This window comes from Serratia sp. M24T3 (assembly GCF_000257645.1).
Lineage (GTDB): Bacteria > Pseudomonadota > Gammaproteobacteria > Enterobacterales > Enterobacteriaceae > Rouxiella.
Genome location: NZ_AJHJ01000006.1, coordinates 171,875 through 223,289 on the forward strand (window position 1 = coordinate 171,875; position 51,415 = coordinate 223,289).

General features: G+C 49.3%; 34 protein-coding genes (1 of these 34 only partly in view). 20 read left to right on the top strand and 14 right to left on the bottom strand.

Annotation, left to right across the window (positions count from 1 at the left end; all coding sequences use genetic code 11):
* On the top strand, positions 1-887 hold the 3' portion of the coding sequence (gene dld / locus SPM24T3_RS07700) for a D-lactate dehydrogenase (RefSeq protein WP_009636165.1). Its footprint begins 808 nt before the window's first position; only the last 887 of its 1,695 coding nucleotides appear in the window; the start codon falls outside the window, past its left edge; the stop codon is at positions 885-887.
* Positions 888-973: 86 nt separating this feature from the next.
* On the opposite strand, the gene ampC is transcribed toward dld, so the two are convergent.
* Positions 974-2,116, bottom strand: coding sequence for a class C beta-lactamase (gene ampC / locus SPM24T3_RS07705; RefSeq protein ID WP_009636166.1), 1,143 nt, complete (start codon positions 2,114-2,116; stop codon positions 974-976).
* A 168-nt stretch (positions 2,117-2,284) separates the two neighbouring features.
* Positions 2,285-2,731, bottom strand: coding sequence for a manganese-binding transcriptional regulator MntR (gene mntR, locus SPM24T3_RS07710; RefSeq protein ID WP_009636167.1), 447 nt, complete (start codon positions 2,729-2,731; stop codon positions 2,285-2,287).
* A 199-nt stretch (positions 2,732-2,930) separates the two neighbouring features.
* On the opposite strand from mntR, the gene SPM24T3_RS25430 reads away from it, so the two are divergent.
* Both SPM24T3_RS25430 and SPM24T3_RS07715 read left to right on the top strand, forming a co-directional pair.
* Positions 2,931-3,080, top strand: coding sequence for a hypothetical protein (locus SPM24T3_RS25430; RefSeq protein WP_157135268.1), 150 nt, complete (start codon positions 2,931-2,933; stop codon positions 3,078-3,080).
* 341 nt (positions 3,081-3,421) lie between these two features.
* On the top strand, positions 3,422-4,195 hold the full coding sequence (locus SPM24T3_RS07715; RefSeq protein WP_009636168.1) for an ABC transporter substrate-binding protein: 774 nt from the start codon (positions 3,422-3,424) through the stop codon (positions 4,193-4,195).
* A 137-nt stretch (positions 4,196-4,332) separates the two neighbouring features.
* On the opposite strand, the gene SPM24T3_RS07720 is transcribed toward SPM24T3_RS07715, so the two are convergent.
* Together SPM24T3_RS07720 and SPM24T3_RS07725 are read right to left on the bottom strand one after the other, a co-directional pair.
* The gene (locus SPM24T3_RS07720; RefSeq protein ID WP_009636169.1) at positions 4,333-5,418 is read right to left on the bottom strand and encodes an ABC transporter ATP-binding protein; all 1,086 of its coding nucleotides are present in this window, start codon (positions 5,416-5,418) and stop codon (positions 4,333-4,335) included.
* 326 nt (positions 5,419-5,744) lie between these two features.
* Entirely contained in the window at positions 5,745-7,241 is a 1,497-nt protein-coding gene (locus SPM24T3_RS07725) for a PLP-dependent aminotransferase family protein (RefSeq protein ID WP_009636170.1), read from the bottom strand.
* A 135-nt stretch (positions 7,242-7,376) separates the two neighbouring features.
* On the opposite strand from SPM24T3_RS07725, the gene SPM24T3_RS07730 reads away from it, so the two are divergent.
* From SPM24T3_RS07730 to SPM24T3_RS07745, 4 genes are read left to right on the top strand one after another with little or no spacing between them, the layout of a single operon-like run.
* Positions 7,377-8,645: a 4-aminobutyrate--2-oxoglutarate transaminase gene (locus tag SPM24T3_RS07730; protein WP_009636171.1), complete on the top strand. Its 1,269-nt coding sequence runs from the start codon at positions 7,377-7,379 to the stop codon at positions 8,643-8,645.
* A 48-nt stretch (positions 8,646-8,693) separates the two neighbouring features.
* Positions 8,694-9,722, top strand: coding sequence for an ABC transporter substrate-binding protein (locus SPM24T3_RS07735; RefSeq protein ID WP_009636172.1), 1,029 nt, complete (start codon positions 8,694-8,696; stop codon positions 9,720-9,722).
* 57 nt (positions 9,723-9,779) lie between these two features.
* Positions 9,780-11,048, top strand: a complete 1,269-nt coding sequence (locus tag SPM24T3_RS07740; RefSeq protein WP_009636173.1) for an ABC transporter permease — start codon at positions 9,780-9,782, stop codon at positions 11,046-11,048.
* A 17-nt stretch (positions 11,049-11,065) separates the two neighbouring features.
* Positions 11,066-11,902, top strand: coding sequence for an ABC transporter permease (locus SPM24T3_RS07745; RefSeq protein ID WP_009636174.1), 837 nt, complete (start codon positions 11,066-11,068; stop codon positions 11,900-11,902).
* Between the two features lie 292 nt (positions 11,903-12,194).
* Here the strand turns inward: SPM24T3_RS07745 and SPM24T3_RS07750 are convergent, their stop codons facing one another.
* Entirely contained in the window at positions 12,195-12,698 is a 504-nt protein-coding gene (locus SPM24T3_RS07750; protein ID WP_369699985.1) for an SET domain-containing protein, read from the bottom strand.
* Positions 12,699-12,707: 9 nt separating this feature from the next.
* The gene (locus tag SPM24T3_RS07755) at positions 12,708-13,247 is read right to left on the bottom strand and encodes a hypothetical protein (protein WP_009636176.1); all 540 of its coding nucleotides are present in this window, start codon (positions 13,245-13,247) and stop codon (positions 12,708-12,710) included.
* Between the two features lie 750 nt (positions 13,248-13,997).
* Here SPM24T3_RS07755 and SPM24T3_RS07760 point away from each other — a divergent pair.
* From SPM24T3_RS07760 to SPM24T3_RS07795, 8 genes are all read left to right on the top strand, one after another.
* Complete coding sequence (locus tag SPM24T3_RS07760; RefSeq protein ID WP_009636177.1) at positions 13,998-14,630, top strand: transferase; 633 nt, start codon at positions 13,998-14,000, stop codon at positions 14,628-14,630.
* A gap of 71 nt (positions 14,631-14,701) precedes the next feature.
* On the top strand, positions 14,702-16,042 hold the full coding sequence (locus SPM24T3_RS07765; RefSeq protein WP_009636178.1) for an MFS transporter: 1,341 nt from the start codon (positions 14,702-14,704) through the stop codon (positions 16,040-16,042).
* A gap of 50 nt (positions 16,043-16,092) precedes the next feature.
* Positions 16,093-18,180, top strand: a complete 2,088-nt coding sequence (locus SPM24T3_RS07770; protein ID WP_009636179.1) for a hydantoinase/oxoprolinase family protein — start codon at positions 16,093-16,095, stop codon at positions 18,178-18,180.
* On the top strand, positions 18,180-19,859 hold the full coding sequence (locus tag SPM24T3_RS07775; protein ID WP_009636180.1) for a hydantoinase B/oxoprolinase family protein: 1,680 nt from the start codon (positions 18,180-18,182) through the stop codon (positions 19,857-19,859). The genes SPM24T3_RS07770 and SPM24T3_RS07775 overlap by 1 nt, the downstream gene beginning before the upstream one ends.
* Before the next feature lie 2 nt (positions 19,860-19,861).
* Positions 19,862-20,668 carry an SDR family oxidoreductase gene (locus tag SPM24T3_RS07780; protein WP_009636181.1) on the top strand — a complete coding sequence of 269 codons (807 nt, stop codon included), beginning with the start codon at positions 19,862-19,864 and terminating at the stop codon, positions 20,666-20,668.
* Positions 20,669-20,722: 54 nt separating this feature from the next.
* Positions 20,723-21,880: a pyridoxal phosphate-dependent aminotransferase gene (locus SPM24T3_RS07785; protein WP_009636182.1), complete on the top strand. Its 1,158-nt coding sequence runs from the start codon at positions 20,723-20,725 to the stop codon at positions 21,878-21,880.
* Positions 21,881-22,015: 135 nt separating this feature from the next.
* Positions 22,016-22,621 carry a TetR/AcrR family transcriptional regulator gene (locus SPM24T3_RS07790; protein WP_237712997.1) on the top strand — a complete coding sequence of 202 codons (606 nt, stop codon included), beginning with the start codon at positions 22,016-22,018 and terminating at the stop codon, positions 22,619-22,621.
* 116 nt (positions 22,622-22,737) lie between these two features.
* The gene (locus SPM24T3_RS07795) at positions 22,738-24,009 is read left to right on the top strand and encodes a Glu/Leu/Phe/Val dehydrogenase (protein ID WP_009636184.1); all 1,272 of its coding nucleotides are present in this window, start codon (positions 22,738-22,740) and stop codon (positions 24,007-24,009) included.
* 171 nt (positions 24,010-24,180) lie between these two features.
* Here SPM24T3_RS07795 and SPM24T3_RS07800 read toward each other — a convergent pair whose 3' ends face one another.
* Entirely contained in the window at positions 24,181-32,769 is an 8,589-nt protein-coding gene (locus tag SPM24T3_RS07800; protein ID WP_369699984.1) for a GH36-type glycosyl hydrolase domain-containing protein, read from the bottom strand.
* Positions 32,770-33,036: 267 nt separating this feature from the next.
* Complete coding sequence (locus SPM24T3_RS07805) at positions 33,037-34,536, bottom strand: PLP-dependent aminotransferase family protein (protein ID WP_009636186.1); 1,500 nt, start codon at positions 34,534-34,536, stop codon at positions 33,037-33,039.
* Positions 34,537-34,683: 147 nt separating this feature from the next.
* Between SPM24T3_RS07805 and SPM24T3_RS07810 the strand changes: the two genes are divergently transcribed.
* From SPM24T3_RS07810 to SPM24T3_RS07815, 4 genes are all read left to right on the top strand, one after another.
* Positions 34,684-35,310, top strand: coding sequence for an FMN-binding negative transcriptional regulator (locus tag SPM24T3_RS07810; protein ID WP_009636187.1), 627 nt, complete (start codon positions 34,684-34,686; stop codon positions 35,308-35,310).
* A gap of 330 nt (positions 35,311-35,640) precedes the next feature.
* Positions 35,641-35,811: a KGG domain-containing protein gene (locus tag SPM24T3_RS24595; protein ID WP_009636188.1), complete on the top strand. Its 171-nt coding sequence runs from the start codon at positions 35,641-35,643 to the stop codon at positions 35,809-35,811.
* A gap of 165 nt (positions 35,812-35,976) precedes the next feature.
* Positions 35,977-36,099, top strand: a complete 123-nt coding sequence (locus tag SPM24T3_RS26040; protein ID WP_255346513.1) for a hypothetical protein — start codon at positions 35,977-35,979, stop codon at positions 36,097-36,099.
* A 403-nt stretch (positions 36,100-36,502) separates the two neighbouring features.
* Positions 36,503-41,311, top strand: a complete 4,809-nt coding sequence (locus tag SPM24T3_RS07815; RefSeq protein ID WP_009636189.1) for a hypothetical protein — start codon at positions 36,503-36,505, stop codon at positions 41,309-41,311.
* Positions 41,312-41,413: 102 nt separating this feature from the next.
* Here the strand turns inward: SPM24T3_RS07815 and SPM24T3_RS07820 are convergent, their stop codons facing one another.
* The 3 genes from SPM24T3_RS07820 to SPM24T3_RS07830 all read right to left on the bottom strand — a co-directional run bounded on the left by SPM24T3_RS07820 (position 41,414) and on the right by SPM24T3_RS07830 (position 46,272).
* Positions 41,414-42,601, bottom strand: coding sequence for a MalY/PatB family protein (locus SPM24T3_RS07820; protein ID WP_009636190.1), 1,188 nt, complete (start codon positions 42,599-42,601; stop codon positions 41,414-41,416).
* A 66-nt stretch (positions 42,602-42,667) separates the two neighbouring features.
* On the bottom strand, positions 42,668-43,732 hold the full coding sequence (locus SPM24T3_RS07825; RefSeq protein WP_009636191.1) for a hypothetical protein: 1,065 nt from the start codon (positions 43,730-43,732) through the stop codon (positions 42,668-42,670).
* A 260-nt stretch (positions 43,733-43,992) separates the two neighbouring features.
* Positions 43,993-46,272 (bottom strand): FdhF/YdeP family oxidoreductase, encoded by a 2,280-nt coding sequence (locus SPM24T3_RS07830; protein WP_009636192.1) that lies wholly within the window; start codon positions 46,270-46,272, stop codon positions 43,993-43,995.
* Between the two features lie 328 nt (positions 46,273-46,600).
* Between SPM24T3_RS07830 and SPM24T3_RS07835 the strand changes: the two genes are divergently transcribed.
* On the top strand, positions 46,601-47,302 hold the full coding sequence (locus tag SPM24T3_RS07835; protein ID WP_009636193.1) for a S1 family peptidase: 702 nt from the start codon (positions 46,601-46,603) through the stop codon (positions 47,300-47,302).
* A gap of 141 nt (positions 47,303-47,443) precedes the next feature.
* Here the strand turns inward: SPM24T3_RS07835 and SPM24T3_RS07840 are convergent, their stop codons facing one another.
* The 3 genes from SPM24T3_RS07840 to SPM24T3_RS07850 form a co-directional block, all read right to left on the bottom strand.
* Positions 47,444-48,916 (bottom strand): aspartate aminotransferase family protein, encoded by a 1,473-nt coding sequence (locus SPM24T3_RS07840; RefSeq protein ID WP_009636194.1) that lies wholly within the window; start codon positions 48,914-48,916, stop codon positions 47,444-47,446.
* Positions 48,917-48,933: 17 nt separating this feature from the next.
* Positions 48,934-50,316 (bottom strand): diaminobutyrate--2-oxoglutarate transaminase, encoded by a 1,383-nt coding sequence (locus tag SPM24T3_RS07845; RefSeq protein ID WP_037377885.1) that lies wholly within the window; start codon positions 50,314-50,316, stop codon positions 48,934-48,936.
* 483 nt (positions 50,317-50,799) lie between these two features.
* Positions 50,800-51,415 (bottom strand): glycosyltransferase (locus SPM24T3_RS07850; protein ID WP_009636196.1); only part of this gene is annotated, 616 nt, incomplete at its 5' end.

Genomic DNA, 51,415 nt, shown 5'->3' on the forward strand with positions numbered 1-51,415 from the left:
ACACCCACACCTTTTACATCGGCACCAACGATGAAGTTGAACTAATTGATTTGCGACGCTATTTGCTGAGAAATCTGCAAGAGTTGCCCCAACAGGCGGAATATATTCATCGTAATGCCTTCGACCTGACAGTGCGCTATTCCAAACATGTTTATTGGGCGATTGACAGACTGGGTCCGCAAGCGCTTCCTTCATTGATGGCGAAAAAGGCGCGCTGGGACGTGCGGGTGAAAAAGGCCGGTTTCCTGCCGCTAAATCTGGTAGATAAAGTTTTGCAGGGCGTGAATAATCTGACGCCAAAACGTGTCGCGAAACGCATTCTTGATTATCGTGATCGTTTTGAACACCATCTGATGATCAAGACCGAATCTCGATATTCTGCCGATTTATTGCGATTGCTAACTGAATTTTTCTCCAACAGAAGTGGAGAGTTTTTTGCCTGTAATGAACGCGAGGAAAAGGATGCATTTTTAGTTCGCTTTGGCGTGGGCGGGTGTACCGTTTCTTATTGCGATTATATGGGAATAGATACCAATCAGCGACTGATGGCTTTCGATGTTGCGTTACGACGCAATGACAGTGAGTGGCGAATTGTATTACCCGCGCATCTTCAGGCACAGGTTCTGGAAGATTCATGCTGCGGGCACTTTTTCTGTTTTGTTAATCACCAGGACTATATCCTCAAACCTGGTGTTGATCCGTTGGCCTTCAAACATGAGGTGCTCGAATACCTCGACAAGCGTGGCGCGAAATATCCCGCTGAGCACAATGTCGGCCACTTGTATCATGCTTCGCCTGAATATGAACAGCATCTGCGGCAGCTTGACCCAACCAATACTTATAATCCAGGCATTGGTAAAACCAGCAAAAATAAACACTGGTCGTAAGCCTTTACAGCCTGCTGGTTACACGGTCAGCAGGCTTGATGCTTTTACGGCGGATAAAACCGTCTTTTATGAAACCCGCCCGTGGATCAAAAGCCTTCTTTTTGCGTCGCTAAAATCTGGTAGGCGGCTTTAACCCGTGCTTCATTGGGATACGATTTATTGGCCAGAATAATAATTGCCATTTTCTTGACCGGCACAAACATCGCATAGGTCGAGAAGCCATTGGTAGAACCGGTTTTATTGTAGATTGCCTGTTCCAGCGGCGGCTGCGGCGGATTGATGGCCTTGGTCGGTTGAGCGTCGGTAATGATCTGCGAGCCGTTATTTTTTAACAGCAGCTCCAGCGGCGAAGGATAGGCATAATTTTCCCACATCAAATCCTGAGTAAATCCGGCAACTCGATAATAACCTCGGTGGGTGGCATCAACCGCGACTTGCCAGCTTGCATCAATGGGCTGTTCATGCAGGTTGATGTCGAGATAGCGAATTAAATCGGCCGAGCTAGATTTCAAGCCATAGGCCTCGGCATCGACCGGGCCGGGCCCGACGCGAACGGGTTTATCCTGCTTGTTGTAACCCTGCGCATACTCGGCCATCTTATCGGCAGGCACTTTAATAAAGGTATTGTGCATCCCAAGTTTCGGCAGCAGCTGTTGTTGCATGACATCAATAAACGGCTGATGGAGACTTTTGGCGGCAATAATTCCCAGCAGCCCAATCCCCATGTTGGAATAAACTCGGACACTGCCAACCGGTTGTGTCGGTTTCCATTGCTTATACCAGTCCATCAGTTGTTGCGGAGTATTTACACCCTCGGGTTCGAACAGCGGCAGGCCAGACGTATGAGTCGCCAGATTTAGCAGGCTGACATTATCAAAGGCGCTGTGTTTTAACTGGGGAAGATATTGACTGGCCGCATCGTTAAACGAGATTTTCCCCTGCTGCTGAGCCCAGCTGGCGAGAGTCGCGGTAAAAGTTTTGCTCAACGATCCAATTTCAAACAGTGTGCTGTTAGTTATTGGCTGGCGTGACTGTCTGGAGGCGACTCCGTAATTATAAAACGTTGTTTCGCCATCGATGCTAACGGCAATAGCCATGCCGGGAATTTGATATTGCTGCATTAATGGCTTAATAATTTGGTCAACTTTTTCCTGCTCAGAGGATTTTGCCTGAGCCGTAGAGGCAAGAATCAAACCTATAAGTGTTGCGGTAACAGCCTGTAATTTCATCCTGTTGAAGTCCTTTTAAAATCGGGGGATTAAAGTCTGAGCGGGAAAAAGAGGAACACAAATTCAGGGATTTTACTGCGATCGTAAGCAAAAAATAATGAACTATCAGATAAAAATCAGGAAAACGCTTGAGATCTTCCTGATCAAATTAAGACAGAAGGGGCTTTATTACGATGCTTTTTGCTGTTCGGTAAAGCGTTTAAAAGCTTCAAGAGTTTCATCGCTAACGTGATGCTCAACACCTTCAGAGTCTAAGCGCGCCGTTTCCGGGCTAATGCCCAGCGCGACGAAAAATTCTTCAACAATGTTGTGGCGCTCGCGATTTTCTGCAGCCAGTTTTTCACCTTCCGGCGTTAAGAATGTGCCGCGGTAGGGTAACTGCCTGACCAGTCCGGCGCTGGCCAATCTTTTCAGCGTTTTGGCAACGGTAGGCTGGGAAACGCCCAATCTTGCCGCTAAATCTACCTGTCGAGCTTCCCCAAATTCTTGAATCAAATCAGAAATTAGCTCAACATAATCTTCCATCAATTCCCGACGATGCGCCTCGCGCACCTGTAAAAAACCCTGAGCGTGATCTTCCACATCCAGCAATGGACTAACTTTCTTATTTTTCACAACGCCCACCTTTTTTCTTGCTCAATGGCTTTTTACTTCTCTTCCTGAAGCCACATACTTCGCGACAATGGGGGCATTGTAAACCAAGTATCACCAACCACCAATTTTTGCTGACTTTGCTATGGCTAACTAATATAGCCTATGCTATACCTGTATAATAAACCTTCACGAATGCGTGGGTATGAAGCAGGAGTCAATTATGGAACAGAGCCTGAGTTTTTGGAAAGTGTATGGCCGTTCACCGTTACGTTTACGGCTCTTTTTGCTGCATATGATCCAGTCCTGGCTGGTGGAGAAACGCCATCCCGAAGAGAAGGGCAAGGCGACCGAACCCGACAATAAGGCCTAAGGATGTGTGCCGCTGCGCAAAACGTCGAATCTGCTAAAGATTTTAGGTGATATATTTTCAAGAATGTCGCTTATACTTTAAGCGCTTCAACCCGTGCCGTTTCGCGACAATTCGCTGCCAGCCTGACTTCTTCACGCACACGCCGGGCCAACTGCCCAACGGCTTAATCCTCATTTATCCCGTCACAACAGCCTTGGCTGCTATCCATAAGTTATCGGTATTACCTTCCGTCAGCTCGTTGCCGCTATTGTGAATTAGCACTCTAATTTGCTGTTAATCAATGATTTTAGCAGCTTGTTTTAGAGTGAATAATGACTTTGTATGCATCAGCCGGGGGAATAATGAAGAAAGTTTCGCTGTTGTTTTTATTGATGGCCGCCAGCAGCAATGTGATGTCTGCACCTGCTGAACTTAGGTTGGGCATAGACCCGACATTTCCTCCTTTTGAATCGAAAAATCCACAGGGGCAAATTGTTGGTTTCGATGCTGATTTAGGGCGGGCGATTTGCGAAAAAATGCAGGTGAAATGTGTGTTCGTTGAAAACACTTTTGATGGACTAATTCCCGCGCTCAAAGCCAAAAAATTCGATGCGATACTTTCTTCGTTATCCATAAATGATGAACGTAGAAAATCCATCGACTTCTCAACGGCACTATTTACCACTCCGGTGTACCTCATCACCCATAAAAACTCGGGGCTAACGGCCACCGCCGAATCACTCAAAGGAAAAAGAATCGGGGTGCAGCAAGGCTCGGTATTTGAAACCTACGCTAACCAATATTGGCGTGATAAAGGCGTTGATGTGGTGTCGTACGCCTCGCCGGATCAGGTTTATGCCGATCTGGCATTAGGGCGACTAGACGCCACTTTGGATGATGCAGCTTCGGCAACGGCATCATTTTTGGATAAGCCGCAGGGCGCAGATTTTCAGTTAAACGGCAAAGAAGTTTACGACAAAACTTTATTTGGCAAAGGCACCGGTTTGGGGTTGCGCAAAGGGGATGACCAGCTCAAAGCTTCGGTCGACCAGGCCATCGCTGAAATCAAATCAGATGGCACTTTCAGTAAATTGAACAAACAGTATTTTACCTTTAACGTTTCGCCGAGAAGTTAGGGCTTAATGGGGCTGATAAACGGCAAATAGCCGAAGATCTCTACAGATAATGATCTCTTCGGCTATGATTTCTGACCGCGTGTCAGACTATGTTGTGCATAGCGTCTACACGGGCCCAAGCCCCTGCGAGCAACGAATTAGTGCGCCACCACGTCCAAAGCTTTCAGATTTTGTGGCTGCCATGACAGCATCACTTCGCTACCCGCTTTCCAGCCAGGTTGAACCTGAGTGGCCGGCATTTTCACCATAAAATTACCTTGCCCGGCAACTTCAGTCAGCATACGCACGTGATCGCCGAGATAGACAAACTGCTGGATCCGCGCGCTGACTTTTTCACATCCCACAGTCGGATTATTGACGCTGATATGTTCAGGGCGAATGCACAGCATGATTTTTTTGCCCGGCGAGCTAGGGCGTACTTTCAGGGAGGAGAGCAGGGTGCCATCGTCCAAAGAGGTGCTGTAATAATCGCCCTCGGCCTTAACGTTAGTTGCCAGCAAGCTATTATTTTCGCCGATAAACTGTGCAACAAACGAATTAGTGGGCTGCTCGTAAATCTTGCTCGGCGTGTCAAGTTGCTGAATGATTCCATCGTTAAACACCGCTACGCGATCTGACATGGTCATCGCCTCACTTTGATCGTGTGTTACGTAAACGATAGTCAAGTTCAGCATCTCATGTAACTGTTTGATTTCCATCTGCATATGTTCACGAAGCTGCTTGTCCAATGCACCCAGTGGTTCATCCATCAACACCAGTTTTGGCTCAAACACCAGTGCGCGAGCCAAGGCAACTCGCTGTTGCTGGCCGCCGGACATTTGCGCGGGGTAGCGATCGGCCAAGGGTTTAAGTTTTACGATATCCAATATGCGTTCCACTTTGGCGCGGATATCTGCCTTGCTGAGACGGCGAATCTTAAGCGGGAAAGCCAAGTTTTCTGCGACGGTCATGTGCGGAAAAAGGGCATAGTTTTGGAAAACCATGCCGATATCTCTTTGATGCGGCGGGAGATTGTGCAGCGGTTTGCCACGCAATAAAATCTCTCCCTGGGTCGGCGTTTCAAACCCTGCCAGCATCATCAGACTCGTGGTTTTGCCTGAACCAGAAGGGCCGAGCAGGGTTAAAAATTCCCCCTCGTGAACCTCGAGATTGAGGTTTTTAACCACCCGTTTTTCACCGTCGTAGCTCTTGACAATATTTTTAAAACTTACGTAGCTCTGCATCAACTTCACTCCCGCTTAATGACTTGTCCCGTTGGATTTATCCATCCGGCAAAATTTGCTCTATTTGCTCTGCAACCTGGCGATTGATATCGGCATGATTCATGCATGTTGGGTGCTATCGAACACCTCAAGTTGGCGCTATTTAAAATCAGTACCATCTGGAAAAGTGTTCTGGCAAGTTTTTTTTGACAAATTTAAAACCTGAGAGGAAGCTCGCAGGTTAATGTTTTCTATTGTCTTTTTTATTATTCTGCAACTTTTTAGCGGCTGGCAGTTTCGGCCAAAGAGTCGTAGAAACCCTTTGACCGCTGTTGCACCATAAACTTTCAACCTGCTCTAAGTTGGGATTTCAGGGCGCTTTTCAGGCATGAGACAAGCACGGCGAACGCCGATTCCATGCGCGGAAGCTCAACGCATCCGTACCCCAAAATCAGGCCTCTGCGTTGAGTGTTGCGCATGTAGTACGCTGATAATGCTCGGGTTAGCACGCCTTTTTGCTCCAGCTCCGCACTCAGGGCAACGTCGTCAATTGAGTCTGGCAACGATAAAATCAGGTGCAGACCTGCGTTACTGTATTCACATAAAAATTCTTTCCCCAACTCCTGTTCAATCATCCTCGCCAGCGCGTTTCGTCGCTTTCCGTAGGCCAAACGCATGCGGCGAATATGTGCGCCGTAATGGCCTTCACGAATAAACTCGGCCAGAGTCAACTGGGCTAATCCGTTGCCGCCGCGATACAGTTCGGAATGAGCAATCTTCAGTTTTGCCGCCAGCGCGCGCGGTAACACCACGTAGCTGATGCGCATTCCGGGATACAGCGTTTTGCTGAAAGTACCGATGTAAATTACCGGCGCATCGGGCAGCAGGCCTTGCAGTGCAGGGATCGGGCTGCCGGAATAGCGGAATTCGCTGTCGTAGTCATCCTCGATAATCCAGCTGCCGTGTTGCACCGCCAGTGACAAAATACGCTGACGTCTGGCCAGGCTCATCACCGATCCCAGCGGATACTGGTGGGAGGGCGTCACGCAAATGATTCGCGGCGGCGTCTCGTCCTGCTCGATGTCAGGCGGATCCATGCCATTTTCGTCAACGCCAATCGGCTTCATCTCAAGGCCGTTGATGGAGAGAATATTACGGATCCCCCAATAACTCGGTTCCTCAATCCACGCAGTATCACCCTGATCGCAAAGCACTTTGGCCAATAAATCTATTGCCTCGTGAGTCCCTGCGGTGATCAAAATCTGCTCCGGCGTGCAGCTTACCGAGCGCGCAATACGCAGATAATCCGTCAGCACCTGTTGCAGCGGCAAACAACCACCGTGACGGGAATAGGTCAGAAACTGCGGGTCCAATTTTCGATTTAAACGGTTTTGCAGTTTGCGCCAGATGTCATGGGGAAAACGCGTGACGTCCGGTACGCCGGGCATAAACGCGCCCCACTGGTGCGGTGCGGCTCCGGTGCGACCCAGCAGGCGTGTCCCGCGTTTTGACAGCTGCACCATGCCGCGAACTGGCATTTTGGCCGGGCGCGAGGCGTCAGAGCGGATCCCGTCCTCCGGTAAATCTGCATTGACGAAGGTGCCACTGCCGGTCCGGGTTTGAATATATCCTTCGGCCTGCAACTGTTCGTAGGCTGCGAGCACGGTATTGCGCGAAATGCCCAGCTCCTTGGCCAAATCTCGGCTGGCGGGCAATCTGCTGCTCGGCGAGATGCTGGCATCAAGGATTGCGGTCCTCAGTGACTGGTACAGCCGCTTGTTGAGGTTGCTTCCGGTGGCAGAGTCAAGCCGATGCAAAATCAAATCTGAAAGTAGCGATCTCAATTGGTACCTCAAAATAAATGAAACTGGCTCTGGATTATAGAACCGGTTTAGCGCTAAAAAGCAAGGAGGAAGATTGATGCCGTATTGGTTTTTTAATCATTGAATGATTTAACGCACAGATGAGCCGGAGTAAAAATGGATCACAACGAATTAGAACAACGCCGTAAAGCCGCGACGCCGCGTGGCGTATCAGTGATGTATGACTTCTACGCCAGCAAAGCGGAAAACGCCACGCTGTGGGATGAGCAAGGGCGCGAGTTTATTGATTTTACCGCCGGGATTGCGGTGTTAAATACCGGCCATCGCCATCCTCAAGTCGTGGCAGCCGTGCAAAAGCAGCTGGCCGCTTTCACCCATACGGCTTATCAAGTGGTACCTTACGCGAGCTACATTACCCTCGCCGAGCGTATCAATGCGTTGGCTCCCGTACAGGGTGCGGCTAAAACGACGTTTTTCACTACCGGTGCCGAAGCCGTTGAAAACGCGGTAAAAATTGCTCGTGCTGCCACCGGTCGCCCTGGAATTATCACATTCTCTGGCGCATTTCACGGCCGTACTTTGTTAACCATGGCGCTGACCGGTAAGGTTTTACCGTACAAAAAGGGCTTCGGGCCTTTCCCTGGCTCAGTTTTCCATGCGCGCTATCCTAATGCGCAACAGGGCATCAGCGTAGAAGAATCCCTTGAAAGCATTGAGTATTTATTCCGCAGCGATATCAGCCCGCAGGATGTTGCGGCGATCGTTTTCGAGCCAATTCAGGGCGAGGGCGGTTTTAATATCGCACCAGAAGCATTTGTTAATGGCCTGCGCGCGTTGTGCGACCGTCATGGCATCTTGCTGGTTGCCGACGAAGTGCAAAGCGGTTTTGCGCGTACTGGCAAAATGTTTGCTATGGAATATTACCCGCAGGCGAAAGCAGACTTGATAACCATGGCTAAAAGTCTCGGTGGCGGATTACCGATTTCCGGCGTTACCGGACGCGCTGAAATCATGGATGCGCCTGAACCAGGCGGTCTGGGCGGAACTTACGCCGGTAACCCTTTGGCGGTGGCGGCTTCGCTGGCGGTGCTGGATATCATCGAGCAAGAGCAGCTGTGCTGTCGGGCGCAAACGCTGGGTGCCGAGTTGGTCGAAGTGTTGCAACAGTCAAGGATTCACTGCCCGGCGATTGCCGATATCCGCATGCGCGGTTCGATGGTCGCGGTGGAATTTGACGATCCGGCTACTCAAAAACCCGATGCCGAGTTTACCCGTTTGGTGCAGCGCAAGGCGCTCGATGCCGGTTTAATGCTACTCAGCTGTGGCATTCACGGCAATGTGATCCGTTTCCTGTATCCACTGACTATCCCCAATGCACAGTTCAAGCAGGCGCTGGAAATCTTGGCTCAGGCTTTAAAATCATAACCAAAATTAAATGATCACTTTTCTCTTTTCAATTTCAGGAGTCACAGCATGTTCAAAAAAATTGCATTGACCACACTGCTTGCCGGATTGGTGTTTCAGGCTCAGGCCGAAACGCTGACCGTGGTTTCCTTTGGCGGCACCAACAAAGACGCGCAAGACAAGGCATTTTATAAACCGTTTGAAGCCGCCAGACTGGGCACTATCGACTCTGGCGAATATAACGGCGAGATGGCGCGCATCAGGGCGATGGTTCAAACCGGTCAGGTTGGTTGGGACGTGGTCGAAGTCGAAGGCCCGGAACTGGTTCGCGGTTGTGATGAAGGGCTTTTTGAACCGCTGGACTGGAGCAAGCTGGGCGATAAAAACAACTATTTGCCTTCTGCGGTTACCGAATGTGGTGCCGGGATTTTCGTCTGGTCAACCGTGTTGACCTACGATGCGAAGAAGTTGTCAAAAGCGCCGACCAGCTGGGCGGATTTTTGGAATGTGAAAGAATTTCCGGGCAAGCGCGGGCTGCGTAAAAGCGCCAAATACACGCTGGAAATTGCTTTGCTGGCCGACGGGGTAAAACGTGAAGACGTTTATAAAGTATTGGCAACGCCACAGGGTGTTGATCGCGCGTTCAAAAAGCTTGATCAGCTTAAACCGTATATCCAGTGGTGGGAATCTGGCGCGCAGCCTTTGCAGTGGCTGGTATCTGGCGACGTGGTGATGTCCTCGGCCTATAACGGCCGCGTTAGCGCTGCGAACAAAGAAGGCCACGATTTCAAAATGGTCTGGAACGATAGCCTCTATGATCTTGATAATTGGGCAATCGTAAAAGGTTCTAAACACAAAGCGTTGGCCGAACAGTTTATCGCGTTTGCCAACAAGCCTGAAAATCAGAAGGTTTATGCTGAAAACATCCCTTATGGCCCGACGGAGAAATCAGCCACCAGCATGATTGATGCGAAAGACGCGGTTGATTTACCTACTGCGCCGCAAAACATGGCTGATGCTATCCCGGTAAACACTCAGTTCTGGGTCGATCACGGTGAAGATCTTGAACAGCGCTTCAATGCCTGGGCATCGCGATAATCGTTGAGCGCACAGAGAAAGCCGATAACGATCAATAGAAAAAGCAGGAAGAATGCCATGAGCCAGACCGAAATGTTGCCCCGTTCACTTACCGAGCCCAGCGCGATTGACAACGCAACGCTGCGCCAGCAGCTGCGCAAGGTGCAATCAGCCTACACGCGGCGATCGCTGCTGCTGATTGCGCCGCTGCTGCTGTTTGTGGTGGTCAGTTTTATTTTCCCCATCGCCTCAATCTTGATGAAAAGCGTCCAGAACCCGGAAATCGGGCAGGCAATGCCGGAAACGGTGAGCAAACTCGCGCACTGGGACGGTAAATCGGTACCCGATGAGGCAACATTTTCGGCTCTGGTTGCCGACCTGCGTGAGGCGCGCAACAGCGGCAAACTGTTTTCCGTCGCCAAACGTCTGAGCTACGAAGACGACAGTTATAGCAGCCTGATTTTGAGCACCTTGCGCCACGCCCCTGCGGGCAGTGTTGCCGTGAAAGAAAAGCTGATTGCAACCATGCCACTGTGGGGGCAGCTCGGCACATGGCAAAGCCTGCAACGGGCGGCAAAACCGTGGACTTCTTATTACCTGCTGGCGTCCTTTGACCGCAAAGTTAATATCGACACCGGCAAGATTCAGGCTTTACCGGCGGGTCAGGCTCTGTATGTCGATGTGCTGCTGCGAACGCTGTGGATGGCGCTGGTGGTGACCGTGTTCTGCGTTTTACTGGGTTATCCATTGGCTTACTGGTTGGCAAAACAACCAGCAGGGCGCGCCAACCTGTTGATGATTATGGTACTGCTGCCGTTTTGGACCTCGCTTATCGTGCGTACCGCCAGCTGGATTGTGCTGTTGCAGTCCGGCGGCCTGATTAACCGCAGTCTGATGGCAACCGGTATTATCGACCACCCGCTGGTATTGGTGTTTAATCGACTCGGCGTTTATATCTCGATGACTCACATCATGCTGCCATTTATTGTTCTTCCTTTATATGCAGTGATGAAAGGCATTTCACCCGGTTATGTTCGTGCCGCTATTTCACTGGGCGCACATCCTTTCAGCGCGTTTTGGCGAGTTTATGTGCCGCAAACCTACGCAGGCTTCACCGCAGGCGCGCTGCTGGTATTTATGATGGCGATTGGTTACTACATTACGCCTGCATTACTGGGCGGACCGGGCGATCAAATGGTCAGCTATTTTGTTGCCTACTTTACCAACACCACGATGAACTGGGGAATGGCTGCGGCGCTGGGCACACAGTTGCTGGTAATCGTTATCCTGCTTTATGTGGTTTATGCCCGCGTAACGCGCACCAAAGCCGAAGCTGCGGCCCACTAATTGTAAGGAGCTAAACCATGACGACTCATAAAACCCAGGGTTCGACCTTACTGCGACTGTGGCGCTGGGCCTTTAACTGCTATAGCTGGGCGACTTTGCTGTTCCTGATTATCCCGATTTTGGTCATTGTGCCGCTGTCTTTCAATTCCAGCTCATTTCTTAGCTATCCGCTGAGCGGTTTTTCAATGCGCTGGTATCAGAACTTTTTCCATTCCAGTGAATGGTTAGGCTCACTGGGCAACAGCCTCTTAATTGCACCGTTGGCGACTTTACTGGCCACCGTGCTGGGAGTGTTGGCCTCGATGGGGCTGGTACGCGGCGAATTTCGCGGAAAATCAGTGGTGATGGCCATCATTATTTCGCCCATGATTGCACCGGTTGTGATCATCGCCGTTGGGATGTTCTTCTTCTTTGCCCGAGTGTCGCTGTTAAACAGCTATGTCGGCCTGGTATTGGCACACGCCTTGCTGGGCGTGCCTTTTGTCGTAGTCACCGTCACGGCGGTATTAAAAAGCTATGACAAGAATCTGTCTCGCGCGGCAGCCAATCTTGGTGCAAATCCATGGTATACCTTCCGCACGGTAACCTTGCCGCTGATTGGGCCGGGGGTGTTTTCTGGGGCGCTGTTTGCTTTTGCGGCCTCTTTCGATGAAGTCGTCGTGACGCTGTTCCTATCAAGCCCCGGCCAGCGCACCTTGCCGATTCAGATGTTTGCAGGGATTCGCGAAAACCTCGATCCGACTATTGCCGCCGCTGCGTCAATTATGATTGCTGCCTCGCTTATCCTTTTGATCGTGATGGAGCTATTACGCCGTCGCGGCGAGCGTCTCAGGCAGTCTATGCCAGCGCATTAAAAACCAGGAGGGCCAGATGGTCCTCTTTTTTTGCTTCATATTTTGTCTGTTTTTTTAATACGCGTACAATGCTTAAGTACGTACCTAACCTATAAATAGGTGCCTGAGCTCATGGTCTAGCATAGAAAAATGTTTTATAAAGTTATTATTCAGATCGGGGTTAATATAATAAGTGCAACACCAAGGGGAGTTTATTGCTGAACGTGTTGCACTTATTAGTTTAATCTAAAGATATTTTTAGTTTCATATAAGGTTAGCTACTCCCTCACCAAGATTTCGTTTGTCTCTATTTTTATCTTCCAGAGTGTATATCATAATCAAAGCAAAGTTGCTCACCCGACTTTATGTTTCTCAATGGAAAAAAAGCCATGATTTGCAGTGGTTTTTGGTCCGATGAACGTTGGACGCGGATATTATAACAATGTAAATTATTCCTTTCAGGATCTTTAGATATTCCATATTTTCCTTTTTGTGTTGCTGTATTCATCTTCATGGAGATATCCATCGCCTCAATAACACAACTATTATCATCGTTGCATGAGGCTTTACGGTTGTAGTATTTGTCGCAATCTACCAGTTTTCTAATTTTTTCATCGTTTTCTATATCTATTTTTTCGTCCAGAAGCATTCCGCCGAAAAGAAAGACTGTGGTATTACTTTTGATATCATTAAGAGCAAAAACGCCTTCCTGGCCAATAAGTACACTTTCATGAGCAGGAACATCTTCTTCTTTAATGGTTCTTACGCATAAATTTGATTGTATCCATTTCTTGTGAGTTTGATAATCATCGATGATTTCTTTTGCTTATGAGTGATAAAACAATGATTTACCATCGTCCATGCCATCGGAAATCCAACATTGTCCAGTTGTTTCAATTTCTACTGGTTTCCCTTGTACATCTATAAGTGGCGATGTTGTTAACGTATCAGGATTATATTTTGTCAATAAAGAACGTAATTTATTATTATCATCAAGGGAAAGCGTTTCAGGGAGGGTGGAATTTTTTAGTTTATGAATTAATGTAGCGGAAGTCGCGTTTCGTATAGTTTCAGAAAAGCTATCATTTATTTTTTCTTTTTCATCATTAATTAATACTTTTGGGCATTCTACAATGGATATTCTATTTCTCAATTGATGATCTTCAGGCCCGTTTTTAAACGCTGAGGTTTCAGGTAATGCCCCTTTGGCACCGTCGTTAAGTGTCTTTTTATTTGGTTGACTAGCAAGCTCCAATAAGGTGTTGCTGACACTTTCGAACTTCAGTGTATTCAAGTTTTTTGTATTTGAATTATTTTCATTTATTATTAAGGTGCTTTCTTTCACGGCTTCTATAGATATAGGCATCAGTGCTTTTTCCTTTAACGAATTAATCAATGGATGTTGAAAGCAGGATACTCTTTTTAAATATGACTTTATTGATTATTGTGCCAAATTGAGAGGAGGGTCGAAGATACGCCAAAATCAGTTTTATAGACGGGTCTGGGAGATATATTTGATTGTCAGATAATGTGAACTGGAGAGGAGCGAGGGTATGCAAGAAAGACAAATGCGAGACCGGCCGTCTTCACACGCAAGCCGTTGCCTCTATCAGCAACTTTTAGATTTCTTTTTCTCGTTCTTGCTCGTTTGATACCTCGCACGGCCATGCACCAATTTTGTGCGCTATGCCACAAATAATAAAATCCGTTACCCCTGCTATATGGCGTTATTCAATCTGTTAAAAATCCCCTTAAAACCATCCGCCCTTTATTGGTGCGAATGCTGATTCCTTATGGTTATTTTGCACCAAAACAAACAATTAAATTTGTATTATTCTGCTGAGGTCATAAGAAAATTGAATGGAAAAGATTTTGGCCATTAATAATGTTATCTACATCACAAAACAAGCACTCATAAAATTATATAAACTAATGATTTTAAAGGTTTTTTAAATTTCAATGCGCGATATATTTAGAGCCTCATAATAATTAAAGTTCGACTGATTTGACCGTTTGGTTTAGAAAAAAAACATTGAACATTTAATTTTTAAAATGATAAAACATTCTCATTCGATAATTGTTTTTCATTTTTAATCCCTACAGAAGGTCTGAGAAAATGGCATTAGAAACCGCAGAAGTTCGTATTGCAGAACGTTGGAAGCGCCCGTCAAGAGAGTGGCTTGATGCTTTTGCTCCTTTCCCGGTTGCCAATATTGGTGACGCGATGGAGCGATTGAGCATGTGTGATGCCGGCATTATTCCATTGACCGCCGACAGCGCTTTCACCGGCTTTGCCTTTCCGGTTCAGGTAACCGCGGGAGACAACGCGGCGGTGATCATTGCCCTGGACTACATCGAAGAGGGCGATGTGATGATGATTAATGGCATGGGGCATGTTGATCGCGCACTGGTTGGCGAGCAGTTAACTCAGCGTTTTCAAAATGCCGGCGCTCGTGGGCAAGTTATCGACGGTGCGGTGCGTGACAAGAAAATTATTGAATCAACCGCGTTTCCAACCTTCTCTCGTGGCACGAGTCCTGCAGGGCCTTACAAGAATGGTCCGGGCGTGATTGGTGAACCAGTGGCCATCGGCGGCGTGGTTTGCTGTGCCGGTGACATTGTGGTTGCCGATCAGGACGGCATCATCATCATTCCTTTCTGGAGAGCAGCAGACGTACTGGAGAAAGTCAAAGAAGTGGCGCGACGTGAAGCCGAGATGACCGCAGAAGTCACCGGCCAATACCGCTAAATCACAGCGCACATGACCGGCCCAGTGGCATTAAGGGCCGGATTTCAACACTACTTTAGCAGGGCAGAACAATGAATAAATCTCAGGTTGCATCGATGGACTACGCTTTGCCGGCAAAAGACTCAACACAGAATAATGTGGTCAAACGCGCCTCTCTGGCGGGCGGCGTGGGTTCCTTTGTTGAATGGTACGATTACGGCATTTACGGTTTGCTGGTCAGCACGCTGGTGCTGGTATTTTCCGCCAACGACATGAACACCACCGACGCAGGCCTGATGCTTACGTATCTGGGCTTTACCGTCAGCTTCGTTGTTCGCCCTTTTGGTGGCGTAATTTGTGGGTACCTGGGCGATAAAATGGGCCGCCAGAAATTACTCGCCATCCTGTTATTGATCATCTCTTTGGCGACAGCCGGTATTGGCCTGCTGCCAAGCTATGAAAGCATCGGCTGGGCCGCACCTGCGTTACTGATTTCATTACGCATTGTGCAAGGTTTCTCTGCGGGTGGCGAAGTATCCGGTGCCGGATCGTTTGTTGCCGAATACGCCGAGGATCATCGCCGTGCAGTAGTGATGTCGCCGCTGGTGATGGGGTCATTTATTGCATTATTGTTCGGTAGCCTGCTGATTAGCGGCCTGATTAATATCTACGGTGCTGAAGCGATGAGAGCCTGGGTATGGCGCGTGCCGTTCCTGCTGGCTATCCCGATGGCACTGATTGGGGTTTACATTCGTACTCGTATTCAAGACACCCCGCATTTCCAGATGGTAAAACAGAATAAGTCAGTGGTACGTAATCCAATCCGCGAAGTGCTGACCTCGAAACGTCATCTGAAAGCTATCGCGCTGGCAGTGACCTTACCTGCGGTCAACGGCCCGGGCTACTACGTACTGTTCGTATACATGCCAACTTATTTGAACAAAGTCATGCATTTCGCTCAGGTACAAAGCCTGATGGTGACCGCTTGCGGCCTGCTGACCATCATCGGCGCCATTCCAATGATGGCCTGGCTTTCCGACCGTCTGGGCCGTAAACCGCTACTAATTGCCTCGGCGATTGCCATGGCTGTATTGGCCTATCCATGCTTCTGGCTGCTGACGCTGGGCATGATGCCTCTGGCCTGCATGGCCGCCATCTTGCTGGCTTTTGCCTTTGCCGGACACGCCGCGGTTATTCAGTCCACGCTGGCTGAAATGTTCCCGACCAACGTGCGCTACAGCGCCTACAGTATTGGTTTTAACCTTTCTACCGTGATTTTTGGTGGCTCAGCGCCGCTGCTGATGACCTGGCTAATCGGCCTGACCGGTATTGCCAGCATCCCAAGCTACATGGTGATTTTGACCGCCATGCTGACCCTGATTAGCACCTTATTTCTTAAAGAAACAGCCGGTAAGCCGCTGCGTGCGGAATAACCGAACCCTGAATGCGTTCATCGAGCTACTGAAAATCTGTCGAGGGAATTATGAAAAACGCGTCAACATGGCGAATGGGATTTGATATTGGCGGCACCTTTACTGACCTGGTGCTGCTCAACGATGAAACAGGCGTTGCGCTTCGTCATAAAACGTTGACCACGCCGCACGATCCTTCTGAAGGTGCTTATACCGGCCTGACTCAGCTGGTGGAAATGGCGGGGCTGGAAGCCAGTGATATTCACACCATTACTCACGGTACGACCTTGGCAATCAATGCCTTACTGGAAAGACGCGGCGCAAAAACCGCCTTCGTAGTGACCAAAGGTTTCCGCGACGTGCTGGTGCTGGGACGTGAGTATCGTTACGACATCTATGACCTCAACGGCGCACCCGCGGCACCGTTGATCCCTCGCTCACAGGCTTATGAAATCAATGAGCGCGTGACCAGCAAGGGTGACATTGTCACGCCTCTGGAGGAGGGCGAGGTTGTGGCTCTGGCCGCGAAGCTGCGTGCTGAAGGCTATGAGGCCGTCGCGGTGCTGTGTATGCATGCTTATGCATGGCCTGAGCATGAAAATCGTATCGAGGCTATTTTCAGTCGCGAGTTGCCGGGTGTCTCAATCTCGGTTTCACATAAAGTTTCCCGCGAAATTCGTGAATACGATCGCGGCGTGCTGACCGCCATGAATGCCTTTGTCCAGCCCAAAGCCCGACACTATATGGCACGTCTCGAGCATAAATTGCGCGAAGGCGGCTTTACCTGCGACTGGCTGGTGATGGGGTCCAACGGCGGGCTGATGGCACCGCAAGTTGCTGCCGATTACCCAACGCGCATCATCGAATCTGGTCCGGCGGGCGGCATTGTAGCCACCGCAGCCTTTGCCCGTAAAAACGGCCATGCTCAGGTGCTGGCGTTTGATATGGGCGGCACCACCGCGAAAGCCTGTGTGGTGCGCGATGGTCAACCTTCGATTACCACTGACTATGAAGTCGGTCGCGCCGATCGCCTGCTGAAAGGCAGTGGTTTGCCGGTAAAACTGCCGGTGGTAGACATGATTGAAATCGGTGCCGGCGGCGGCAGTATCGCTCGCGTTGACTCCCTCGGCCTGCTTGAAATCGGTCCCGAGAGTGCCAGCGCCTATCCTGGCCCGGCCTGTTACGGCCGCGGCGGTGAACTACCCACCGTGACCGATGCCAACCTGGTACTCGGCTTGCTGGACCCCGATGCGTTTCTTGGCGGTCGCATGACTCTCGACGTAGAGGCCGCGCGCAGAGCTGTCTCGCGCATTGCCGAACCGCTGGGGTTGAGTATTGAAGACGCTGCCTGGGGCATCCATGAAGTCGCCAACAGCAAAATGGCTGAAGCGCTGCGCACTCACTCAGTTGAGAAAAACGTCAGCCCGCACCAGATGACTATGCTGGCGTTTGGCGGCGCGGGTCCGAGCCATGCCTGGTCGCTGGCCAAAATCCTGTCGGTGAAGAAAGTGTATTTCCCGAACGGTGCCGGGGTGTATTCCGCCTTTGGTTTGCTGACTGCACCGCCAAGTGCCGACTTCGTGCGCAGCGACCGCTGCCGCTTGCAGCCAGGCATTGATATGGCGGCGGTACACAGAAACTTTGCTGAAGGTTTCGACGAAGCTTTTACCACTCTCGCCGCTGCCAATGTCGACTCGGCCACTGCCAGCACGCAGAAGCTCGCCGACGTGCGCTATGTGGGTCAGGGGTCGGAACTCACCGTAACACTGCCAACCGCCTTTATCGAAAACGGCGATGTCGCCACGCTGATTTCCGCCTTTGAAGAAGCACACTTTGCCCGTTTTGGTCGCATTCTCAAAGGTCAGGGCGTGGAAGTGGTCAACTGGCGCGGCCGCGTACAAACCACGCCACCGCTGATGAACACCAGCGACAGGCAAGGCATACCGGACCAAGGCGCGCAGGAGAAAACGCTGGCGGTTTATCTTGGTCGCGACAGCGGTTTCAGTGACTGCCGCGTAGTGCCGCGCAGCCTGATGGTCACTGGCGAATGGATCGCCGGACCCGCGTTATTGCAGGAAAAAGAGTGTGCAATTTATGTCGGACCGGGTGCGTCCGCCATGCTTGATGAACAAGGCAACATCCTGATGGAGCTGAAATAATGACAACCTCAACCCCTGACAATCTTCGTTTTCTTAATGATCCGATAAGCCTGCGGATCACCTGGGACCGTCTGGTCAGTATTTCTGAAGAAGCCGCCGCGACGCTGGTCAACATGGCGTTTTCCAGCATTATTCGCGAGGTGGGTGACTATTCCTGTCTGCTGATGGATGCCAAAGGCAACTCTCTGGCCCAGCCGAAAACCAGCGTACCGGTGTTTATCGGCACTTTACCGGCCACTGTGCGCCATTTGCTGGCTAAGTATCCGGCTGAAACCTTGAAGCCCGGCGATAGCCTGATAACCAATGACCCTTGGCTGGGAACCGGTCACCTTAACGACGTCACTATCGTCACGCCGGTATTCCGTGATGGAAAACTGGTCGCCTTTACCGGCTCGGCGGCGCATATGTCTGATATCGGCGGCTCGCTAAACATGGGTTCGTCTCGTGACATGTTCGAGGAAGGGTTCCTGATCCCGCCAAGCAAGCTGATGCTGGAAGGTGAAGTAAACCAACAGCTGCTCGACCTGCTGCTGGCCAACGTTCGCTCGCCGGACCAGGTTGAAGGCGACCTGCACGCCATGCTGGCTGCCAATCAGATCGGTGCCAACGGTCTGCTGGGCCTGATGGATGACCTGAAAATTACCTCGGTAGAGCCGCTGGCCGAGAAGATCCATTCTCTAACTGAAAATGCCATGCGCAAGGCGATTGAAGCCGTGCCGGATGGCCGCTATGAAGCATCGGTGGATATTGGCGATTACGAGGGCGACATTCACCTCAACGTGGCGGTTATCGTTGAAGGCAGCAATATTGTTATCGACTATGCCGGTTCCTCTGCCGAATCACTGTTTGGCAGCAACTGCCCGATGTCGTTTACCTACGCCTACAGCGTGTATCCGCTGAAGTGTTTGCTGGAACCGAACCTGCCGAATAACGAAGGCTGCTTTAAATCGATTACTGTGACTGCGCCGGTCGGCTCAATCGCCAATGCGCGCCCGCCTTGTGCGGTAGAAATGCGTAACCGCGTTGGCCACATGGCACACGCCGCAATCTTTACTGCGCTGTCGGAAATTATGCCAGAGCGCGTGATGGGCCACTCAGGCAGCGCGCCAGTGACCTGTGACGTATTCGCCGGGCAGTTCGACGACGGCCGCCGCTTTGTTGAAAGCCTGTGCGTTAACGGCGGCACCGGCGCGCGTCCTTCCGCCGACGGCATCGTGACCGGATTCCCGGGCAATATGTCATCTACGCCGGTTGAACTGATTGAATCCGCTACGCCGCTGCTATTTACCGAAAAGTCTATTGTGCCGGATTCCGGCGGTGCTGGCCGTTATCGTGGCGGCGTGGCCCAGCGCATGGTTATCCGCAACACCAGCAAATTCCCGCTTTCACACAGTATGTTCTATTCACGGCAGAAGCATCCGGCGCAGGGCGTGCTCGGCGGCGAAGCGGGTGCACCAAACTACATTGCCATCAACGGCAAACCGCTGGAGAAACCGGTGGGTCGTCACGACGTGTTCCCCGGTGATGAAGTCACTATTCAGATGCCAGGCGGCGGCGGTAAAACCCCGGTTGGCGAGCGCAGCAAAGCGGCCATTCTGTTTGATTTGCAGGAAGGCTATATCACCGAAGAAGGCGCAGTGCGCGACTACGGTGTTTCACTTGAAGATTTAAGAGGTTAGGCATGGATACTTTACAAGGAAAAGTTGTCATCGTTACCGGTGCCGGCAGTGGTATCGGCAAGTGTTCGGCAGAACTGCTGGCCGCTCGCGGGGCGAAGGTAGTACTGGTTGGTCGTCGTAAAGCAGTGCTCGATGAAGTGGCTGCGGGAATTGTGCGGCAGGGTGGTCAGGCGTGGAGCTGCGCCACGCATATCGAGAATAAAGAAGAAGTTCAGGCTCTGGTCAGCTGGGTCAATGCTGAACTCGGCCCGGTTGATATTCTGGTCAACAATGCAGGCAGTGCCAGCAAAACGCTGAACGCGCGCTGGATCGAAGAGGAAGAATGGCAGCAGGTACAGGATGTCAACCTCAAGGCAGTGTTCCTGCTGACTCAGGCGGTATTGCCAGACATGCTGGCCAGCAAGAATGGCACCATTATTACTGTTTCTTCGCTGGCGGCGCTGCGTCCTAATCTTTTGGGCGGTGCAGCCTATGGCGCGGCCAAGGCAGGTGTTCGCAACTTTATGACTTACCTGCATAACACCTTCCGTAACGACGGCATTCGTTCAACCTGCATTCTGCCAGGTGAAGTCAACACGCCGATTATGGATAACCGCGCCAATCCGCCAAGTCAGACTATCCGCGACAACATGGTACAGCCGGAAGATGTCGCCGAGGCGGTGCTGCTGTGTGCTGGTTTGCCGGCCCGCACAGTGATTGAGGAACTGATCGTCGCGCCGACCGTGATGCGTGATATCTCCGGCGATCTCGAAGTCAGTCGCTGGAAGGGCGCGCCAGAAAGCCTGATGGCAGAAAGAGAACGCTCTTGACGGTTACCGTAGCGCTAAATCCTTGTTGATGATTGACCCGAATTAAGGTGAAACATGTCTTCTTTAAATAAAAAGTTTATTGCGGCTGAAGCCGTATTGCGGATTGAACGTACTTCACTGCGCGTGCAGCAACCGGCCTCCAGCGGTGATATGGTTTCGCTGGCGATGGGCGAACCTGATTTTGATACTCCGCCGCGCATTGTTCAGGCTGCGGCTGATGCACTGAAAAATGGCTTCACTCATTACGCGCCACTGCTGGGGGACAAACTGCTGTGCGAAGCGCTGGCCGAAGAGCTTGCCGAGCAGTCCGGTTTCCCGGTCAAACAGGGTGAAGTGCTGGTTACTCATGGCGGTACGGCAGGTCTGGCGGCGGCGATTTTGTCCATAGTTAACCCCGGCGACCGTGTAGTGATCCCCGATCCAACCTATTCACTGTATGCCGATCTGGTTAACATGGCCGGCGGAATTTGTGTGCCGATGCCGTGTAAAGCCGACCTGCATTGGGATCTCGACCGCCTTGCCAACAGCCTGGAAGACGCGAGGCTGTTTGTGTTCTGTAACCCCGGCAATCCCACCGGCATTGTGCATACCCGTGAAGAAATTGAAACACTGGGCCGTCTGGTGAATCAGCATGATGTGCTGGTTATTGCCGATGAGGCCTATAGCGATCTCGTCTTTACCGGTAAACCGTTTACCAGCGTACTTGGCGTGCCGGCTTTTCGCGGGCGTACGCTATTTTGCCAAACCTTTTCAAAGAGCTATGCTATGACAGGCTGGCGCGTGGGTTATCTTGCCGGACCGGCGGAGATGATTGCCGCCGCGGCACGTGTGCACAACACGGTAAACGGCTCGGTAAACACCGCGGTGCAGCGTGCCGCAGTGGTCGCATTGAAGGAGTGCAAAGATGACGTCAAACGTATGTATGATGTTTATAAAGAACGTCGCATTCTGATGATGGAGGGGCTGTTGTCGATTCCTGGGTTGAAACTCAACGAACCTGAAGGGGCGTTCTACTGCTTCCCGTCCTATTCGTTGCCTATCCCGGCCATTGATATGGTGGCGCTGCTGCGCGAGCAGGGCATTGCAGTGCGTCCGGGGAGTGAGTTTGGCGCAGCGGGAGAAGGGCATCTACGCCTGTCTTACGCGGCAAGCAAAGAGTCGATCGCTGAGGGTGTCAAACGTCTGAAACGCGGTCTGGCTTCGTTGGGCTAGCCAAATTCGGTCAGGTGCATTATTGGAAATTCCAGTAATGCACCTTTTAAAACGTAGCGGATTTCAACAGCGCACCACAGGGTTAACCCTGCGCTACAGAAACAAATTATAGGCAGAGAAACAATGGCAAAAACGATGCGAAGTGATACCGAAAGGAACCGCAAAAACCTGATTCAGGCTGCTGCGCGGCTGTTTGAAGTCGCCGAAGACCCTATCAGTATGACGGAAATCGCCAACGAAGCCGGTGTTTCTGTCGCCACCGCCTACCGTCAGTTTGCCTCGGTTGAAGAGGTTTTAAACACCTACCGTCAGGAAGTCGGCCAACTATTGTTGGAATACAGTGAAAAGCAGACCGGCAGCGGCCTGGAGAAGCTGGAAAAAGTCAGCCGCTACTGGATAAAACTGGTGCGTCAGCGCGGTGCGGCGATGGTGCCAATGCGTAATCGCCGCGGGTATCTCGAACGTTTATGGGAAGGCGCCGAGTATCTGCTGGTGCAGGCCAACGCGGTGCGTCCGCCCCTGCGCGAGGCAATGCAGGAGATGAGTCTTCCTGATATCGGCGACAAGGCAGTGTTTCTGTGGAATATCTTGTTTGACCCGCGTGAAATTTTTGACCTGATCGACACCGTTGGCCTGAGTGAGAAACAGGTCGGCGGGCAGCTAATGTCGGTGCTGTTGGGTGGTTTGCAAGGTTTTGCCCACGTCAATGCGTTCACTGTCGAAGACTTTCGGGTGAAGTAAACGTTTGCCGCTGGCCTTATTAATCTGGCGGCAATATTCTTCCCGACCTAATTAACTCTTATTTATTTATCACCCCCCGGTGAGGAATTTCTTCGCCTAAAATCAGAGGTTTAATAATGACTGCGCTATCTTATGTTTCGGATGAAGCCGATTCGGCCTGGGCGACTTATCTCGCTCAGGTTGAGCGTGTATTGCCTTATCTGGGGGACTTGACCCGTTGGGCAGATACGCTGCGACACCCTAAACGCGCCCTGATCGTCGATATTCCGCTAGAGATGGATGATGGCAGCATCCGCCACTTTGAGGGCTTTCGCGTGCAACACAATCTTTCTCGCGGACCGGGAAAAGGCGGTGTGCGTTTTCACCCCGATGTGACGTTGCAAGAAGTGATGGCGCTGTCTGCGTGGATGACCATTAAAAGCGCCGCGCTTAACCTGCCGTTCGGTGGCGCAAAGGGCGGGGTGCGGGTCGATCCGCGTGAATTGTCGATAAAAGAACTTGAACGCCTGACCCGTCGTTATACCAGCGAAATAGGCAACATTATCGGCCCGCAGCAAGATATTCCAGCCCCGGACGTTGGAACCAACGCGCAGGTGATGGCGTGGATGATGGATACCTATTCGATGAATGTTGGCGCAACCACCACGGGTGTGGTGACGGGCAAGCCGGTTCATCTTGGCGGATCTCTCGGGCGTGTCAAGGCCACCGGGCGCGGAGTGTATGTCACGGGCGTGGCGGCGGCTCAACGTATTGGACTGGAAGTGAAGAACAGTCGCGTGGCGGTGCAGGGTTTAGGCAACGTTGGCAGTGTGTCTGCCGAGCTTTTCTATCAGGCAGGTGCAAAAGTAGTTGCAGTTCAAGACCATAGCGGCAGCCTGTATCGCGAAGACGGAATCGATATTCCGGCGCTGCTGGCCTGGCAGGTTGAGCATGGCAGCATTGCCGGTTTTGCGCAGGCAACCGGCATTCGTGATGATGAATTTTGGCTTAAATCTTTTGATATTTTGATTCCGGCGGCGCTGGAAGGGCAAATCACCGAACAACGCGCCAGAGCGTTGAGCTGCAAACTGATACTGGAAGGCGCCAACGGCCCGACCTTACCTGCGGCCGACGATATTCTGCGTCAGCGTCAGATTACTGTTGTGCCGGACGTAATTTGTAACGCCGGTGGTGTGACCGTCAGCTATTTCGAATGGGTGCAGGACTTCTCGAGTTTTTACTGGCGTGAAGAAGAGATCAACCAGCGTTTAGACAGCATCATGCAGGATGCGCTGAGCGCGGTATGGAGTAAAGCCGAGACCCTGAACGTAACCTTGCGTACCGCCGCCTATGCGGTAGCCTGTGAGCGAATTTTATTGGCACGTAAAGATCGCGGACTTTATCCATAACAGTATCAATCCATTTATCACTTCCTTTGCTGGCATTATTGCGCTTTCTGTTAATTGCGTAAGACTCACAGCGGAGGCATAACCGAATACTAATAATAATAAATCTGTCTCCTCCCCAGCAGATATCGTCGTATTTTCACCCGCTTGATGGCGGGTTTTTTTGCTCATCACTCAATTTTTTACCCACACCTCAACCTGGTGCTGATGCCCATCGTCTTTAATCGGGATCATCATGTCTGGCAAGTTCTGACCATCAAGCATTACGCAACTCTCCAGTTCGGCACGTTTTACGGTTATCTGATACTGGCTGCTACCTTGCTGATAGGTCAGGCTAACCTGCGGCCAATCGGCGGGCAGGCGGGTGTTAATTGAGATAAATTCACCATGACGTTTAATGCCGAGCAACGATTCAGTAATCAGTCGATAAGCCCAACCTGCCGAACCGGTATACCAGCTCCAGCCACCACGGCCAATGTGTGGTGAAACACTATAAATATCAGCAGTCATTACGTAAGGCTCCACTTTATAGCGCTCGACTGCTTCGGGATTCAGACTGTGATTTACCGGATTGATTGCCGCCAGCAGTTGCCAGGCGCGCTCGGTTTCACCCATTTCGGCGAAAGCCATTACCGCCCAAATTGCGCCGTGGGTATATTGCCCACCGTTCTCTCGCACTCCGGGCAAATATCCGCGAATATAACCGGGGTTCGGGCCACGATCGTTAAAAGGTGGGGTAAGCAGTTTGATAAGACCCGCACTTTCATCCACTAAATGACTATCCAGCGAGGCCATAGCCCGGCGCGTGCGCTCTGGATCTTCAGCCTCGGCCAACACCGCCCAACTTTGGGCGATGGCGTCAATCTGACATTCTGCATTAAGATGCGATCCCAGCGTTTCTCCGCTATCAAAAAAGCCGCGCAAATACCATTCGCCGTCCCACGCGTTATCGTGCAGATTTTGTTTTAAGGTCTTGGCCTGCTGGTGGCATAAGGTCGCTATTTCAGGGCGTTGCAGATTTTCTGCCAGTAAAGCAAATCGCTGTAAAACATTTAACAGGAAGAAACCGAGCCAGACGCTTTCACCTTTACCCTTAATGCCGACATTGTTCATGCCATCATTCCAGTCCCCGCTACCCATCAGGGGTAATCCGTGTTCACCAAAGTTAAGCCCGTGCCTGATGGCGCGCAAGCAGTGCTCGAACAGTGATTCACTGATTGAACTTGGCAGCGGCTGCCCATAGAAAGACTCTTCCTCCGGAGCCAGCCGTCGCGTTTCAATATAAGTGACCTGCTGCATGGCAACCTCAGTATCGCCAGTGACGTCTATGTAGTGACACAGCGCCAGCGGCAGCCACAGATAATCGTCCGAACAGCGGGTTCGGACCCCCCGCCCGGTAGGCGGATGCCACCAGTGCTGAACGTCACCTTCAACAAACTGATGGCAGGCACAAAGCAGGATCTGTTCGCGCATGCGTTCCGGAGCCGCGTGTGCCAGCGCAAGGGTATCTTGCAGCTGATCGCGAAAACCAAAGGCACCGCCCGACTGATAGTAACCACTGCGGGCCATGATACGGCTGGCGAGAGTCTGATAAATCAGCCAGCCGTTAACCAGCAGATTGACAGCCGGTTCGGGGGTAGTGATTTGGATCTTGTCGAGCTTTTGATGCCAGAAACGGTGCACGTTATCGAGTTCGGCACGCGCGGCCTGCTCGTGCATAAACTGTGCAATTAGCTGCTCGGCCTCATTGGCGTTGTTGCCGACCCCCAGCGCGAAGATAAAAGTACGCTGATCGCCATCAATGAGTTTGGTGGCTGACTGCACGGCTGCGCAAGAGTCCAGCGCGGCACCGGTTTTATTCGACAGCCGTTCTTGTAACAACGCGGCAGGAGAGGCTGGAGAACCGTTGCGCCCGAGAAACTCTTTTCGGTCGCCGGTCACTGAGCAGTGAACGCCGGTAACGCCAAAGAAAGCGTTGCGTTCGCTGCCATTGTTGCCGTAATAGTTGGTGGCCAGTACGCCACAGCCTGCGCTGACCTGTGCGGCAGAGGTAGTCACGTGCAGGCTTGATTTCGAGCGCAGATCACTGAGCACCCATTCCACGTAACCCGTTGCCGAAAGCTTGCGCGTGCGTCCGGACTGGTTACTCAACGTCAGAATAAACAGTTTTACGGCTGCCTGTTCGGCAACCAATATCGTCAGTTCGCTGTCGATACCTTGATAGCGATGTTCAAATACGCTGTAACCAAAGCCGTGGCGGCAAAGATAATCCTCATCATTGCGGATAGGTAGCGGCATTGGCGACCAGACATCTCCGCTTTCTTCATCGCGCAGATAAAATGCCTCGCCGCTGCTGTCGCTTACGGGGTCGTTTTCCCACGGAGTTAGTCGAAATTCGTGGGCATTTTCAAACCAGGTGTAGGCCTGACCGCTTTCTGAAACCACGCTACCAAAGTTGTCATTAGCCAGCACGTTGGCCCAGGGTGCCGGAGTATTTTTTCCTTTGCCCAGCAAAATCTGGTATTCACGGCCGTCTGCGGAGAAACCGCCAAAGCCGTTGAAAAAGCGCAGACTCTGAGTATCAAAAATTCGTGAAGAGGGATTAGGCGGTTGCAGATTGGGCTGAGTCACCAGTCGTGGCAAAACACTTTGCGACGGCTGCATTTTTTTATTCAGCTGATCGATAAGCTCGCCGTTGCGATCGTCCACCGTGACCGCCGCGACGCTCATCAGCAGAGTCAGGTCTTCTGCGGTGATATGTTCACTGGTGCGGACAAAAATGCCGCCGTTTTTATCCATCAGGCTGGATTCCGCCCCGGCCGCAACGCGATTGAGGATCTCATTGTGCAGTTCTTGCTGATAACCCTCGTGCGAGTCATTGAGTATCAGCAGGTCAACCAGCAGGCCTTTCATCCGCCAGTAGCTGTGGGCCTGAATCAGGGTTGTCACCAGCGCAATACTGTCGTTGCGGGTGATCGAGAGCAGCACGATAGGCAGATCACCAGAAATCGAATGACTCCACAGGGAAGACTGGCCGCGTCGATTGCGGGAAAGAATTTGCGGACAGGGGCGCATTTCCGCACCCGGGAAGATAATGGACCCGGCCAGCTGATTAAATATGTTGGCCTGCTCCTCATTGGCGTTGATTTGTCTTAACGCCACCTGACTGTGGGAACGGGCGATGGTAAATACGCGATCGGCGATATTATGGTCACGGTATTTTTCCATCATTTGCAGGCTTTGTTCGCGATGGGAAGAGATGCCATACACCAGATCAATAACCAGCGGCGTGCCGGGTTTGAGTTCGACTCGCTGGCGGATTGCCATGATAGGATCCAGCACCGGACCGGCGTGATTATCCAGTGCGCCGCCGTTTTGCATTGCCTGAGAGTCGGAAATAGTGCGCCCACGGCCAATAAAACTCGCGCGATCGGTGGCAAATGAGGTTTTCCGCTCTGTTTGCCCATGAATGGCGGTCATGTGGAATAACCACGGGCATTCTTCGTTTTCTTCACGCGGGCGGCGATGGCAAAGAATACCTTCGCTTTCCATTACCAGCTCGGTTTGTACAAACAAATTGCTGAATGCCCGGTGAGCCATGTCATTGGCAAGCGGAGCCAGGACGACTTCAGCGTAGGTGGTTATCTCAATCTCGCGCGGCTGGCGTCCGCGATGAGTTAAGGTTAATCGCCGAATTTCAACATCATCTTCTGGCGAAACCACGATTTTAGTCTGTATGCTCAGCGATCCTTCAATGCGCATAAACTCGGCGGCGGCGTCGGTAAATATCGCCTGATAATGTCCACTTTTGCTGCTCAAAGGTTGCAGGGTGTTGCTCAGCACCTGGCCAGTTTGCCCGTCGGCAATAAAGCAAAATGTGCCGTAGTTGTCGCGGGTTGCATCGGCTCGCCAGCGAGTTAATGCCAAATTACGCCAGGTACTGTATCCGCCGCCGGTCTGGGTCAGCATCAGATGATACTGCGTATTGGACAGCAGCTGCACTTCAGGGGTTGGCCCCTCTGCGCGGTTAAACAACCGCAGCTCGACATTCACCGGTTGCAGCGCGTCAACGGTGTCAAACTGGCGGCGCGGACTATACATCGTCGGGGCATCCGGCACCCGTTCCTGCAACAGCGGCAGCGCCGACTGCAACCAGGGATTCGCCACAAACCGCTCGACCATCGGCGCGTTAAGCAAGGTATGCGACAGCGCCAACAGGCTCATTCCCTGATGATGCGCCATGTAGGTGCGCACCAGCGAGAAAATCTCGCCATGATTAAGTCTGGAGCGTGAATAGTCCAACGCCTCGTAAAAACCGTATTTTCCGCGTGCGCCCAGAGAGTCAAGCCGCTCAAGATTGGCTAAAGCGCGCTGAGGTTCAACGACCAGCGCCATCACGGTGGCGTAAGGCGCGATCACCATATCTTCGCCCAACCCGCGTTTAAGCCCTAAACCCGGCACGCCAAATGCACGGTATTGGTAGTTTTGGCCCTGATCAAAAGCGGCATACGCCGATTCCGAAACTCCCCACGGCACACCATTCTCTTTGCCCCATGAAATTTGGCGGTCGACGGCTGCCCGACTCATTTGCACCAGTAATGTGTCAGGATAGGTCGGCATGACTAACTGCGGCATCAGGTATTCAAACATCGAGCCGCTCCACGACATCAGCGACGGCTGATTACCGACCATCGTGAAAAGTCGCCCCAGGGCAAACCAGCTTTTCAACGGCAGCTGGTTCGTTGCGATGGCAAAATAGCTGGTCAGGCGAATCTCCGATGGCAACAGATCATAGCTGCCAACGTCCAGTTTGTTGGTTTCACAGTTGAAGCCGACGGAGAGTAACTGGGTAGTTTTTCGAAACAGGAAGCCAAAATCCATCCGCGCATGTTCTTTAATTCGTTGCTCAAGTTCGTTGATAACCTTCAGCCGCTGTTGGGCGGCGCTGGCACTGCGCGCGATTTTTTGCTGTTCTAGCTCCGGTAATTTGTGCTCAAGACGTGATAAACACAGCAGCGAGGGCAGAACTTTGGTGGATGGTTCGTGGCTCAGCCAGCCAAACAGCAGAGACCATTCCTGAATGAAGTCTTGCAGTTGGGCGTCCAGCTCTCTCAACCAGCGGCTGGAGGTGGCGAAGTGTTCAATAAGCTCATTGTTAATCGGCTGCATGAGGGCAAGTTCATCAACGACCTGATGCAGCGGGGCTTCACTCGCGCGCACCCAGGCTTGCCGCAGTTTGATTAATCCATCCCCCATCGGCGAGGTCGCTTCTGCTTCGGCCAGCAGCAACGTGTCATCAAGGCCGGTTAACAACTGTTTGATGTCCATCGCCGGCTGACTGCGTAACTGCGCAATACCGCTGCCCAGAACCAGTAAGTGACCAGCGAGATTGCCACTGTCTACACTGGAAATATATCGGGGATTCAGCGGCATCAGCGTGCGGGTGTCATACCAGTTATAGAGGTGGCCGCGATAATGTTCGAGCTTGTCCAGCGTATCCAAAGTTTGCGAAGTGCGTTGCAATAACCCGCCCTGAGTGAGGTAACCAAAATCCATCGCCGTCATATTGGCCAATAGCGACAGGCCAATATTGGTGGGCGATGTGCGGTGAGCAATCTTGGGTTCGGGAATTTCCTGATAGTTATCCGGCGGCAGCCAGTTTTCTTGCTGATTAACGAAGGTTGAGAAATAGGACCAGGTCTCACGGCTGGTACGCCGCAAAAACAGGCGCTGGGTCGTGTCAATCTGAGGCTGTGGCAGGTCAGGTGTTTTACTCATCCAACCAATAATTAGCGGCGCGATGAGCCAAAGCCCCCCCAACGGCGCGGCAACTGCCAGATATTGCGGATTTTGCTGGTCGGTCAGCACAATCACCAGCAACCCGGCAAGCGGATTTGCCCACATCACTCGATAAAGATTCGTTTTCGACAATGAAAAATGCGGTTTATTCAACTCCGCACTGCTGACCCACTCATGTAAATGTTTATGGCTAACGTTGAGACGCCACAGGGTAATGAAGATGGCATGAAGCGTATAGGCGCTATGATGTGGCAGAGTTGCTAGATACAAACCAATGCGCGCCAGGCGATCCAACAGGCCACAGGCGACACATTTTATATGCGGAAATACGTTGACCTGTGCATCTTTGTTAAACAGATTCAGTATCAGCGCCGCGACAGAGGGCAATACTAAAAGTGTCACGATAAACAGCAGCCAATACAAAGGATTAGGCACCAGTAGCAGGGCGCTGAACAGTGCTATCATTAGTGAGGGCGCGGCAAGACTGCGACGCAGGTTATCAAGCAGTTTCCAGCGAGAAAGCATGCTCAGCGGATTTGGGCAGCGCATGTCATCAGCCTGCCTGACGTTAAGCCGCAGCCAGTTCAATAGCTGCCAGTCACCGCGGATCCAGCGAGTTCTACGCGCGACATCCACCAGATAATTGGCCGGATATTGTTCATACAGCACCACGTCGCTTAGGCCGCCAGATCTGGCATAGCAGCCTTCGAGCAGGTCGTGGCTCAGCACCAGATTCTCCGGGCAGGTGTTATCGTTGGCGAGGGTAAAGGTATCAACATCATAAATCCCTTTCCCCACAAAAGAGCCTTCGCCAAAAATGTCTTGATAAATATCTGAAGACATTGAGGAATAAGGGTCAGTGCCCGGCAGGCTACTGCTAATGGCAGCATAGCGGCTTTGACCATTGCGCGGAATTTCTTCTGCCAGCCGAGGCTGTAGAATACCGTAGCCTTTGGTGACTCTTTTCAGCGCGGGATCATAGAAGGGGTGATTCAGCGGATGTGCCAGCGTAGCCACCAGCTGGTGGGCGTGGTCGCGTGGCAAAACGGTGTCGCTGTCGAGTGTAATAACATATTTAGTGCCAGACAGTTGCTGCTGTGAGGCACCCACGCAGGTCGTAAAGGTATTTTTATCGCCGCGCAGCCAGCGATTCAGGGCACTAAGTTTGCCACGTTTGCGCTCGTAGCCCATCCATACTCCCTGTGACGGATTGAGCAAACTTTCGCGGTGCAGCAGGGTAAAACGGGAGGGAGCCGAGTCATTTTCTGCGCCATGGCGTCGGTTTAACTGGATAATTTTACTGCTGGCATAGTCGAGCAGGAGATCACTGCTCTCAGAATGGGCGGTATCGCTATCAATAAAATCAGCCACCAGCGAAAAATAAAGGTATTGATGGGTATTGCCGAGGTAGCAAACCTCAAGGCTGTTGATCAGTTTATCAATGCTGCTGCGGCTGGTTAACAAGCAGGGAATGGCAACCAAAGTGGTTGAGTTTTCAGGAATACCCTGCGAAAAATCCATTCGGGGAAGCGAACGAGGCGTACGACTGCGGCTAGCGGTTTCATTGAGTAGGTCCATCACAAACTGGCTACACATAATAATAATCGGCAGCAATAACAGCCACATTACCCAGTTCATGCCGCTGTCGTGGGTCTCAAACATCAGGTTGGCGGTGAGCGCGGTAGTCAGCAGACTCAGACTGCCCAGCCAGGAAAGTAGCGGCGTTTTATTCATCTGATGGCGAAAATAATTGAGCGGCGAATAGTGGATATCCAACACTCTTTCCAGCTCGCTGCGCCCGGTATCCACCAGGAAATAGCCCACGTGGCGCTTCTGACTCTCTGCGGGTGAAGCCGCACTCATGGCGATAACACGGCTGGCAATGTCTTGCTCGGTAAACTGGCAATTGCGCGCCAGTTTCTCAATAACGTGGCGATAGTTATCTCGCGTGGCAAACGACATCGCCGGATACACGCCAGCCGGGTCTTGATGCAGTATTTTCTCGACCTCGCTGACGCTTTCGGCAAAGTCTGCCCAGTTCATCTCATTCAGCTTGCGCAAACCGGCAATGCTGTTGCTCACCGACAGCTGGTTAAGTGCCAGTTGCTGGTTAAAACGGCTGATCAGTTCGGCTGAACTCAATCCTACATCAGCCAGACGCTGCTCAATCCAGGTCAGTGGCAGCGCCAGCATTGAACCGTGGCCCTGTAATCTTCGCACCAATTCTGCGACAAACGCGCTGGTGCGCGGCGGGTTGGTACGCGCCATGTCGGCAATAACGATAATCAGGTTAGCGGGGTCATTTTCGGCGCTGTCCTGGATTTTATTAGCCCAGCTCTCGGCCAGATTACGTTCCTGCTGAGCCTTGGTGACCTCGATACTGATGCGACGCAGATTTTCAATCAACGCCAGGCGCAGCATCCCTGGAAAGGCCCAGAGTTCACCGAGTTTAAGCGGAGTAACTCGCTGATAAGCAGTGATAAAACGCACCAGCGTGTTGGCATCCCAATGGCCGTCACTGTGGGCGATGGCTTCTGCGGCGATGTCATAAATACGTGGGCAACTTTGCGGCTCTATTAGCGTCGGCAGACCTTTACCAAAGTTTTTTGGCAGCAGTTGCCGCACCAGCCTGATGTGTTCTTCAATCAGATAAAAGTTGTCGAGCAGCCATTCGCCAGCCGGAGCAATGCTTTTATCGCCACCGGCACTGAGAATGTTGCAGTTATCCGACAGCAGCTTCTCGCTCTCGGTAAGGCGATTTAACAAATAGTAGGGCGCTTTGCGGGTAGACAGCTTGTGCGATTGGGCGAGCCTTTCACCGTAGCGCTCCATTTGGTCCACGGAAAAAATCTCGGCGGCAATTGGCACTACCTGATGGGTGTCCTTATTAGTCCTGGTTACTGTTCCCTGTGAGGCTTGGGGGTCCCTTAAGTTCTTAATCCATTGAACGAAAGCCATTTTCACGAATAGAAGTCCTCGTGCGTACGCAAGAGGAAGGGCATAAAACGTAAAGAGTACGCACTTAAAGGTTAAATGAGACGCCAGCGATCTGGGTTTCATCGGGCGGCCAGTCTAAAAAATAGCCAGATAGACTAAGTTTAGCAGGGAAAACAGTTTAACCACGGCTTTACGGCCACTGTGGACTCTTCAGTTTGTCTGAAAATGGCTCATAGGCTGAACCAGAATGTTGATAACAGTTTCAGCGTAATTTAAGAACGATAGAGGGATGCGTTAATCGTTAATTTTTCGAAGTTGTTGACGGATGACCTCAGCAAGCTTGATCACCGCCGCAATAATCTGTTGATCGCTAAAACCGCCCAGCCCGAGGATCAGACCGGGGCGGGCAAGGTGCGGGCTAAACATTGGCGAAACCGCACGTACGGAAATACCGGCGGCAATAGCATGATTTACCACCTTTTTATCGTCCAATGCCGGGTTAAGCCATAACACCATGTGCATGCCCTGGTCTCCCGGTTGCAGCCATGCCAGCTCAGGCTCAAAAAATTGCCTGATTGCAGTAATCATCACAGCCCGTTTTTCAGCATAGACACTGCGCATGCGGCGGATATGCCTGTCGAGATGGCCTTCCTCCATAAAAGCAGCGAGCACATATTGGTCGGCAACCGGCGCGTATCGGTCAATCAACATGCGGGCTCCACAGTAAGCATCCACCAACTTTTCGGGCACGACGACATAACCTAAACGCAGCGACGGAAACAGAATCTTGCTGAAAGTACCCAGATAGACCACTCGCTCGGGAGCCAGGCCCTGCAATGACGGAAAAGGGTGACCTTCGTAACGCAGCTCGCTGTCATAATCGTCTTCGACAATCCATGACTGCTGAGCTTTAGACCAGTCAATCAACGCCAGCCGCCGTGACATACTCATTGGCATACCCACCGGATACTGATGCGAAGGCGTGACAAATGCGGCTTTCGCAGCCGCAAACAGCTCAATACCTCGATTCACATCGAGACCTTCTTCATCAAGCGGGACGCGGATCATCTGCTTGCTCCGCCCGGTGCTTTCAAAAATTGAAGTAATGCCATGATAGGCGGGATCCTCTACCCAGGCTTTATCGGCGGAATCGAGCAATACTTGCGTTGAAAGATACAGTCCCTGCTGAGTTCCCGCCGTAATAATGACCTGCTGCGCCGAGCAATGCACCGACCGCGACTTTCTGACATATTCCGCGATGGCCTCACGTAAAGGCAGCGCGCCCGCCGGAATGTGGTATCCCGAGGGCGCGCCAGGTCCTTTGGCCCTGATTCTGTTACCGATACGCCGCCAGATATCATCAGGCAGTGTTGGGCCGGCAGGCACCGAGACCGCAAACGGCACGGGTTGCAGAGTGGTTATCCGACTTGCAGCATGAGCATAACGTTCGGCCTGTGCGGAAAGGGGGGGCGCATCGTTTTTATCTCGGCTTTCTGAATCGGGCTGATGGATTTCACCCGCAGGAAGCTGCACAGCCACTCGCGTGCCGGAGCCGCGCACGGCGTCGAAAAAACCTTCGGCGGTCAGCTGTTCAAAGGCTTCAATGACCGTACCTCTCGCCAGTTTAAGCGCTGCGGACAGCGTGCGGGTTGAAGGCAGCAGATCGCCAGACTTGAGTTCCCCGCGCTGTATGGCCTTTTTTAGGGCTTTAGCCAACTGCAGGCTCAGCTGTCCAGCCGGCCTGTCTAACTCTCCGATGGCAGGAATTTCAACAATTTTCGCTTTTCTGGGCATTTCCAGTCTTCTGATTTATAGGAAGATTGACAAAAGTGGCTTATCAATTTTTCATGAAAGTGGCACTTAACATTAAACCACTAACGGCATAATTTACAGCACTGACTGACCCTTTAAATCGATAGCAACAATCACTGGAGACAGACGATGTATATTGCCGCTGCGTTCAAAGAAACGCGCCCTGAAGTGCTGTTTGAACTCATTGAACAATATCCACTGGGGACCTTGATGACTCAGGGGCAGGGTGGGCTCGATGCCATCCATATTCCTTTTGAGGTTGTCAGCCAGCACCAAGGGGAGACTCGCCTGCGTGGCCATATTGCCCGTGCTAATCCGCTTTGGCAGCAGGTTGAACAGGATGCCGACGTGCTGGTGGTTTTTCACGGTGGCGACGCCTATATCTCGCCAAACTGGTACCCAAGCAAGCAGCAGACCCATCGTCAGGTGCCAACCTGGAATTACCGCGTGGTTCACGCCCGTGGAAAGATTGCCTTTCATCACGATGCGCAGTTTCTGCGTGAGATTTTAGCCAGTCTGACCGGGCAACATGAATCTACGCAGCCTGTTCCCTGGAAAATGACCGATTCTTCGGAGGATTTTATTCAAGGAATGCTTAAAGGAGTCGTTGGGGTAGAGATAGTTATCAAAGATATCATTGGTTGTTTTAAACTCGGGCAAAACAAAAAACCTGAGGATTTAAAAGGGGCTGGAGAGAACGTAATTACAGCAGGACAGGAAGCCATCGGCACAGCGATGCTCAGTCATTTAAAATAAATGGCTTATTTGTAGGGGTAAATAACTAAAGTTAAAAAATTTATTGAGTTTATAAAAAACAAGTGACTACTTTATTTAAGTTGTTGTTATTTAAATTGTTGTTATTTAAATCCATGTGGATAAACTAAACCTACCGTATTAACTATTTATTATTGCCGATGAGTAAGTTATAAGTTTTTTGTAAAAACCCTGTTCCTTTTTTTTGACATAATTAACGCCTGAACTATTATTAATTTCGAGCATCGTGCTCTTCATTTAGGTTTATAACAGGATGTTACTCTGAAAATGGAAAACCTTTTAAATGACAGAACTTATCCGTAGGAGGATATTATGGCCGATCATCGCAATGGAACAGGTAATGCTTCAGAAGATCATGATAAATCTTCAGAAAATGGTAAGAAGGGCGGAAATAAACACGGCAAGGGTAATTTTGCCGATGACCGTGAACGTGCCAGCGAAGCAGGTAAAAAAGGTGGTAAAAATAGTCATGGCAGTCATTAATTCGAAATTTACTAGCCGTTAATTTCTGAATAAGTGTGTTATGAGTTATTGCTACCTGGCCCACGGTATTATCTGTGGGCTTTTTATTATCTTATCCTTCGTGATTTTTTAATTAATTTCATTGAGGGGGCTAGAAATAGCAATATGACTTAAGGAGGAGTGAGGATGTGCAAGAATAGCGATCTCGATAAAACTTATGAGGATTTCAAACGCGTCAAAGACAATCCTCAACCGGACTATCTCAAAGATGACCCATCGAAGTTAGTTGAACCGGGCCAAAAGGCTTAGTATTGAGTTGATTGCTCATCTTAAGCCTCTGGCAAGCTATGCCCGATTTTACGACAGCAACAAATCAAGCCTCCCTGCAGAGGCTTGATTTGTTGAAGAATAAATATATTTTCAAGTATGCTCTGCAAAAAATAGTTAAAATAAACCGCAGTTTACTCTCACGATAAATAAAAATTTTTAACGATGTTTTTGCTTGGTAAATAACATAAAGTAACCCTGCATTAATAATTCCCTGTTGAGAGTCGTAGAAATCTGTGGGAGTATTTCATTGTTCTTTATCTAAGTACCATTATTAAAATAAAGTTAATCAAGGTTTTTTCTTTGCGCTATGGTTTGATTGTTATATTACTAGCTTGATATTTATTAGCGACTATTGGAAGCATTAATTATTAAAGGAAAGGTAATGGAAAATATTAACCCCACTCAAGGATCTTCATCTTTTAAACTTATTAATCAGAGCCAAGCTGCAAACGATTTGTCACCAGTAAGTTCTGTTGCTAATTATTTAACCTCTGAGAGACTAACCTCTGTGGGGAATGACTTAAATAGAATCGAGCTTTGGGATTCCGAGTCTATGCAACTTGCGCCATTTCTCGCCGTATTTCTCCCGTCAATGGCAATGACTTCGATAGAAATTGAAGATCAAAATGGTCAAAATTTATTAACAGTTAGCTCTAACCCCCAGGGGACAGAGAAAAAAGTATCTATCCAGATGTATCGCAATGACAATGGGCTTGCTATTTTTAGACCAAGAGTTGGCGATCAATTCGAAAATATACCGGTAGAACAATATGGTGATAGTTTTGTCATTGCTTTAATGTGTAGCCAATATGAGTGTCTTCCTTCAGAGATATCAACCCGAGATATTGTTTATTTTCGGCAAGATTTGAGCAGTGCCCTTGAGGAGCCAGATTTTCTGGATTTTATTAACAATCAATTTCAACCGTGGTTGATTCCAGATGAAATGCAAAATGTATTACCTCGCGGTAGAAACGACAGCACTGAAACAGCACTGGTTAATGAGGGATATACTTTTATTGCTCGTGGGCAGGATGTGTATAATCAGTTCCCGCAACTTAGAGAATCATTAACTTTAATTGATAGTGTACTAACTGATTTATTCAATAATAGTGCAACTTCTCATCAAACAATAAATTACGTTATTGCAGCTCAATTAGGTATCGATATTCATGGCGTTAGTCAACAGATGCTAGATTTAACGCTAGAACGAATGACGGATTATCATACTACGGTGAGGCGTTATCTCAATGAAGATGCGAGTCAGTTTTTACTGTCAAGACCCATTAAACATGGGCCTGGTATCTATGCACAGGCCTTCCCGGACGATGTTAATAGCAGGGTGATTTTCACCACAAATATCCTTAAAACTCCGCAAGTAAAAATTATGCAGACTGTAGCGCATGAAATCAGTCACATGATACCACAAGGCTGGGGAACTCATGATTACTATTACGTATTAGGATTGGGAATACCTGATGATATCAGGACCAGCTCAGGTCTATTATCTGCGATGATTAATGAAGCTAATCAAGCCACCTCTGCTTTTGGTTTGGAGGAAATGCTGTTATCAAACATCATTGACTCTATGAGTCAAACACTGGAGGCGCCGAGTGTGGATATGAGTCAAAACCAACTGACTGCATTAATAGAAGGCGTAAAGTACAATGTTTTGGATGAAGAGAATTGGCAGCGATTTATCGCCAGTTCATCTACAGAAGGAGTTCCCCTTGAATGGCTAAATAAAATAAAAGATAAAATCGAGAATAAGAGTGTCTGGGAATTTCTTCGTTGGGCCGTTCAAAATAAAAATTTGTCACCAGCACAGTTAGTTGAGACATTGAGAAATGACAAGCTTGCGATGTTGAGGGTCATTTTATTTAATGCTGATACATTCGTCTTAAATTTATTGGCAACGTCTGAAAGCGAGGTTAACCGTTTTTTTAAACTTCACGGTCTGAAAATGCTTAATCCAGCTCAGTCTGAAGCCAGTGTCGATACGGGCTCACAGGTTAGCTCTACCCCAGAAATCAATTACCTAAGTCTTGCAAATCCTGACCAACTTAGCTCTTATCAAGGCTACCAGGCTCTTGAAGATCTCGCCTATGCACTATCACGCAGTTTGAGAACCGGAGCTAATACCCCTGACTCGGCAGATATCGTTACGCTCAGACATTTTCTAGCAGATTTTGGTGGCTCAATAGCTAATGGTTTTGGCATCAACGGAAATCATCTCCCTATAAGTTTTACTCTTTATCTGGGTACGCTAAAAAATTTGTTAAGTATTAATCCACAGTATTATCTCAACATTTTAAGTTTAATTGTTCCTGCAAAAGAAAATGATGCAAAGGGGATTCTTGATGAAATGGGCGACAGGTTCTGGGTTGACGGTAAACTTATTGCCTGGCAACAGTTGCTGCATTCATGTCTGGTGCTCTGTAGCCCAGAGGAGAAAAAGAAATTTTTACCTCTCTTTACTTCGACACCTGCAGCAGAACGTTTTTTTAATTCTCTCTCGCAACAAATCAATGATCCCACAAGAGCAATTTGTCCGCTAACCAGCTATGCATTAAAAATCATGGTTGATGATGGATTAATACCATCAAATTATCCGATATTTAACATCATAAATAGTCTTAATCATCCTGTTCATGAACCTCGGCAAACAGGGCTGGATGACATTTTAGCCTATGCGCAAAACAATCAACTGCAATTTGCCGGGCAATATATTAACAGTCTGAGCCGGGCAGAGTTTCTTTGCAGACTGGCGAGGCAAATGCAAGAGTATATTGTGAGTGAAAATGACGAACACGATACTGAATTTTATTTTGACCCCGATGGGAATAGTGTTTTAAGTAATCAGCCTGAATTGTCAGGTAATCAAACGGTTATTCTATTAAGAAATAATCAGTTAGCATTGTGGCGGCAAATGGAAACTCGCTTTGAAGTCACGGCCACACATGAATTGGCTACAACCGAAAATATGGAGATTCTTGAAGCCGCTGCACGACTGATTCATGGGGTCGTGCCGGACAGTAATTATAGGTCTACTCTAATTAATGAGTTTGTTAATGTTGCACATAGTTATTTTGTTGAGTATGAGTCTCCTGCACAATCAAGACATTCAACCTCTGAATCTGAAAATAAAAAAGTGTCTGAAAAAATCGCTAATAATACGGGGAAAATTCGTAATCAACTCGATAAGCTTTCCCTGAGCCTAACTCAGGATAAAACAACTTTTTTTAATACGCTGAAATCCTCACCGTTGAATAAGATAAAAAACACACTGGTTAGATTGAACGATCAAAGTAGTGACGTTTTAGACTTTGCATCTAACCCTGATATTGCATCCATAACCGGACATGTCAGAAGTATAGAAAGCAATATTAGCAGGATTAATAGCAATGCTTCAATCAACGATCAACTGAGTTTATTTTCTTCTCTACCTAATAATTTTCATTTGATTCGTGAACACGCCGGGAACTTACAACAAAGCATCCAGGCTCAAAGAACTATTAATAGGAAGCGCGGCCATGATGGTGATGATACCCATCAGGCTAAAAAATTGAAGAAAGCGGCGGAGCGGGGGCTGCGTACCACCTTAAGAGCAAAAGGAAAAATTCACTCACTGACCAGCAGTTCGATTGACAGACATACAGTGGCCAGTCAAATAAGAGTAATTAGTCAGGAGTTTATGCCTGTGCCAGAACCCGCTGTTCCTACAGCAACAGGATTAGGCGGTTTTCTTGCTGCTGGATATGCTTTGGCAGCTGAAGCAGTGGCGGCTAACGAAGAACGAAATTTTGAATATGCGCAAAGAGATGAGATTAGAGCGAGAGAATATCAGGAGCAGTTAGCCGAAAAATATGCCGACCGTGAACAGATAATGGTAGAGAATATTGAAATGTCGCATTATTTGAATATTCTGTTAGAGGAGGATAGGCAAAGGAGTAAAGCTGAAAAAGCAATGCAGGCGAGGGTGGTTTATCCTTCTTTGGAAAATGTCAGTGCAGAGGCGGGTAATGAGGCGGTTAACTTAATACCGGCAGAACATCTCGACCAGGAGATAACAGAGCCAGTGGATAATGGTGTCGTCGTTCAGGGTGATAATTACGTTGAGGGATCATCAGAAATTGATGAGCTACACTATGAATATGTTCAGCCAGAGTCAGAATATGTTTACCCAATTTCGACAGGGCGAGGGTATGTAATAAACGATAATGGCAATGGTTCAGTGACCATGACTTTACCGCCGGAAATTTTGCGCGCCAGGGATTTCACGAGAGGGTCGAATTATAGAAGCACTCAAACACCAGTAGAAAGTCATAGTCACCGCGAAAGTAATGCCAATCCAAGAGTTATGACATTATCCGATTTATCTCTTCGGGACGAGGCTGCGGAGGAACGCCGTAGAAGAGAGCTATTTGATCCTAATGCCAGATTTAGGACAGCGGCCGACATACCGTTTCTGAAAAAAAACACAGGAAGACATCCACTTAACCCCAATCCAAGTTTTATGACAATGTCAGATTTACCTCCTCCAAATCTTGCCGAGGAGGAACGCCGTAGGAGAGAGCAATTCGACCCTAATAGCAGATTTAGGACTGCCGCAGATTTCCAGTTTTTAGAAAGTACATATCATGGGCGAAGCGCAACTGAAAATCCCAGATTTATGACCGCTTCAGACTTGATAGCTCGTGAAAGAGATAAAGCGAAAACAGAGAGAGAAGATCGAGATATTAATCGATTGGAAACATTGCGGATAACTCCATATACCTATAGGGAAGACCCTGCCGATCGTCCACGCATTGCACCAGCGCCAATTTCTAGTATTCCGCTGCCATCAACTTCGCGGCTGGCCTTCTCTGCCGAGAACCGTTTAGGCTCAGTAATCAGACCTGCGGATAAATGGCAATCGCCGTCTTCCTCTAAAACTGATGCTTCCAGCCTTGCCCATCAGTCAATGGTTACCCTATCTCAAAGACGAGCGATACACTCTACTCCTGATAACTCCTCTGAATTCAGGCAACGAATTAATGATCAATTAGAAAATATCAGGTCATCCTCGTTAGAACGATCCAGCAATCAAACTGAAAATAACCAAACTCAGCGAATGCAACGAGGGGCATTTATGGCAGAGCAAAGGCAAAAAGAATTGGCATCGAAGTTTGGAAAGCACAACAATCAAAAATAGCTTTACAAACAACTGTCTATTTTTTAAGCCTTGTCTTTTAGACAGCAATTTTTTACTACTTTTTTAGTGTAATTGTTTATAAAAGCAAGGCTTATGTGATTTTTAATCACTAAAACAGCTGCTTAAACGCTCAATGACCTTAACCAATTCTGACCTTGGCAGGGCAAAATTAAGCCGCATAAAGCCTTCACCGTTAATCCCAAATTTGAGCCCGTTGTTAGGTAGCAGACCGGCCTTTTTAATCAAAATATTCTGCAGTTCGGAATGCGATAAACCACTTTTTCGAAAATCTATCCACGCCAGATAGCTTCCTTCGGTGCGAAATAGCGTCAAGTTGGGAATTTTCTTTAACCCCTCTTCGAGCAGCGTATAGTTGGCTCGAAGCGTTTCAAGTAGGGCATCAAGCCAAGGGCCGCCGTGGCGATAGGCTGCGTCGCAGGCAATCATGCCTAACATATTCGGCTTATGAACGCTAAGCTCCTCAAGTTCATGGCTCAGCGTTTGTCTAAGCGCATCATTTTTAATAACAAGCTGGGTAATAGGCAACCCGCTGAGATTAAAAGGTTTGCACGGTGAGGTAAACGTGATGGTGAAATCGGCATACTGTGGATCCAGGCTGGCAATCGGGGTGTAAGGCTCCTCACCGATAATCAAGTCTTGATGCACATCATCTGAAAGCAATAATAAATTGTGGCGCTGGCACAGCTCGGCAATCTGCCTTAACTCTGTTTTTCTCCAGACTTTACCTAATGGATTATGTGGATTACATAGGATGATTATCCGGCTACGTGGCGTAATACTGCCTTCCAGCAGGGCGATATCTAGCGAATAGGTGCATTCGTTCTCGACCAGCGGCACGTCAACAATGCGGCGACCGGTATGATTAATAATGCGGTTAAAGGTGCCGAACCCGGGTGAGAAAATAATCACCTCGTCTTCAGGTTGGCTGTGGGCGCGAATGATTAATTCCATGGAGCTGATTACCGATTCGCAGGGTAATACCCACTGTGGGTCGATTGCCCAGTTGTGTCGCGTAGCTTGCCATCGGCAAAACACTTCAAAAAAGTCTAAGGGCCATTCGCAGTAGCCAAAGATGCCGTGTTCGACGGCTCGCTGTAGTGCCCCAATCACCGCAGGCGGTGATTTGAAATCCATATCGGCTATCCACAATGGAATTATCGGCCCGAGTGGGCTGTCTGCAAATTCGGCGACCTCCAACCATTTTGTGGAGCGCTGCGTGCGGCGATCAATGATTGTTTCAAAGTCGAACTTTTTTGTGGCGGTAGTCAAGGTTCTATTCCTGTACGAGTCTAAAATCTCTTGCAACAGTGTAACAGCAATAATGTTTACCCGGCTTTAAGGTTGAAAGCTTACCTGGTTGTTTTCAAACGCAGCAAAAAGCGCCGGATTGTTCCCGTTCTGAAAATGTTGCCTTAGGCGAGTGACGCTAGTGTCATAATCCGAGACGTAAAACTTGATACCCGCCAAGCCAGCGTTTTCCAGGCTGGAGATATATTTCCCCAAGGCTTTATCAATATGTTGCAGTTCGAGTTTCTGCCCGGTCTGGTCGGCAACTCTGTGCACATATTCCATAAATGGTTTTACATCGCGATTTAGCGCCTGACCACTGGATGAAGGACAAAAGGTTACCTCGCAGTCACTTTGTGAATTAAGAGTACATTTTAAAACACCTTCCATCATCACGACATGATCGCCTGCCGTCAGATGCTGATGAACCTGTATTAACTTGTCCTGTCCTGATTTATCAGCAACCAATAAATAGATAGCGTTGGCCTGTTTAATGTCGTTTACCGGCCTGCCGCGAATCAGCATGCAGTCGGACACGTCACAGGTGGCAGCTTCTTGCCCTTCAAGAGGCGAGGGGGGATCAATGGATAAAATGATGCTTGCACCACGAAACTTATCATCGACTGCCAGTGTTGTCGGTCCTGAATTTTTATTGAGGTAAGCCTGCTCGCTGGTAAATGACAGGACGTTTTTTTCGACTTTATCACGAAACTCATTGCGGGACGGCCTGTAGCCGTTTTGTTGGTAGTCCACGTCTATCATTCGCCAATGAATATCGCTATAGCCGGCCTTTTTAAGTTGCTGATTAATAAATTTCTCAGTCAGCAACCCGCCTGATCCCATAGAGACCAATGTCAGCGGGGTGTTTCTTTGTGGAATATTTCCGATAACGTATGAGATGAGTTGATTAATAAACTCGATTCGGCCTGTCAGTGAAGCCACATTTTGGTTTTCTATCCATGAAAGTTCTCCCTTACGCCTGATATTTACCTCCTGCCCGGTGTCGAGATAAGTATCTCGTAGCAGGCTTCGTATGGTCAGCGGTGGCAACACATTAACGAGCTGTTCAGCAGTCGATAAACTACCTTTGAGCGCGGTTATGGCTGGGATCATGATTTTTGCTCCGTATGAAAGCGTGAGAACGAATTCGTGGAGCTCAGTCTAGAGTCAATAGAGATAATCAGTCTGAGATTTAATGCCGTTTTGCGAGGCATCTCGCTGCAATAGATTTTTAGGAGTTGATGGCAGTGAATCAGCGATTTTGTAGAGTATTTTTAATTAAATCTTTAGCAGTTAAGCCGAGTGACGTGATAGCGATTCAATTGTTGGAGACTAAATCCCCTACGAGTGACTCTACCCGAAGGGGATTAGGCTTAACTCACAAGGTGTTTTAACACTCTTACCGGCAACGATTTATAAGAAGGCGTACCGCTTTCTTTATCAATGTAGTTTAGTGGAATCAATACGTTAGCCTCTGGATAATAGGCTCCTACTGAACCCGGAGCGATGTTGTAGGCAATGACGGTAATATTTTCCAGTCTCTGATGACTACCCGCGACCAATGTTTCAATATCCACTAAATCGCCATGCTCCAGCCCGCGTGATTCAAGATCCACATCATTCATAAACAGGATATCCCGACGGCCAAATACTCCGCGATAACGGTCATCCATGGCATAAATTGTCGTGTTGTACTGGTCGTGGCTACGCAAAGTAATCATCCGTAGCATTTCCGGGTCATCAATAGAGATATCTTCTGTGATGCCGTCAAACACAGAGAAAATTGCCTTACCTGTTGGCGTTGGCCACTTGCGCTCTGTCGGAGGCAGAGGCATGCGAAATCCATTGGGCGCTTCGATACGTTGATTGTATTTATCAAAGCCCGGAATCGTTTTTTCGATCAAATCACGGATTAGACGATAATCCCCGGCCAGCTCAATCCACGGCACTTTAGTTTGGGGCAGGGTAGCCTTGGCCATGCGCGCGACGATAGCGGGTTCTGAAAGCAGCCATTCAGAGGCGGGTTTTAGCTTACCGGAAGATGCATGGACCATCGACATTGAGTCTTCAACAGTAATTGACTGACGACCGCTGTCCTGCAAATCCAGTTCGGTACGACCCAAACACGGGAAAACATAGGTTTCTTTGGCGACTAACAGATGTGAACGATTAAGCTTGGTGCCTATGTGTACGCTCAAATCGAGATTCTGCATGGCGGGGAAGCATTTTTCCGGGTCGGGAAGCGCAACGGCAAAATTGCCACCGAGACAAATCAGTGCTTTTGCGGTGCCATCGACCATTGCCTCCATCGCTTTAACGGCGTCGTGTCCGTGCTCTTTCGGAGGGGTAAAGCCAAATACTTGCTGAATTTTTTCCAGAAACGCTGCAGACGGTTTTTCGGTAATGCCCACAGTGCGATTGCCCTGAACGTTGGAATGACCACGCAACGGGCAAATTCCTGCACCGGGTTTACCGAAGTTACCTCTTAACAGCAGTAGATCGGCAATTAAGCGAACATTTGCGGTGCCCTTGTTGTGCTGAGTAACGCCCATGCCGTAGGTCACAATTGTGGCCTTTGATTTGGCATACAGCGCCGCGACTTTTTGCAAATTATCTCGAGTCAGGCCAGCTTCTTTCTCGATATCATCCCAACGGGTTGCTGCCATATCGGCGGCCAGCAAGTCAAAACCTTGCGTGTGCTCGGCGATAAAATCGTAATCGAGAATATTGCCAATTTCACCCTCTAGCTCCAGCAAGGCTTTAATAATGCCTTTCAATGCCGCAGCATCGCCACCGGCCTTTACCTGATAATAGGTTGAGGCAATATTCGTTGAGCTGTAAGTCGCCATCTCGATAATACTTTGCGGATCGGCAAAACGCTCTAGCGCTCTTTCGCGCAGTGGATTAAACACAATGATGGGCACATTGCGTCTTGCCGCTTCATGCAAAGTACCCATCATGCGAGGGTGGTTAGTGCCAGGATTGTGGCCAATAGAAATGATCAGATCAGTTTCATCAAAGTCATCCAATGAAACGGTGCCTTTGCCGATACCGATAGACTGCGGCAGGCCCACACTGGTGGCTTCGTGGCACATGTTGGAACAGTCCGGGAAATTATTGGTGCCAAATTCGCGGGCAAATAACTGGAACAGGTAAGCTGCTTCATTAGAGGCGCGGCCTGAAGTGTAAAACTCAGCCTCATCGGGGGAGTCTAACCCACGAAGGATTTCACCAATGCGATTAAACGCCACGTCCCATTCGACTGGGCGCAGGGTGTCGCTATCTCGATCATAAACCATTGGATGAGTTATACGACCATAGCCTTCCAATTCAAAGTCAGATCTTTCAAGCAATGAGCTAACCGTATTTTGTGCAAAAAACTCCGGCGTGACACGTTTGCTGGTTGCTTCCCAGGTCACGGCTTTAGCGCCATTTTCACAAAACTGGAAGGTTGAATGTTTCTCTTTATCTGGCCATGCGCAGCCAGGGCAGTCGAAACCATCTGGCTGATTAGTGCGTAAAAGCGTAGCGGGAGCTGTCAGATTATCCATTTGAGTACGAACAGCAATCGCCGTGGCTTTTAGAGCCCCCCAGCCGCCTGCGGGGCCATCATAAGGGTGAATGCCAGGCACTGAGCGTCTTTTTGTAGTCATGTTAACTCCTGATTGATAAAAATCACCTTGTAATCAATAAGTGTAATCACTGGTACGCAGGTTGCCGTGGAATTCACCATTAATAATGTAAAATGGTATATTTAGTTACAACATACAATGTGCTTTTATTAACTACTGTGCACTATTCAAGAATTAATAACGCTTTGATTATGGGTATCCTATCATTTCAGGCAGTGTTTTAGGGTTTTAATTCAATAGGTTAGGTTTAACTAATTATTCTGATGTTATATGAGAGGGCCTTTAAGGGTCTCCGAAAACTCGCACTGTTATAGTCACTGTCCTTGATTATCAACAATAAGAGTAAAGCGTGAAAAATAAACTGTTTTATACCGTAATTGCCTGTGCAGTACTGTTGTCATTTAATGCGAGCGCTGCCTATATCATGAGAGGTGAGCTGTCGCCTCCTACTGCCTGGGCCGTTCAAGTGATTGAAGGGGGGGTAAAAAGCTGCACTGGCGTCGCCGTTAGTGCGAAATATATTCTTACTGCACGCCACTGTGTGAACTCGGGAGCTGAGGTCACTGTACATTACAGCACCCTTGGCAGTAATAATTTACCGGCTAACGACGGAGTGAAAGTTGCGGTTAAAAATATCGCGTTTATTGACAACGACCATGATATTGCTCTACTACCTTTGGTAAAGGAGCATCCTCTGGCCTCTTATGCTCAAGTCAGCTTTGATTATGATGCTAATCAAGGCGATACCGGCTTAATGATGGGCTATGGCCCTCATGATAACGTTATTTATCCGCAGGGAACTACGACACCTCTGTATCAGGCTAAAATGACGGTACAAAACCAACCACGAAACATCCTCTGGGCAAATGCTGATACAGGTTCTTGCAATCCGGGAGACTCTGGTGGGCCATTAATTATAGGCAACAAAGTGGTGGCTGTGACTTCAGGGATGGAAATTGATACATCTAAATTCGGACGCTGTGGATATGCGGCTATTCGTGACCAGTTTAGCGATCATAAAAGCTGGTTTAACGCCGTGTTAAAAAAATAAACCGGACTTGTCCTGATATAGGTTGACACTTTTCAGCCTAGTAACGCCCGATGAACTTCATTGGGCGTCTTAAGCACCAATAAAAAAGCCGAAAACAGTTAACTATTTTCGGCTTTTGTTGCATAAATGCAGGATAGAATATTAGGCTGTCAGCAACTGCTGTGCGGTCTTGTCTACCAATGCCAACAGAAGCTTGATGTCTTCCAGCGTAACGGTAGGGTTCAACAAAGTCATTTTCAGGCAAGTCACACCGTTAGACTCGGTTACACCCAGGTTAGCGCGGCCAGAGTCCAGCAACGCATCACCAATTTTCTGGTTGAACAGGGCAACAGCAGCATCGCCGCTATTTGCCAATGCTTCAGGACGATAGCGGAACAACACGCTGGCCAGCTGTGGCTGCATGACGAGCTCAAGCTGAGGCTGTTCGCCAACGTACTGGGCAACTTCTTGCGCCAATGTCACGCCGTGGTCGATGATTGCAGCGTATTGCTTCTGACCCAATGCCTCCAGGCCCATCCACAGTTTCAACGCGTCGAAACGGCGGGTCGTCTGCAGAGACTTGGATACCAGGTTTGGCACGCCCTGAGCTTCATCAAACTCTGAGTTCAGGTATGCCGCCTGATAACGCATCAGCTCATAATGACGTGATTCTTTAAGCAAGAACGCGCCGCAGCTGATGGTCTGGAAGAATTGCTTGTGGAAGTCCAGAGTGATGGAGTCGACCAGTTCAATTCCGTCCAGATAATCGCGATACTTCTCAGACAGCAACAGCGCGCCGCCCCATGCAGCATCGACATGTACCCAGATCTGGTGTTCTGCGGCCAGAGCGGCAATTTCACGTAGCGGGTCGATTGCGCCAGCATCGGTAGTACCTGCTGTAGCAACGATCGCCAAAATTTGCTCGCCGTTAGCTTTAGCCAACGCCAATTTCTCGGTCAGATCGTTGAGATCCATACGAGCGAAGCGATCGGTTTTGACCAGCGTCACGGACTGATAACCCAGGCCCATCAAAGCCATGTTCTTTTGCACAGAAAAGTGTGCATTTTCAGAACAGAAGACTTTAATCTTTTTCAGGTCTCCAGTCAGGCCATCTTGCTGCACAGAATGTCCCTGGCGCGCGAAGAAGGCGTCACGTGCCAGCATCAGGCCCATCAGATTGCTCTGAGTACCGCCGCTGGTGAATACACCGGCGTCGCCAGGCTGATAGCCAACCTGAGTACGCAGCCATTCAATCAGCTTGATTTCGATGATGGTCGCTGAAGGGCTTTGGTCCCAGGAGTCCATGCTCTGATTGGTTGCGTTAATTAACACTTCCGCAGCCTGGCTTATTACGAGGCTAGGGCAGTGAAGGTGCGCAACGCACTGTGGGTGATGTACCGACAGGCTATCTTTTAAAAAGTATTCAATCGCACGTTCAATCGCAGCCTGGTTGCCCAGGCCTTGAGGATTGAAGTCCAAAGTAATACGCTCACGCAGTTCAGCAACGCTTTTTCCCTGATACATCTCGGGTTGTTGCAGCCACTGAACAACGGCTGCACTACTTTGGGCGATCGCCTGCTGGTAAGCCTCAGTGCTCTGCACCGAGGCGGCAAGGATCGGGTTTAACTTCGACATCCGGTCTTTAACTCCACTCAAACAGGTTTGATGCCAGCGGCAAGGAACGCCTGCTCAAATTTATCCAGGAAAATACCCAGTTCTTCGTTGGTGATCAGCAAAGAAGGCAACAGGCGCAGTACGCAACCGTTACGACCGCCACGCTCGAGAATCAGACCCGCTTCGAAGCATTTTTTCTGCAGCAAAGCAGAAAGCTGGCCATCGGCAGGGTAGCAACCCATGTGATCCTGTGCTTCGTTTGGTTTAACGATCTCGATACCAATCATCAAGCCCAGACCGCGAATGTTACCTATTACTGGATAACGTTTCTGCAGATCTGCCAGTTTGCCTTTCAGCCATTCACCCTGTGCCGCAACTTTATCTGCAAGATTGTTATCTTTCATATATTGCAGAGTCGTCAGGCCGGTTGCCATAGCCAATTGGTTACCACGGAAAGTACCGGTATGGTGGCCTGGTTCCCACGCATCAAACTGTTTCTTGATACCCAGAACTGCCAGTGGCAAACCGCCGCCAACTGCTTTGGACATCACGATAATGTCTGGCTCGATACCTGCATGTTCGAAGGCAAAAAGTTTGCCGGTACGGCAGAAACCAGCCTGAACTTCGTCGACAATCAACAGAATGCCGTGTTCCTGAGTCACTTTACGAATGCGCTGTAACCACTCGACAGGAGCCGGGTTAACACCACCTTCGCCCTGAACGGCTTCCAGAATAACAGCCGCAGGTTTACGAACGCCGCTTTCAACGTCGTTGATCAGGTTTTCAAAGTAGTAGGTCAGCGCTTTTACGCCAGCTTCGCCGCCAATGCCCAGCGGGCAGCGGTAAAGATGTGGGTAAGGCATAAACTGTACTTCTGGCATCATCCCGTTGACTGCTTCTTTTGGAGACAGGTTACCTGTGACCGCCAAAGCACCGTGAGTCATACCGTGGTAGCCGCCAGAGAAGCTGATCACGCCAGAACGACCGGTGTATTTCTTCGCCAGCTTCAGTGCAGCTTCAACAGCATCGGCACCAGAAGGGCCGGTGAACTGCAGGCAGTACTCTTTGCCTTTACCCGGCAAAATAGACAGCAAATAGTCTGAAAACTTGTCTTTCAACGGCGTCGTCAGATCAAGCGTATGTAACGGCAAGCCGCTAGTAATGACATTTTGGATGCTTTGAAGAATGTCCGGATGGTTGTGTCCAAGAGCCAGCGTTCCCGCACCGGCCAGGCAGTCAAGATATTGATTATTCTCAACGTCGGTAATCCACACACCCAATGCTTTAGCGATCGCTAAAGGAAGTTTGCGCGGATAACTCCTAACATTCGATTCAAATTCAGCTTGTCTCGCCAAATAGGTTTCATTGTTTTCAGTAAATGAATTAGCACCTAAAGTATCAATACGGACTTTATCCGTCATCATATCTCTCCTACAACCGGGGTTATCACTAACGTCCCAATTGAATAAATGAATTTAAAAGTAATAGCTCTAGTTAAAGCGCGGCCAATATAGGACTTTTTGCGCTATAGCTCAATAATTTATTTTGTGTGTAGATGTTTACATTTTCCGGCATGTTATCAATATGTTGTTGATTATATAGATGTTAGCCTCAGAAAAATTGTTATACGTAAAAATTGAGCGGTAACGGGTACTAAAGATTCTCAGATTTTACGTAGCGCAATCAGTTTAGCTCAAAAAACGACCTGTTTCCTGGGGTTATTTTCTAATCCATCAGTAAAGGTCTGTCAGGAAAGGTGTACTTTTCGCAGATTTACTGTGCAATCAAAGAGGAGGGAGTCTTCGTCAGTGTCACTTAATCAAAAGCGTTTCAATCAGGATGGGAATTACGGACTAGGTGGAATGAAGACAAGAAATCCGCCAGAAGACTCTGGCGGAAAGAATTCAACGATGAGATTTATACTCGTCAGACAGGTAGGTGATACCCGCCGTTTCGTACTTTTCAATGTCCCTATCGAGTGAGCTGTATTGCTTAGCGTAATATGGGCCCACTGCATGGAAACATTTAACGTCTTTGATCACACCAGATTTTTTACCCAATCTTCTAAAGTATCGGGAAAGGACACCGTCTTCACCGTTGTTAAAGCTTAATTTGGTGAATCTTTCGAAGAAAATTGAGATCAGGCGATAGTCTTTTCTCCTGAATCCGGCACACCAACCTCCAGTTGGGCCGATTTGGAGGGTTAATCCATCCAGGCTAAAATCGGTGTACTCGGAGGCTGGGGGTTTAGCTCCGTTGGTATGTTCATTTTGTACAACATCGAGACACAAGAAACCGAATTTTTTGAAAGTGTTAAGGTATTTTACAAATACATCATCCACTGCATCCGGAAACTCAAGAACATCATCATCAACTTCAATAATGTAATCGCCTTTGGCCATAGGAATCAGCCGCTGATAAGCACTTAGTCCCAAATTCTTATCGTTATTGATAATTTTGATTGAGATATTTGCCCGGTATTTTTCATTAAAAGCGGCAAGGGTGGCTTGAGTATTATCA

Bases quoted from the DNA above. Each gene is read 5' to 3' on its own strand.
- ampC (WP_009636166.1), bottom strand. From the start codon at position 2,116: ATGAAATTACAGGCTGTTACCGCAACACTTATAGGTTTGATTCTTGCC.
- SPM24T3_RS25430 (WP_157135268.1), top strand. From the start codon at position 2,931: ATGGAACAGAGCCTGAGTTTTTGGAAAGTGTATGGCCGTTCACCGTTA.
- SPM24T3_RS07715 (WP_009636168.1), top strand. From the start codon at position 3,422: ATGAAGAAAGTTTCGCTGTTGTTTTTATTGATGGCCGCCAGCAGCAAT.
- SPM24T3_RS07720 (WP_009636169.1), bottom strand. From the start codon at position 5,418: ATGCAGAGCTACGTAAGTTTTAAAAATATTGTCAAGAGCTACGACGGT.
- SPM24T3_RS07730 (WP_009636171.1), top strand. From the start codon at position 7,377: ATGGATCACAACGAATTAGAACAACGCCGTAAAGCCGCGACGCCGCGT.
- SPM24T3_RS07735 (WP_009636172.1), top strand. From the start codon at position 8,694: ATGTTCAAAAAAATTGCATTGACCACACTGCTTGCCGGATTGGTGTTT.
- SPM24T3_RS07740 (WP_009636173.1), top strand. From the start codon at position 9,780: ATGAGCCAGACCGAAATGTTGCCCCGTTCACTTACCGAGCCCAGCGCG.
- SPM24T3_RS07745 (WP_009636174.1), top strand. From the start codon at position 11,066: ATGACGACTCATAAAACCCAGGGTTCGACCTTACTGCGACTGTGGCGC.
- SPM24T3_RS07755 (WP_009636176.1), bottom strand. From the start codon at position 13,247: ATGCCTATATCTATAGAAGCCGTGAAAGAAAGCACCTTAATAATAAAT.
- SPM24T3_RS07760 (WP_009636177.1), top strand. From the start codon at position 13,998: ATGGCATTAGAAACCGCAGAAGTTCGTATTGCAGAACGTTGGAAGCGC.
- SPM24T3_RS07765 (WP_009636178.1), top strand. From the start codon at position 14,702: ATGAATAAATCTCAGGTTGCATCGATGGACTACGCTTTGCCGGCAAAA.
- SPM24T3_RS07770 (WP_009636179.1), top strand. From the start codon at position 16,093: ATGAAAAACGCGTCAACATGGCGAATGGGATTTGATATTGGCGGCACC.
- SPM24T3_RS07775 (WP_009636180.1), top strand. From the start codon at position 18,180: ATGACAACCTCAACCCCTGACAATCTTCGTTTTCTTAATGATCCGATA.
- SPM24T3_RS07780 (WP_009636181.1), top strand. From the start codon at position 19,862: ATGGATACTTTACAAGGAAAAGTTGTCATCGTTACCGGTGCCGGCAGT.
- SPM24T3_RS07785 (WP_009636182.1), top strand. From the start codon at position 20,723: ATGTCTTCTTTAAATAAAAAGTTTATTGCGGCTGAAGCCGTATTGCGG.
- SPM24T3_RS07790 (WP_237712997.1), top strand. From the start codon at position 22,016: ATGCGAAGTGATACCGAAAGGAACCGCAAAAACCTGATTCAGGCTGCT.
- SPM24T3_RS07795 (WP_009636184.1), top strand. From the start codon at position 22,738: ATGACTGCGCTATCTTATGTTTCGGATGAAGCCGATTCGGCCTGGGCG.
- SPM24T3_RS07805 (WP_009636186.1), bottom strand. From the start codon at position 34,536: ATGCCCAGAAAAGCGAAAATTGTTGAAATTCCTGCCATCGGAGAGTTA.
- SPM24T3_RS07810 (WP_009636187.1), top strand. From the start codon at position 34,684: ATGTATATTGCCGCTGCGTTCAAAGAAACGCGCCCTGAAGTGCTGTTT.
- SPM24T3_RS24595 (WP_009636188.1), top strand. From the start codon at position 35,641: ATGGCCGATCATCGCAATGGAACAGGTAATGCTTCAGAAGATCATGAT.
- SPM24T3_RS26040 (WP_255346513.1), top strand. From the start codon at position 35,977: ATGTGCAAGAATAGCGATCTCGATAAAACTTATGAGGATTTCAAACGC.
- SPM24T3_RS07815 (WP_009636189.1), top strand. From the start codon at position 36,503: ATGGAAAATATTAACCCCACTCAAGGATCTTCATCTTTTAAACTTATT.
- SPM24T3_RS07825 (WP_009636191.1), bottom strand. From the start codon at position 43,732: ATGATCCCAGCCATAACCGCGCTCAAAGGTAGTTTATCGACTGCTGAA.
- SPM24T3_RS07830 (WP_009636192.1), bottom strand. From the start codon at position 46,272: ATGACTACAAAAAGACGCTCAGTGCCTGGCATTCACCCTTATGATGGC.
- SPM24T3_RS07840 (WP_009636194.1), bottom strand. From the start codon at position 48,916: ATGTCGAAGTTAAACCCGATCCTTGCCGCCTCGGTGCAGAGCACTGAG.
- SPM24T3_RS07845 (WP_037377885.1), bottom strand. From the start codon at position 50,316: ATGACGGATAAAGTCCGTATTGATACTTTAGGTGCTAATTCATTTACT.